The sequence below is a fragment of the Coprobacillus sp. genome, assembly GCF_984815275.1.
This window is the reverse complement of the sequence record NZ_CFJNYH010000016.1, coordinates 1-57,671: the sequence shown is the minus strand read 5'-3', so window position 1 is coordinate 57,671 and position 57,671 is coordinate 1. Positions and strand designations below refer to the sequence as shown.

General features: G+C 30.8%; 50 protein-coding genes (1 of these 50 running past the window's edge). 40 read left to right on the top strand and 10 right to left on the bottom strand.

Annotated elements, in window-relative coordinates:
- From AC5M21_RS07405 to AC5M21_RS07320, 18 genes are all read left to right on the top strand, one after another.
- A protein-coding gene (locus tag AC5M21_RS07405; RefSeq protein ID WP_017143914.1) for a V-type ATP synthase subunit I crosses the window boundary here: on the top strand, positions 1 to 597 show its 3' end. Its footprint begins 1,326 nt before the window's first position; only the last 597 of its 1,923 coding nucleotides appear in the window; the start codon falls outside the window, past its left edge; it ends in the stop codon at positions 595 to 597.
- A 24-nt stretch (positions 598 to 621) separates the two neighbouring features.
- Complete coding sequence (locus tag AC5M21_RS07400; protein WP_008787414.1) at positions 622 to 1,044, top strand: ATP synthase subunit C; 423 nt, start codon at positions 622 to 624, stop codon at positions 1,042 to 1,044.
- A gap of 24 nt (positions 1,045 to 1,068) precedes the next feature.
- Positions 1,069 to 1,377 carry a V-type ATP synthase subunit F gene (locus AC5M21_RS07395; RefSeq protein WP_008787415.1) on the top strand — a complete coding sequence of 103 codons (309 nt, stop codon included), beginning with the start codon at positions 1,069 to 1,071 and terminating at the stop codon, positions 1,375 to 1,377.
- Positions 1,378 to 1,389: 12 nt separating this feature from the next.
- Positions 1,390 to 1,986, top strand: coding sequence for a V-type ATP synthase subunit E (locus tag AC5M21_RS07390; RefSeq protein ID WP_008787416.1), 597 nt, complete (start codon positions 1,390 to 1,392; stop codon positions 1,984 to 1,986).
- Between the two features lie 19 nt (positions 1,987 to 2,005).
- The gene (locus tag AC5M21_RS07385; RefSeq protein WP_008787417.1) at positions 2,006 to 3,757 is read left to right on the top strand and encodes a V-type ATP synthase subunit A; all 1,752 of its coding nucleotides are present in this window, start codon (positions 2,006 to 2,008) and stop codon (positions 3,755 to 3,757) included.
- Between the two features lie 14 nt (positions 3,758 to 3,771).
- Positions 3,772 to 5,220, top strand: a complete 1,449-nt coding sequence (locus AC5M21_RS07380; RefSeq protein WP_008787418.1) for a V-type ATP synthase subunit B — start codon at positions 3,772 to 3,774, stop codon at positions 5,218 to 5,220.
- Entirely contained in the window at positions 5,213 to 5,854 is a 642-nt protein-coding gene (locus tag AC5M21_RS07375; protein ID WP_008787419.1) for a V-type ATP synthase subunit D, read from the top strand. The genes AC5M21_RS07380 and AC5M21_RS07375 overlap by 8 nt, the downstream gene beginning before the upstream one ends.
- A 298-nt stretch (positions 5,855 to 6,152) precedes the next feature.
- Positions 6,153 to 6,353 carry a PDDEXK nuclease domain-containing protein gene (locus tag AC5M21_RS07370; protein WP_373116016.1) on the top strand — a complete coding sequence of 67 codons (201 nt, stop codon included), beginning with the start codon at positions 6,153 to 6,155 and terminating at the stop codon, positions 6,351 to 6,353.
- A 193-nt stretch (positions 6,354 to 6,546) separates the two neighbouring features.
- On the top strand, positions 6,547 to 7,230 hold the full coding sequence (locus tag AC5M21_RS07365; RefSeq protein WP_008787421.1) for an N-acetylmannosamine-6-phosphate 2-epimerase: 684 nt from the start codon (positions 6,547 to 6,549) through the stop codon (positions 7,228 to 7,230).
- A gap of 5 nt (positions 7,231 to 7,235) precedes the next feature.
- Positions 7,236 to 8,510 carry a PTS sugar transporter subunit IIC gene (locus AC5M21_RS07360; protein WP_008787422.1) on the top strand — a complete coding sequence of 425 codons (1,275 nt, stop codon included), beginning with the start codon at positions 7,236 to 7,238 and terminating at the stop codon, positions 8,508 to 8,510.
- The gene (locus AC5M21_RS07355; protein ID WP_008787423.1) at positions 8,500 to 9,261 is read left to right on the top strand and encodes an HAD-IIB family hydrolase; all 762 of its coding nucleotides are present in this window, start codon (positions 8,500 to 8,502) and stop codon (positions 9,259 to 9,261) included. Before AC5M21_RS07360 ends, AC5M21_RS07355 begins: the two co-directional genes overlap by 11 nt.
- Positions 9,262 to 9,271: 10 nt before the next feature.
- A complete protein-coding gene (locus AC5M21_RS07350; RefSeq protein WP_008787424.1) occupies positions 9,272 to 10,033 on the top strand; it encodes an AAC(3) family N-acetyltransferase in 762 nt (253 codons plus the stop codon).
- Positions 10,030 to 11,526 (top strand): DUF4127 family protein, encoded by a 1,497-nt coding sequence (locus AC5M21_RS07345; protein WP_008787425.1) that lies wholly within the window; start codon positions 10,030 to 10,032, stop codon positions 11,524 to 11,526. Before AC5M21_RS07350 ends, AC5M21_RS07345 begins: the two co-directional genes overlap by 4 nt.
- The gene (locus AC5M21_RS07340; RefSeq protein ID WP_008787426.1) at positions 11,523 to 12,182 is read left to right on the top strand and encodes an SGNH/GDSL hydrolase family protein; all 660 of its coding nucleotides are present in this window, start codon (positions 11,523 to 11,525) and stop codon (positions 12,180 to 12,182) included. Before AC5M21_RS07345 ends, AC5M21_RS07340 begins: the two co-directional genes overlap by 4 nt.
- A gap of 54 nt (positions 12,183 to 12,236) precedes the next feature.
- The gene (locus AC5M21_RS07335) at positions 12,237 to 13,058 is read left to right on the top strand and encodes a MurR/RpiR family transcriptional regulator (protein ID WP_008787427.1); all 822 of its coding nucleotides are present in this window, start codon (positions 12,237 to 12,239) and stop codon (positions 13,056 to 13,058) included.
- Positions 13,059 to 13,212: 154 nt separating this feature from the next.
- Complete coding sequence (locus tag AC5M21_RS07330) at positions 13,213 to 13,608, top strand: hypothetical protein (RefSeq protein WP_008787428.1); 396 nt, start codon at positions 13,213 to 13,215, stop codon at positions 13,606 to 13,608.
- Between the two features lie 48 nt (positions 13,609 to 13,656).
- The gene (locus AC5M21_RS07325) at positions 13,657 to 15,543 is read left to right on the top strand and encodes a glycerophosphodiester phosphodiesterase family protein (RefSeq protein WP_017143912.1); all 1,887 of its coding nucleotides are present in this window, start codon (positions 13,657 to 13,659) and stop codon (positions 15,541 to 15,543) included.
- 4 nt (positions 15,544 to 15,547) lie between these two features.
- The gene (locus AC5M21_RS07320; RefSeq protein WP_017143911.1) at positions 15,548 to 16,117 is read left to right on the top strand and encodes a VanZ family protein; all 570 of its coding nucleotides are present in this window, start codon (positions 15,548 to 15,550) and stop codon (positions 16,115 to 16,117) included.
- Here the strand turns inward: AC5M21_RS07320 and asnB are convergent.
- A complete protein-coding gene (asnB, locus tag AC5M21_RS07315; RefSeq protein ID WP_008787432.1) occupies positions 16,114 to 17,910 on the bottom strand; it encodes an asparagine synthase (glutamine-hydrolyzing) in 1,797 nt (598 codons plus the stop codon). The genes AC5M21_RS07320 and asnB overlap by 4 nt on opposite strands.
- Positions 17,911 to 18,148: 238 nt before the next feature.
- Here asnB and AC5M21_RS07310 point away from each other — a divergent pair, with 238 nt between their 5' ends.
- The 9 genes from AC5M21_RS07310 to AC5M21_RS07270 all read left to right on the top strand — a co-directional run bounded on the left by AC5M21_RS07310 (position 18,149) and on the right by AC5M21_RS07270 (position 29,777).
- Positions 18,149 to 19,465 carry a PTS sugar transporter subunit IIC gene (locus AC5M21_RS07310; protein WP_008787433.1) on the top strand — a complete coding sequence of 439 codons (1,317 nt, stop codon included), beginning with the start codon at positions 18,149 to 18,151 and terminating at the stop codon, positions 19,463 to 19,465.
- A gap of 75 nt (positions 19,466 to 19,540) precedes the next feature.
- On the top strand, positions 19,541 to 20,350 hold the full coding sequence (locus AC5M21_RS07305; protein WP_017143910.1) for a MurR/RpiR family transcriptional regulator: 810 nt from the start codon (positions 19,541 to 19,543) through the stop codon (positions 20,348 to 20,350).
- Between the two features lie 3 nt (positions 20,351 to 20,353).
- A complete protein-coding gene (locus AC5M21_RS07300) occupies positions 20,354 to 22,597 on the top strand; it encodes a glycoside hydrolase family 3 N-terminal domain-containing protein (protein WP_008787435.1) in 2,244 nt (747 codons plus the stop codon).
- Positions 22,598 to 22,899: 302 nt separating this feature from the next.
- Positions 22,900 to 24,033 carry a DEAD/DEAH box helicase gene (locus tag AC5M21_RS07295; protein ID WP_008787436.1) on the top strand — a complete coding sequence of 378 codons (1,134 nt, stop codon included), beginning with the start codon at positions 22,900 to 22,902 and terminating at the stop codon, positions 24,031 to 24,033.
- Positions 23,991 to 24,641, top strand: coding sequence for a ComF family protein (locus AC5M21_RS07290; protein ID WP_017143909.1), 651 nt, complete (start codon positions 23,991 to 23,993; stop codon positions 24,639 to 24,641). The genes AC5M21_RS07295 and AC5M21_RS07290 overlap by 43 nt, the downstream gene beginning before the upstream one ends.
- 178 nt (positions 24,642 to 24,819) lie before the next feature.
- Entirely contained in the window at positions 24,820 to 25,017 is a 198-nt protein-coding gene (locus tag AC5M21_RS07285; RefSeq protein ID WP_008787438.1) for a cold-shock protein, read from the top strand.
- 125 nt (positions 25,018 to 25,142) lie between these two features.
- Positions 25,143 to 27,791 (top strand): preprotein translocase subunit SecA, encoded by a 2,649-nt coding sequence (gene secA / locus AC5M21_RS07280; RefSeq protein WP_008787439.1) that lies wholly within the window; start codon positions 25,143 to 25,145, stop codon positions 27,789 to 27,791.
- Positions 27,791 to 28,906, top strand: coding sequence for a peptide chain release factor 2 (gene prfB / locus AC5M21_RS07275; RefSeq protein WP_008787440.1), 1,116 nt, complete (start codon positions 27,791 to 27,793; stop codon positions 28,904 to 28,906). The genes secA and prfB overlap by 1 nt, the downstream gene beginning before the upstream one ends.
- A complete protein-coding gene (locus tag AC5M21_RS07270) occupies positions 28,899 to 29,777 on the top strand; it encodes a YitT family protein (RefSeq protein WP_008787441.1) in 879 nt (292 codons plus the stop codon). Before prfB ends, AC5M21_RS07270 begins: the two co-directional genes overlap by 8 nt.
- A 41-nt stretch (positions 29,778 to 29,818) precedes the next feature.
- On the opposite strand, the gene AC5M21_RS07265 is transcribed toward AC5M21_RS07270, so the two are convergent.
- The 4 genes from AC5M21_RS07265 to AC5M21_RS07250 form a co-directional block, all read right to left on the bottom strand.
- The gene (locus tag AC5M21_RS07265; RefSeq protein WP_008787442.1) at positions 29,819 to 30,235 is read right to left on the bottom strand and encodes a DUF6120 family protein; all 417 of its coding nucleotides are present in this window, start codon (positions 30,233 to 30,235) and stop codon (positions 29,819 to 29,821) included.
- Positions 30,210 to 30,530 (bottom strand): hypothetical protein, encoded by a 321-nt coding sequence (locus AC5M21_RS07260; protein ID WP_008787443.1) that lies wholly within the window; start codon positions 30,528 to 30,530, stop codon positions 30,210 to 30,212. The genes AC5M21_RS07265 and AC5M21_RS07260 overlap by 26 nt, the downstream gene beginning before the upstream one ends.
- A 36-nt stretch (positions 30,531 to 30,566) precedes the next feature.
- Positions 30,567 to 31,412: a LysR family transcriptional regulator gene (locus AC5M21_RS07255; RefSeq protein ID WP_008787444.1), complete on the bottom strand. Its 846-nt coding sequence runs from the start codon at positions 31,410 to 31,412 to the stop codon at positions 30,567 to 30,569.
- A 91-nt stretch (positions 31,413 to 31,503) separates the two neighbouring features.
- Positions 31,504 to 31,713: a helix-turn-helix domain-containing protein gene (locus AC5M21_RS07250; protein WP_008787445.1), complete on the bottom strand. Its 210-nt coding sequence runs from the start codon at positions 31,711 to 31,713 to the stop codon at positions 31,504 to 31,506.
- A gap of 172 nt (positions 31,714 to 31,885) precedes the next feature.
- Between AC5M21_RS07250 and AC5M21_RS07245 the strand changes: the two genes are divergently transcribed.
- The 3 genes from AC5M21_RS07245 (at position 31,886) to AC5M21_RS07235 (ending at position 36,886) form a co-directional block, all read left to right on the top strand.
- Entirely contained in the window at positions 31,886 to 33,175 is a 1,290-nt protein-coding gene (locus tag AC5M21_RS07245) for a CAP domain-containing protein (RefSeq protein ID WP_008787446.1), read from the top strand.
- 277 nt (positions 33,176 to 33,452) lie between these two features.
- On the top strand, positions 33,453 to 35,153 hold the full coding sequence (locus tag AC5M21_RS07240) for an ABC transporter ATP-binding protein (protein WP_008787447.1): 1,701 nt from the start codon (positions 33,453 to 33,455) through the stop codon (positions 35,151 to 35,153).
- On the top strand, positions 35,153 to 36,886 hold the full coding sequence (locus AC5M21_RS07235; protein WP_008787448.1) for an ABC transporter ATP-binding protein: 1,734 nt from the start codon (positions 35,153 to 35,155) through the stop codon (positions 36,884 to 36,886). The genes AC5M21_RS07240 and AC5M21_RS07235 overlap by 1 nt, the downstream gene beginning before the upstream one ends.
- A 20-nt stretch (positions 36,887 to 36,906) precedes the next feature.
- Here the strand turns inward: AC5M21_RS07235 and AC5M21_RS07230 are convergent, their stop codons facing one another.
- Entirely contained in the window at positions 36,907 to 37,395 is a 489-nt protein-coding gene (locus tag AC5M21_RS07230) for a hypothetical protein (RefSeq protein ID WP_008787449.1), read from the bottom strand.
- Positions 37,396 to 37,519: 124 nt separating this feature from the next.
- On the opposite strand from AC5M21_RS07230, the gene AC5M21_RS07225 reads away from it, so the two are divergent.
- Positions 37,520 to 38,248, top strand: coding sequence for an acyl-[acyl-carrier-protein] thioesterase (locus AC5M21_RS07225; protein WP_008787450.1), 729 nt, complete (start codon positions 37,520 to 37,522; stop codon positions 38,246 to 38,248).
- Between the two features lie 295 nt (positions 38,249 to 38,543).
- Positions 38,544 to 39,131, top strand: coding sequence for a C39 family peptidase (locus tag AC5M21_RS07220; RefSeq protein WP_008787451.1), 588 nt, complete (start codon positions 38,544 to 38,546; stop codon positions 39,129 to 39,131).
- Here the strand turns inward: AC5M21_RS07220 and AC5M21_RS07215 are convergent.
- Together AC5M21_RS07215 and AC5M21_RS07210 are read right to left on the bottom strand one after the other, a co-directional pair.
- Positions 39,121 to 40,026 (bottom strand): RluA family pseudouridine synthase, encoded by a 906-nt coding sequence (locus AC5M21_RS07215; RefSeq protein WP_008787452.1) that lies wholly within the window; start codon positions 40,024 to 40,026, stop codon positions 39,121 to 39,123. The two genes, AC5M21_RS07220 and AC5M21_RS07215, sit on opposite strands and share 11 nt — an antisense overlap.
- Positions 40,026 to 40,832, bottom strand: coding sequence for a methyltransferase domain-containing protein (locus tag AC5M21_RS07210; protein WP_008787453.1), 807 nt, complete (start codon positions 40,830 to 40,832; stop codon positions 40,026 to 40,028). Before AC5M21_RS07210 ends, AC5M21_RS07215 begins: the two co-directional genes overlap by 1 nt.
- Positions 40,833 to 40,918: 86 nt before the next feature.
- On the opposite strand from AC5M21_RS07210, the gene AC5M21_RS07205 reads away from it, so the two are divergent.
- From AC5M21_RS07205 to fba, 5 genes are all read left to right on the top strand, one after another.
- Positions 40,919 to 41,191 (top strand): hypothetical protein, encoded by a 273-nt coding sequence (locus tag AC5M21_RS07205; protein ID WP_008787454.1) that lies wholly within the window; start codon positions 40,919 to 40,921, stop codon positions 41,189 to 41,191.
- Positions 41,188 to 42,312: a tetratricopeptide repeat protein gene (locus AC5M21_RS07200; protein ID WP_008787455.1), complete on the top strand. Its 1,125-nt coding sequence runs from the start codon at positions 41,188 to 41,190 to the stop codon at positions 42,310 to 42,312. Before AC5M21_RS07205 ends, AC5M21_RS07200 begins: the two co-directional genes overlap by 4 nt.
- On the top strand, positions 42,299 to 43,039 hold the full coding sequence (locus AC5M21_RS07195; protein WP_017143908.1) for a TrmH family RNA methyltransferase: 741 nt from the start codon (positions 42,299 to 42,301) through the stop codon (positions 43,037 to 43,039). Before AC5M21_RS07200 ends, AC5M21_RS07195 begins: the two co-directional genes overlap by 14 nt.
- Positions 43,032 to 44,216 carry a MalY/PatB family protein gene (locus AC5M21_RS07190; protein WP_008787457.1) on the top strand — a complete coding sequence of 395 codons (1,185 nt, stop codon included), beginning with the start codon at positions 43,032 to 43,034 and terminating at the stop codon, positions 44,214 to 44,216. The genes AC5M21_RS07195 and AC5M21_RS07190 overlap by 8 nt, the downstream gene beginning before the upstream one ends.
- Before the next feature lie 87 nt (positions 44,217 to 44,303).
- The gene (gene fba / locus AC5M21_RS07185) at positions 44,304 to 45,170 is read left to right on the top strand and encodes a class II fructose-1,6-bisphosphate aldolase (RefSeq protein WP_008787458.1); all 867 of its coding nucleotides are present in this window, start codon (positions 44,304 to 44,306) and stop codon (positions 45,168 to 45,170) included.
- A 112-nt stretch (positions 45,171 to 45,282) separates the two neighbouring features.
- Here the strand turns inward: fba and AC5M21_RS07180 are convergent, their stop codons facing one another.
- Both AC5M21_RS07180 and AC5M21_RS07175 read right to left on the bottom strand, forming a co-directional pair.
- Positions 45,283 to 46,227 (bottom strand): substrate-binding domain-containing protein, encoded by a 945-nt coding sequence (locus AC5M21_RS07180; RefSeq protein ID WP_008787459.1) that lies wholly within the window; start codon positions 46,225 to 46,227, stop codon positions 45,283 to 45,285.
- On the bottom strand, positions 46,196 to 46,312 hold the full coding sequence (locus tag AC5M21_RS07175; protein WP_017143906.1) for a LacI family DNA-binding transcriptional regulator: 117 nt from the start codon (positions 46,310 to 46,312) through the stop codon (positions 46,196 to 46,198). Before AC5M21_RS07175 ends, AC5M21_RS07180 begins: the two co-directional genes overlap by 32 nt.
- A gap of 197 nt (positions 46,313 to 46,509) precedes the next feature.
- On the opposite strand from AC5M21_RS07175, the gene AC5M21_RS07170 reads away from it, so the two are divergent.
- From AC5M21_RS07170 to AC5M21_RS07160, 3 genes are read left to right on the top strand one after another with little or no spacing between them, the layout of a single operon-like run.
- The gene (locus AC5M21_RS07170; protein WP_117616413.1) at positions 46,510 to 50,313 is read left to right on the top strand and encodes a GDSL-type esterase/lipase family protein; all 3,804 of its coding nucleotides are present in this window, start codon (positions 46,510 to 46,512) and stop codon (positions 50,311 to 50,313) included.
- A complete protein-coding gene (locus tag AC5M21_RS07165; protein ID WP_493531482.1) occupies positions 50,291 to 55,225 on the top strand; it encodes a discoidin domain-containing protein in 4,935 nt (1,644 codons plus the stop codon). Before AC5M21_RS07170 ends, AC5M21_RS07165 begins: the two co-directional genes overlap by 23 nt.
- Positions 55,226 to 55,238: 13 nt before the next feature.
- Entirely contained in the window at positions 55,239 to 57,506 is a 2,268-nt protein-coding gene (locus AC5M21_RS07160) for a family 16 glycosylhydrolase (RefSeq protein WP_302378519.1), read from the top strand.
- The last annotated feature ends 165 nt before the right edge of the window (positions 57,507 to 57,671 follow it).

Sequence of the window (57,671 nt, the reverse complement as noted above, 5' to 3'; positions counted from 1 at the left end):
TTAATTATTATTTCAATAGCTTTTAATATTATATTGAATTTAAAGAAAAAACATTGGGGAGATTTATTATTCTCTCAAAATGGTATTGCTGGACTTGTATTCTATGTTTCAGTCTTATTATTAGTTGCAAATATGTTAGTGGGATTAAATTTACCACTTGGTGGACCACTTTATATTGGACTTTTAATTGCAATGCCAGTCATTATGATTTTCTTAAAAGAACCATTATCTTACAAACTTGAAGGTGAAAAGATGTTCCCACATGGATTTGGAGCATTCTTTACAGAAGCATTCTTTGAATTGTTTGAAGTTATGTTAACATTTATTGCGAACACAATGTCGTTCTTACGTGTTGGTGGTTTCGTTTTATCACATGCTGGGATGATGATGGTTGTTTATACACTTGCTGAAATGGTTGCAGGTGGAACAGCAATTACATTGAGTTATTTATTGGTTGTTGTGATTGGGAATGCTTTCGTTATGTGTTTGGAAGGTATGATTGTGGGTATCCAAGTTTTACGTCTTGAATTCTACGAAATGTTCTCACGTTATTATGAAGGAAAAGGGAAACCTTTTATCTCTATTAAAGAAAGATAAAATTATATTTGGAGGAAATTTATTATGTCTATTTTAATGTTTATTTTACCATTAGTTGCAGTTGTTTTATTATCATTACCATTAGTTAAAATGTTTACTTCTAAAGTAAGCAAAGAAAGTGCGAAATGGCGTTTATTAACTCATGTTGGTGGGTTCTTCGGAGCTGTTGCTTTAACTTTATGTTTATCAATGAGTTCAGCATTCGCTGCTGATGCAGGTATGACTGGGACTTTGGCTCAAGGTTTAGGATTTATCGCTGCTGCATTAGCAACTGGATGTTCTGCATTAGGTGCTGGTATTGCCGTAGCTGCTGCTGCACCTGCAGCAATTGGAGCATTCTCTGAAAATGACAATAACTTCGGTAAAGCATTGATCTTCGTTGCCTTAGGTGAAGGGGTTGCTATTTACGGGTTATTAATTTCTATCTTAATTATCAACGCTTTATAATTTGGAAAAGAAAGGTCTGATTATATGAAGTTTTTCTTAATCAGCGATAATATTGATACATTGATGGGACTAAGACTTGTTGGAATTGAAGGTGTTGTTGTTCACAGCAGAAAAGATTTTCTGAGTGTTCTTCAAAGTAAAATGAAGGATGAAACAATTGCAATTATTTTGGTCACAACAAAGTTAGTCGATATGTGTCCAGATATTATATCTGAAATTAAATTAAAACAACAGAAGCCATTAATTACTGAAATACCTGACCGTCATGGAAACTCTAAAATCGGAGAAACAATTGATGGTTATGTATCAGAAGCAATTGGTGTAAAATTATAGGAGAATGTGATTATGCAAAATATTGATCAAGTATTTCTCTATATGAAAGATGAAATTGAAAGACAAGCTAAGAATGAAGAAAAATCTATTCTTGATGAAGTGAAAGCTCTTGAAGATGAAGCTTATGAATCTATGCGTGCTGAAGCAAAAAGAGATGCAGATTTAAAACTGAAACAAGAAGAAGAAGAAATGAGTTCTAATGCTTCGGCTGAAATTTCTGAAAGTCATATTGAAAGAACTAAAAAATTAATTGAAAAAAGAGATGAATATGTTAAAACTATTTTTGCAAAAGCAAGAGAAGAATTAGTTGCTTTTACTCAAAGTAAAGAATATGCATCTTTTATGGAAGAAAAGATTAAGAAAGTTGCTGCTGATTTTGTAGGAACAAACTCAATTATGTTTGTTGCTTCAAAAGATTTATCAATGGAGAAAGCTTTAGTAAAAGCTTTTGGATCTGATATTAAAGTAGAAGCAAGTGAAGATATTACTATTGGTGGATTTATTATTGAAAACAAAGAATCTTCTTTGGTTGTTGATGAAACTTTAGATTTTGCTTTGGCAAATCAAAAGGAATGGTTCAATAAAAATTCTGGATTAATCATTAAATAAGAACAAGGGGGATTTGAAAGTGAATGAAAATGTAATCTATTCAATCAATGGTCCCGTTGTTACAGTAAAAGATACTGATGCCTTTTCTATGTTAGAAATGGTCTATGTTGGAAATGCAAGATTGATTGGTGAAGTTATCTCAATCAAAAAAGAATTTACAACAATCCAAGTCTATGAAACGACAACAGGATTGAAACCAGGTGAACCTGTTTATCCAACAGGTCAACCTATTTCTGTAACTCTTGGGCCTGGTATTTTAAGAAATATTTTCGATGGGATTGAAAGACCCCTAGAAGAAATAGCAAAAGAATCTGGATCATTTATTCCTACAGGAAGTCATGTTGACCCACTTGATAAGAATAAATTATGGGATGTCACTGTGGTTGCTAAAGTTGGTGATCAAGTTCAAGGTGGAGATGTGTATGCAACTATTCCTGAAACAGATTTAATTATGCATAAATGTATGGTTTCGCCATATACAAAAGGTAAAGTTATTGAAGTTGCACCAAGTGGTCAATATAAAATTGATGATGTTGTGATGAAGATTGAAGATGAAGAAGGAAAGATTATTGAATGTACATTGACTCAAAAATGGCCAATCAAACAATCTAGACCAGTTGCCAAACGTCTTCCTATCTCAATGCCACTTATTACTGGACAACGTGTTATTGATACATTGTTCCCAATTGCTAAAGGTGGGACAGCAGCTATTCCTGGTGGATTTGGTACTGGAAAAACAATGACACAGCATCAGCTTGCTAAATGGTGTGATGCTGATATTATTGTTTATGTAGGTTGTGGAGAACGTGGAAATGAAATGACACAGGTTCTTGAAGAATTTAGAGAATTGATTGACCCTAAGTCAAATAAACCTTTAACAGACAGAACTGTCTTAATTGCAAACACTTCTAATATGCCAGTTGCAGCTCGTGAAGCTTCTATTTATACTGGAGTTACACTGGCTGAATATTACCGTGATATGGGTTACCATGTTGCGATTATGGCTGACTCAACTTCTCGTTGGGCAGAAGCATTACGTGAAATCTCTGGACGTTTGGAAGAAATGCCTGCTGAAGAAGGGTTCCCTGCATACTTGCCTTCACGTTTATCTCAATTCTATGAACGTGCTGGATATATGAACAATTTAAATGGAACAAAAGGTTCTGTTACAATTATCGGGGCAGTTTCTCCTCAGGGAGCTGACTTCTCTGAACCAGTTACTCAAAATACAAAACGTTTCGTTCGTACATTCTGGGCATTAGATAAAGCATTAGCTTATGCTCGTCACTATTTTGCAATTAACTGGAATCAAAGTTATAGTGAATATATTCCTGATTTGGAAAGATGGTTTAACAAAAATGTTGATCCTAAATTCTTAAGAGATCGTCAAGAATTATCTAGTATTCTTGCTGAAGAAACAAAATTAATGGAAATTGTTAAATTAATGGGATCTGATGTTTTACCTGATGATCAAAAATTAATTATTGAAGTTGCTAAATTAGTACGTGTTGGTTACTTACAACAAAATGCTTTCCATCCAGATGATACTTATGTACCATTAGAAAAACAATTAAAAATGATGGAAGTCATTCTTTATCTCTATAAACGTGGTAAAGAAGTTGTTAATGCTGGTAAACCAATTCGTTTGATTATGGAAACTGGTATCTTTGATAAAGTCATTAAAATGAAATATGATGTTCCAAATAATCATTTAGATTTATTTGATGATTATTATAAAGACATTGATGAAGCTGTTGCATCTATAGACTAAAGGAGGAATAAGTTATGAGTCTTCAATATGTAGGTTTGAATGAAATTAACGGTCCATTAGTCGTATTAGATCATGTCAAAGGTGCATCATACGACGAAATGGTTGAATTACAATGTAAAGATGGTTCAACACGTTTAGGACGTGTTGTTCAAATAGAAGGTGAAAGAGTTGTTGTTCAGGTTTTTGAAGGAACAAACTCACTTTCCCTTGCAAATACAAAAACAAGATTATTAGGTCATCCAATGGAATTACCTGTTTCTAGAGAAATTTTAGGTCGTGTTTTCTCTGGAGCTGGGAAACCTATTGATGGACTTGGAGAAATCTATGCTGAGAAATCAATGGATATTAATGGTTTACCATTAAATCCTGTGGCTCGTATTTATCCAAGAAACTATATTAATACAGGAATTTCATCTATTGACTGTTTAACAACCTTGATTCGTGGTCAAAAATTACCAATATTCTCTGGATCTGGGTTGCCACATAATCAATTAGCAGTACAAATTGTTAAACAAGCAAAAGTTGCTGATGATGAAGGAAAAGGATTTGGGGTTGTTTTCGCTGCTATGGGTGTAACTAATGACGTTGCTGAATACTTTAGACGTTCATTTGAAGAAGCAGGAGTTATGCAAAGAGTTGTTATGTTCTTGAACTTATCAAATGACCCAATCATTGAACGTATCTTAACACCAAGATGTGCATTAACAGCTGCTGAATATTTAGCATTTGAACATGATATGCATATCTTAGTCATCTATACTGATGTCACTTCTTATTGTGAAGCGTTACGTGAATTCTCTTCAAGTAAGGGAGAAATTCCAGGTCGTAAAGGATATCCAGGATATCTTTATTCAGATTTAGCTTCTTTATATGAAAGAGCAGGGATTGCAAATTCTGCAAAAGGTTCTGTCACACAGATTCCAATCTTGACAATGCCTAACAATGATATTACTCATCCTGTACCTGACTTAACTGGATATATTACAGAAGGGCAAATTACACTTGATTCTGAATTGAATGCAATGGGTATTTATCCACCAGTTAGCGTTCTTCCATCATTATCACGTTTAATGAAAGATGGTATTGGTGAAGGATTTACAAGAGCTGATCACTCATCAGTTTCTAACCAATTGTTTGCAGCATATGCTCATGTTCAAGATGTTAAGTCATTAACATCAGTTATTGGTGAAGATGAATTATCTGCAGTTGATAAGAAGTATATGGAATTTGGTCGTTTATTTGAACGCTATTTCATTAATCAAGGTTTCAATACCAATAGATCTATTGAGGAAACTCTTGATTTAGGTTGGTCACTATTATCAGTTCTTCCAAAGAACGAATTAGACCGTATTGATAATGCTGTATTAGAACAATTCTATGATCATGAAAAAGCTGTATCTCAATTTGGTCTTCAGGAAGATGGCTCAATTAGAGAATTACAACAGGCAGTAGATAATGGCTAATCAAGTCTTTCCAACAAAAGGGAATTTGATTGCTACCAAAAAGTCATTAGAACTAGCATATCTAGGATATGACTTGATGGATAAGAAAAGAAATGTTCTAATCAAAGAAATGATGAGTTTATTAGATGATGTCAAGATGATTAGAGATGATATCACTGAATCTTATGAAAAAGCATATTATGCTCTTCAAGAAGCCAATATGTCTTTAGGAATTATCAGTGATATTGTAGAAGCAGTCCCTATTGATGAAGGAATTAGTGTCACTTATCGAAGTGTTATGGGAGTTGAAATCCCTAAAGTTTCTTATGAAAAAACACCTCTTCGTCTAGGATATGGTTTTGAAAGAGCCAATTCTAAAGTGGATTATGCTTATAGATGTTTCTATCATGTTAAAGAATTAACTGTGAAATTAGCTGAAATTGAAAATGCTGTTTATCGTTTAGCAAATGCTATACGTAAAACTCAAAAAAGAGCGAATGCTCTTAAAAACATTTCAATTCCTGGATTTGAATCGACAGTTAAGTTTATTAGCGAAGCTTTAGATGAAAAAGATAGAGAAGAGTTCTCACGTCAAAAAGTCATTAAAACACAAAAGGATAAACAAGAAAGTTTAAAGAAACAAGGTTCTGCTTAGAATCTTGTTTTTTTCGTATAAAAAAGAAAAATGATCTTAAAAACTTGTATATAGAAATAGGAGGGTTATTTTATGACAAAAGAAGAATCAGAATTAGATTACATAGCTCTACACTTTTATAAAGAGATTCAATCACTGATGAGTAATAGTTAGACAAACAGTTTTATCAGACTGCTAACTTTACAATGGTAAAAACTGACTGGCAGATTGGTAAAATGATTGTAGAAAAGCAAGGTAGTAAAGAACGTGCTGAGTATGGCAAAGACCTGAAATTGGAAAAGTATTATAAAACTTTCTCATAGCAACTCAGTTTCGTTATCGAAATTTAGGACAAATACAGATGTATGTAAATGATTACAAAAGAGAGTTCATGAATGAAGGAGATAATTCTCCAATAGGAATCATCTTATGTTCAGGTAAGAATCAGTCAGTAGTGAAAACATATTTTTGCTTCAAGATATCAAATATGTTTACTAATAGCGGAGGAGCTACAGAATGAATTCAATAAGGATTATTAGGAATTATTGATTAAAAGATATAAAAATACCTTTTATCTTTTTTTCGAAATTACTTTCAAAAGCCGACTAAATTTAAGCGGTTACAAAGAAAAAGTGAAAGTAATTTCTAAATATCCTTAAATACTTGTGAATAATTAAAAATATCAGTAAATTGATATCAGAGGAGGAAAAAAGATGAAAGAAATTCAAAATAATCTGATTGTATCATGTCAAGCATTAGAGGATGAACCACTACATTCGTCTTACATTATGTCAAAGATGGCACTAGCTGCAAAGATGGGTGGAGCTAAGGGAATAAGGGCTAATAGTGTAGAAGATATTCGTGCTATTAAAAAAGAAGTTGATTTGCCTATTATTGGAATTATCAAAAAAGATTATGATGGAACAGATATTTACATTACTACAACTATGAAGGAAGTCGACGCTTTGGTAGAAGTGGGTGTGGATATCATTGCGATGGATGCAACAAAGCAACTCCGTTTAAATCAGCAAAGTTTAGATGAATTCTTTAAAGCAGTCAAAAACAAATATCCTCATCAGTTGTTTATGGCTGATTGTTCAACAGTTGCAGAAGCTAAACATGCTGATCAACTTGGATTTGATTTTATTGGAACAACACTTGTGGGGTATACACCACAAAGTTATGGTCATAAAATTGAAGCAGATGATTTTAAGATTATCAGAGATATTATTTCTTCAGTTCAACATCCAGTTATTGGAGAGGGAAATATTGATACTCCTTTAAAAGTGAAAAGAGTTTTAGAATTAGGTTGTTATAGTGTGGTTGTTGGGTCAATTATCACAAGGCCACAAGTCATTACAAAGAGATTTGTAGATGAAATAAAGAAGGAGAGGTAAAAAATATGATGGATAAAATTTCAAATTTATTATTACCAATTGCTGAAAAATTATCAAAGAATAGATATTTAGCAGCAATTAGAGATGGTTTTATTTCAATTATGCCATTAGTTATCACTGCATCACTGTTTACGCTTATAAACAGTGTATTTGTTGGTGAAGGGAATTATTTAGATAAATGGTTTGGGTTGCCATGTAGTGAGTTTGCACAATTAGGAAGTGTTATTGGTTCAGCATCAATGTCAGTGATGGCAATTTTATTAACATTTACGACTGCAAAAGCATTAGCAAAGAATTACAAAATGGATACATCAATTACAGGGGCAATGGCAGTTGTGAGTTTCTTATGTTTAACTCCTTTTGTAGCTGATGCAACAATTGGTGAATATGTGACAACTTATTATTTAGGGGCAGCAGGAATGTTTACAGCATTTCTATCAGCTTTATTATCAGTTGAAGTGCTTCGTTTCTTGATGAGTTTTAAAGCTTTAATTATTAAAATGCCTGAAAGTGTTCCAACAGGTATTGCAAGATCATTTAATTCAATTATTCCAGTTGCTTTAACAGTTATTATTTTTGCAATTGTAAGAATTGTAACTGATGCTATGGGAGCACCATTAAATGATTTGATTTTTACTTGGATACAAACACCATTTACGGCGATTGTTTCATCACCTATTGGATTAATTATTATCTATATATTATATATGTTATTATGGGGATTTGGAATACATTCAGCATATATTTTTAATCCAATTTTAGAACCTATTTATTTAGCAAGCTTAGCTTTAAATGTGAATGCGATAAATGCAGGAGAAGCAGCTACACAAATTATTACAAAACCATTCTTAGATTCAGTTGCATTTATGGGTGGTGCTGGTAATATGTTGGCACTTGTTATTGCAATCTTCCTTGTTTCAAAAAGAAACGATTATAAAGTTATAGGTAAACTTGGACTGGTTCCTGCACTATTTAATATTTCTGAACCATTAATGTTTGGACTACCAGTTGTTATGAATCCAATCCTTATTATTCCTATGATTGGAGCAACATTAGCAGGACTTGGTATTGGTGCACTTGCAACTCAAATTGGGATTATGGCACATACTTATGTTCTGATTCCATGGACAACACCACCAGTCATCAGTGCTTTTCTAGCAACTGGTGGAGATATTATGTCTGGAGTTGTTGGACTTGTTATTCTCATTGTTTCAGTTCTTATATACATCCCATTTGTAAAAGTTATGAATAAAGAAAGAGCTGAACAAGTTGAAGAATAAAGTTGTTGTCTTTGATTTAGATGGAACTTTACTCGACAGTCATAATGCAATTATTGGGGGGACTCAAACATTAGAATGTTTGAGTTCACTTCATGAACTGGGATGTACATTAGCTGTCTGTACGGGAAGACTAGACCATGATATTATTAAAGTAGATGAACGATATCATTTACATATGACTCATCGTATTTCTCAAAATGGTGCTGTTATTAATAGAGATGATCATTATCAAGCAACCTTATTAGATAAACAAGATGCTTTACAAATATATAAAGATATAAAAACAAAAGATATTCGTATTGAATTAAATACAGTATCTAATCGTTATTGGAAAACAGATAGAGATCCTGATTTCCCAAAAGAATTTTATGATTCACATATTATAAAAGATGATTTTGAAGAAATTATTCTTTGCCAGCCAACAGTTCTCTTTTTACTCATTGGAGATACAAAACAACTTGATGAGATAGAGACTTATGTGAACTCAACTTATCAAAATACAAAGGCAATAAAGACTTCACAAACATCTTTAGAAATATTACATCAATCAGCATCAAAAGGTCACGCTATTGAAATCTTGTATCCTCACTATGAGATTTATGCAATAGGTGATGCTCCTAATGATTTTTGTATGTTTCCTATCGCAAAGGAAGGCTATTTGGTTTCAGATATTGACTGTCAATATAAATGTCATAGAAAAACAAGTATTTTAGAAGCTTTACAAGATATTATAACAAAAGTTCAGGGATAAGGAGAGAACGATGGATGCAAAAACTTTGATTGATGATTTAAGAAAATTAGGTATTAAAGAAGACGATACAATTCTTGTGCATTCTTCTTACAATGCTTTAAAAGGTCACGATGTTATTGAAGGTGGACCTCAGGCAGTGATTGATGCATTAAAAGCAACAGTTCAAGAGGGCACTTTGATGTTGCCGACATTAAGTTATTTAGATGTCAATGTTGATCATCGTATTTTTGATGTGATGTCTACTCCTAGTTGTGTAGGAATATTACCTGAAATTTTTAGACAAAATCAAGATGTTTATCGCAGTATAAATCCAACACATAGCATTGGTGTATGGGGAAAAGATGCTAAGATAATAGCAAGCGCTCATCAAAGAGATTTTAGTCCTGTTGGACCTTCTTCACCTCTTCACGAGGTCAAAAGAAGAAAAGGGAAGATTATTATGCTAGGTTGTGGACTTTTATGTAATACATCTATGCATGGAGTTGAAGAAATGTGTGTGCCAAGTTATTTGTATCGAGGAAGTTTTGATTATAAAGTAATATGTCATGATAAAAGTGTCATAAATATGGATGTTCTTCGTCATGATTTTAAAGGTTATCAACAGCGATATGATCGTATACTTGATGTTTTAGATAATACGGATTATCAAGTTGGAAATGTTTTAGAAGCAAAATGCTATGTTTTGAATGCGCAAGCAGTTTGGGAAAAAGGATTGGCAATATTAAAGAAGGATCCATATTATTTTGTGGATAAAAAGGATGAGAAGAAATGAAAACATTATTAATACCATTAGATGAAAGACCTTGTAATAGAGTCTTTCCTGAAATGATTGGAAAGACAAATCAAGATATTGATTTATTGGTTCCAGACATGGATTTATTTGGACATAAAAAAGAACCAACAGATACAAAACAAATAAGTGATTTTTTACTAGAAAATAGTGAAGATTGTGATAATGTTGTTCTTTCTATAGATATGATTTTATATGGTGGTCTCATTCCTTCACGTATTCATCATCTTACACGTGAAGAAGCATTGAGCCGATTAAGTATTATTAAGAAATTAAAACAAATCAACCCAAAGATGAAGATTTATGCTTTCTTATGTATTATGAGAGCACCAAGTTATAATTCAAGTGAAGAAGAACCAGATTATTATGAAGAGTATGGATATGCATTATTCAAAAGAGCATATTTACTCGATTATAAAAAAAGACATAGTCTCACAGATGAAGAGGAAGCTGAACTTGAAGCTATTTGTATACCAGAGGATATTGTGAATGATTATGAGACCAGAAGAGATTTTAATACATCTATGAACTTAGAGGTTATTAAATATTTAGAAGAAGACTATATTGACTTTCTTGTTATTCCACAAGATGATTCATCACCTTATGGATACACTGCAATATCTCAAAAGACAATTGTTCAAAAGGTTAAAGAAAAAAATCTAGATACAAAAGTGATGATCTATCCAGGTGCAGATGAAGTTGCTATGTCCTTACTAGCAAGAGCTTATCATGAATATTATCATATTGAACCAAAGGTTTATCCATTCTATGCATCCATTCTAGGACCTACTCTTGTTCCTAAATATGAAGATAGACCTATGTATGAAAGTCTCAAGTCACATATTCGTGTCTGTAAAGCAGTTATTGTTGATAATGCTAATGATGCAGATTATTTACTCGCAATCAATTGTCCTGGGAAGATTATGCAAGAATCATTTGTAGATAATAATGAGCTTGATATTTCTTATACAAGTTACAGGAATTTATTAGATTTTGCATATCGTATACAAAGTTATGTGAAACTAGGTTATCAAGTTGCTTTGTGTGATAGTGCCTTCAGCAATGGAGGAGAACTACAGCTTATACGCTATTTAGATCAACTTGGGTGCTTAGATAAACTTATCAGTTATGCAGGATGGAATACAAATTGTAACTCATTAGGGACAACTCTCACTCAGATGTTTATTGGACAAAAGGATTTGATTTTTAATTTATGTTATAGAATAATAGAGGATGTTTTTTATCAAGCGATTGTTCGTAAAGATATGGTAGAGAATGACTTAGTAGAATTGGGTCTTTCTTATTATGATTTCAAGGATCAACAAGAGGTTGTAGAAAAAAGAATTATGGAAAAATTACAGACATATTATAACTCCCTTAAAATAAGTCATGTACATCCATGCCATATTCTAGAAATTGATATGCCTTGGAAAAGAATGTTTGAAATTGGAATGAAAATAGAGGTTCAACCATGAGAGAAACAATGAAATATAACCCTTGTTATTATCAATTAAGAGAAGGACAACTCCAAAGAATTCTTTCTATTATACAACAAACAAAAATAGCTTTAGAAGGAGGAGTCATTTTCTTTGGTGATTCTATTACAGAAATGTATAATATTGAACATTATTATCAAGATATTTCTATTAAATATAATTGTGGTGTTGGTGGTGCAACATCAAATGAACTTTTATGGATATGTGATGAAGCTGTTATTAAATATCAGCCAAAGGTTGTTGTTATGATGATAGGAATTAATGATCTAGGAAATACCGTTATGCTTTCTCCTAAAGAAATTGCGGTCAATATTAAAAATATTATTGACTTAATAAGAGGGAATTGTCCACAAACACAAATCTTATTACTCTCTACATTGCCTTGTGTAGAATCTTTAAGAAGTTATCATCAAGTTCCTGGTATCCGCTGTAATGATCTTGTTGAGATGATTTATCAACAATGTCAGGACATAATTATTGATCCAAAGACAAGATTTGTTTCTATATTTGAGGAGTTTATTGATGAAAATAAAGAAGCATTGATAGAGTATTATCAAGATGGACTTCATCTAAATGAATTGGGTTATGAGAAATTAACAAGATTAATTAAGCCTATCATTCAAGAATATATTTAAGGAAACGAAAGTTTCCTTTTTGTGCTATAATGAAAAAGAAAGTGAGGATGTGTAATGTTATCTTATAATAAAAGTGTTATTCCTGTTATTGAGTCAGCTTATGATGATCTCACAAATGTAGAAAAAAGTATTGCAGATTATTTTATTAATTATGTCAATGGAGAGGACTTATCCTCAAAAGCAGTTTCTCGAAGATTATTTGTTTCAGAAGCATCTTTATCAAGATTTTCAAAGAAACTTGGTTTTAGAGGATATCGTGAATTTCTTTTTGCATTTCAAGGTTCTACGAAGAGTGAAAAGAATTTAGATATATTAACAAGGCAAGTATTGAATTCATACCAAAAGGTCTTAGAGAAAACATATTCATTAATTGATAATGAACAGATGATTAGATTAGCACAAATGTTAGATTTATATGAACGTGTGTATGTTTATGGGATAGGTTCTTCATCAGTTGTTGCAAGAGAGTTTAAATTAAGATTTATGCGTCTTGGTTTGGATGTCGATTATTTAGCTGAGGCACATTCTATTCGTATGAATATAACGAGAGTTAATAAGTTGTCACTTGTGATTGGAATTAGTGTAAGTGGTAGAACAGAGGAAGTTGTTGAAGGACTGAAAACTGCTAAAGAAAAAGGTGCAAAAACAATCATGTTATCAGCTGCAAAGGTTTATGAATATCGTAGTTTTTATGATGAACTTGTTTTAATGGGTGGATTAAAGAATTTAGCTATTTCAGATAAAATTTCTCCCCAAATACCTGCATTGATCATGATAGATATTTTATATACACATTACTTACATTATAATAAGGCAAATAAGGATGAAAAGTTAAAAATGACATTAGAACATATTGATTATGAATTAGAAGAATAAATATATAACTATACAATTAAAGAAATGCTAGAGAAATAGAAATTGAAACGTAGTTATTTGATATCTTAAGTAAATCTTAAGAAATTTTTAAGCGAGTATTACAAAAAGGTTTTGTACAAAAAGAGTATACTCATAGTGTAGGAGGTATGAGTATATGAAAAGAAAAATAATCATGAGTGTTGCTTTGAGCTTGAGTTTATTAACGATGCTATTACCTTGGTTTGGAGGTATGAAAGGTGTAGAAGAAGTTTATGGTGTTATATTATTAGACAATCCAGTAGCGCTGACATGTATTATTCTTGCTTTTGTTGGCATTTGGACAAATTTTGGTTATAATAGTGAAATCATAGGAAGTATTGGAATGATTGGCATTATTGTTATGGAAATCTATGAGTTTATGACATGGCATATCTTAACAATTAGTGGACAATTTGATTTGAACCTAAGTATTGCTCTTTGCTATCCAGAATTCTATCTTGCACTTGTATGTATAGTTGTCACTTATATTATTTATAAATACACAAATAAGAAGATGAATTTAACACAATAATTCCATACTGTTGAAATATAATGTTTAAGTCAAAAGGGGAGAAACAAGGTGGAAAGAATAAGAAATTATAAGTATTATTCATTATTTCAAAATATCTTAAAGTTTGAAATATTTTATAAGATGATGACTCTTTTTATCTTAAGCCCTATTTTAAGAAGAATTCTTCAAGAATATTTAGATAGTGTCACATATGGAATTGCTTTTAACCAAGATATTATTTATCAGTTTTTATCTTTTAAAGGTATTGTGATATGTTTGTTTTTATTTATATTGATGATCTTAATTATTTTTTATGAGATTTATGTTGTTATGAATATTATTGCATTAGATAAAGAACATAAGAAATTATCATTAAGAAAAATTATGTTAAAGAGTTTTTGTTCTTTAAAATCTCTTCATTATCCATCACTACCATTATGTGGTATTTATATTGTTTTCTTATTACCACTTGTACATATAGGATATTTAAACAGTTATATTCAAAGATGGGATATTCCTAATTTTATTTTTGGTGAATTGAAGTTAACACTAGGTGGCAATGTTTTGATTTGTCTGGTTTCTATTATTTATTATTTGATTTTTATAATAATGATTTTTGTTCCAGTATACATGGTTTTTAAAGGAAAGAGTATCATTTCAGCAACACAAGAAAGTTTCTCTTTATTTAAAAAAATAACTCTTAAAGAAAAGGGAAGTTTACTTGTTTATTTGCTTTTATGGATATTTATAGAATATATGATTATGAATTTAATTCCCTATCCAATCTTACATAATCGTGATTTTAATTGGTATTTCCTTAAATATACAATCAATTCAACAGCATTTCGCTATAGTGCTATACAATATGTTCTTCTCTATTTTGTCTCCATTATAGCTATGACTTTCTTCATGCGTTATATCATCAATTTGGTTTCACGATATGAAGACACTCTCATGACGGTGGACCAGATTCCAGTTGAGATAGATTATTTAAATGGATGGATTATGAAAGGACAGAATTTTGTTAGAGAAATCATATATTATATGAAAAAACGATTAGCTCATTTTCGTTTTTACCAGAAACATAAGTTGTTTTCTAGATGTATTGTTGGTATTTTTATCATATGTTTCATGATTATTTATTTGCATCAGGATGCTCTTGTTCATAGACCTTGGGTTATTGGACATCGTGGTTCTGGATATTTTGTTGAAAATACATATGAGGCAATTCAAGATGCGAACAATAGTCAAGTAGATTATGCCGAAATTGATATTCAGTTATCCAAAGATGGAATTCCTATTGTATTTCATGATGCAACTTTATCTCGTTTATCTGATGTCAACAAGAAGGTTTCTGATTTAACAGCAACTGAGCTTGAAGAAATAACACTTTCACAAAATAATCATAAATCAAATATCTTGACTTTAGAGAACTTAATTAAAAAAATGAAAAGAGATAAAATGGCAGTTGGTTTATTAATTGAATTAAAACCAACTCAAGATAATGGAGAAGACATGGCCCATAAAGTTATTGATATTATAGAACAGTATCAGTTCTCAAGACAATCCATATTTATGTCGTTAGACTATGATAGTGTACAGGTTATCAAAAAAGAAAAGCCACAGTGGTGGGTAGGTTATTGTATCTATGGAAGTGTTGGCGATATTGATGATTCTATTTGGGAGATGGATATCGATTTTCTGGCAATGGAAGAGAATCGAGCAAGTACAGCTTTTATTCAAAAGGCAGTTAGGCATATGATACCTATTTATATTTGGACAGTTGATAATACTAAGAAAATGAAACAGTATTTAGATATGGGAGTTTGTGGATTAATAACGAATTATCCTCATCTTGGAAAGTTAACTGTAGAAGAATATGAAAAGACTCATTTTCAATATTATTATTATGATGGGAAGGGGTATCCGAAAACCACATTAATAACAGGAGGTTAAATGGATGTATGATTTTATAAATGAAATGCCATATATTATTTTGATGAGTATACCAATATCTTTTTTTACTTATATATTGTTTCCAAAAAGGTGGAAAAAAAGGATAAATCTTTTCTTTTATATTGTTTTTATATGTTATCTTTTGTGTGTATTCTTGATTACAATTCCACCATTTTTCTCATTTCAAAGTATTGAAGTTCAAGAATTACTTCATTTTGTGAATATCATTCCATTAAGTAATAATCAAGGAGGATTCTTGAGTTCTCAAGATTTTTCTCAATGTATCATGAATGCTATTATGTTTGTTCCATTAGGTGTGCTACTTCCATTGACATTGAAACGAAGAATACGTATACGTTATTTTATTTTCATCTGCTTTGGATTTTCACTGACAATAGAAGTTATTCAGTTGATTGGTACATATTCAGGATTATTATTGAGATCATTTGATGTGAATGATATTTTGTTTAATACAATTGGAGGAACTTTTACATATGGTTTTGCTTCATTTATTTTTGATTGTTTACAAAAATATCATTATATAGAAAAAGAACAAGCTCAAAGCTTGTTCTAGAATTCTAATTGAATGTGATATATTTTTCCCCATAAATAAATTTGATAGAAATAAGCCATTAATTGTGGACCCATCATTAATTGACCAAACCATGGTGCAGTAAAACTATCACCATTGGTATCAATGAAGTTGATAAGTTTATCTTTATCAAAGAATGCATAGAGTATATTATAAGGATCATCTAATGATTCTTTTAATTTTGCTTGAATGAATTCACTATAAACAGGAGAATGCGTTTTTGGATATGGGTTTTTCTTTCGATGAGCTATATCTTCAGGAAGAAAATCTTCAAAGGCTTTTCTGAGTATTCCCTTTTCTTCTCCATCAATAAACATGTATTCATATGGCATGTTATAAAGATATTGTAGGATTTTTATAGATGCAAAGGGAACACGAACTTCTATAGAAGAACGCATTGTTTGGCTATCTGCACGTGTTAAAAGAGTTTGCATAAACCACTGTGTATTTAAATAAATCATTTGTTTCTTCTTGTCTGTTGTATGAATTTCTTGTAGAGTATCTTGATATTTTTCTATAATATAATCTTTAATATTTAGTGCTTTTACCTTTTCATTGAAAAGATCTATTTTCATATCCAAGTCTCTCATCCAAGGGAAGTATGGTTGATTATACAATTCTTCTTTATAGAACCAAGGATATCCTCCAAAGATTTCATCAGCACATTCACCTGAGAGAGAGACTTTATGGTTTTTAGCAATTTCTTTTGAGAATAATAAGAAACTAGAGTCAACATCTGCCATACCTGGCATATCTCTGGCTATTAATGCCTCTTCTAATGAATTAAGTAAATCTAATTGTTTTAAAGTGATTTTATGGTGATCACTTTGATAACGTTCTACCATCTCACGTATATAATCATCATCCATAGATGTTTGATAATCATAGGCTTTAAAATACTTTTCCTGATCTTCATAAGTAATGCTATAAGTTGTAAGTGGTTGTACATATTGTTTAGTTATAGCAGTGATAATACTTGAATCTAAACCACCAGACAACATTGTAGAGAGTGGAACATCACTAAGCAATTGTTTTTGGACACTATCAATAACTAACTCTTTAACTTTCTGAGTCGTTTCTTCTAGGTTATCAGTATGTTCTTCATCATGTAATTTCCAGTAACAGATCGGTTCGCAATGTCCATCAAAATACATATAGTAACCAGGTCTCAAAGAATAAATACCTTTATAAATTGTATGACCAGGAGTCATGCTTGGCCCCAATCCTAAGAGTTCTTTAACACCTTCCTGATCAACAACAGCTTTTCCAATGTAACTTAAAATACATTTTATTTCACTTGCAATAACAATTGTTTCATCTTCTAAATAATAATAGAGTGGTTTCACACCCAAAGGGTCTCTTGCAACAAAGAGTTTATCACCATCATCAATCACAAAAGCAAATATTCCTTCGAATAAGTCTAAACAATTTTCTTGATATTCAATATAACTAGCTAAGACAACTTCTGTATCACTCATTGTTTGAAATGTATATCCTAGACTCACCAGATGATTCTTAATTTCCATCATGTTATAGATTTCACCATTATAAGTGATTCTATAGATTTTATCATTAAATGTATAAAGCATAGGTTGGTTACCATTCTCTATATCAATAATTGATAATCTTCGATGTGCCATTAAACAATGAGGTGTTAAAAAATACCCTTCATGATCAGGACCTCGCTTTGCAAGTAAGCTCACCATTGTCATGAACTTTTCATCATAATCTAATAAATTTTTTGTGTAATTACATATTGTAACAATACCACACATATATTTCACCCCATATATTGTATGATTTCAGAACTGAAATATGCTTTTATTTTCAAGATAAAAAGGAACGATATTTCCAAATTGTTAAGTTATAATGGGAATAAAATGGTGATAAAGGAATAAAACTTCCAAAATTATATAAAAAATAAAAAGTATATTTCCTTTTAGGTGGAGGTGTGCTATTTTATAAATGTATCGTAACCTAGGACGTACAAAAAATAATTTGAGGAGAAAATGTATGTTAGAGAAAATTGCAAATAAGCTTTTACCAATTGCTACAAAACTTTCACAACAACGTCATTTAAGTGCGGTAAAAGATAGTTTTATTATATCGATGCCATTAGTTATGGGTGCATCTTTATTTGTTTTGTTAAATGCATTGGGGACTAATTTTTTTAATACTGATATGTTTTCAGGGATTGCAACAGTTGTTAATCAAGGGACACTTGGGGTTTTATCTATCCTTATTGCTTTTACAACTGCTAATAATTTAGCTGACTATTATTTAAGAGTGAAACCTGAACTTGCTAATTCTGGTTTTACCAAAATACATGCGGGCGGTCTTGCAGTTGCTTTAATGTTTATGTTAATGCCAGTAACTCAATCAGTTGTTGTTGAAGGATTAAAAGATCCTGCCATTATCTCTGGAATGTTTGCACAAGAATTAACATCTAGTAGTGGATTAATTTATTCATTATTAACTGCATTAATAGGAACAGAAATTTTTGTGAGATTTGCATCTATTCAATGTTTAAGAATTAAGATGCCAGAAAATGTTCCACCAGCTATTGAAAAATCATTTAATGCTTTAATTCCTGAATTAATAACAATTACTATTTTTGCAATTGTTGTATTTGGACTAGATCAAATATGGGGAGTCACAGTTCCAGATTTAATAGCTGCAATGATTTCTAAACCCTTGAGCAATTTTGTTTTATCATCACCTGGATTAATTTTCTTACAATTTATATCTGATTTGTTATGGGTATTTGGTATTCATGGATCATCAATTCTTTCACCAATTAGAAGTGCTCCAATGTTAGATGCATTAACACAGAATATTGCTGCCAGTGGTGCTGGAAATTCGATTCCTAATATTGTAACAGAACCATTTATGAATATGTATGGATTAATTGGTGGGGGAGGATGTATTCTTGCCTTAGTGATTGCAATCTTTATTGTATCAAAACGTAAAGATCATAAAACAGTTGCCAAGTTAGGACTTGTTCCTTCTTTATTCAATATATCAGAACCTATTATGTTTGGGCTACCTGTTGTCATGAATCCTATTTTTATGATTCCAGCAATTCTTGTTCCATCAATTAATTTAGTTATTGCTTATATTTTAACAAATATGAATTTAGTGGGTAAAGTTGTTGCTCAAGTTCCATGGATTACGCCACCAGGATTTTATGCATTTTTTGCTACAGGTGGAGATTTTATGGCAGCTTTCTTATCATTAGCCTTATTGGCTTTAGATGTTATGATTTATATTCCATTTGTAAAGGTGAGTAATAAGGTAGATGAAAATATGTTGAGTGAAAATCAAGAATAAATTAAAGAGAATGTCTTGAAGGATATTTTGATGAAATGATACAATTTGTTTCTTTATGAAAAGTAGGTGAAAATAATGAATAATGAAATTATTATAAAGATTAAAAGTTTGTTTCCTGATTTAACTAAATCTGAAAAGAGAGTTGCACTATATGTGAATGAACATTTTCATCAAATTATTTATTTGAGTATTGGTGATTTAGCGAGTCAATGCGAAGTTGGTGAAACAACTATTTTAAGATTTTGTAAACATCTTGGATTTTCGGGATATTATGAGTTTAAGCAACAAGCAATCCTACAAATTGAAAAGGATGGTCAACAAAACACTGGACATCAAAACAAAACATTAGGAAATATTCATACAATGGTGCAGGAAACTACACAATTACTTGATGACAACAAATTAACTGAGACTGCTCAAATAATTATTCATAGTCAAACGATTTATGTTTTTGGAAGTGGTTTTTCTGGTTTGACTGCTAAGGCGGTACAAATGCGTTTAACTTCCTTTGGTTATAAATGTATTGTTGCTGATGATAAATATTTGCAGGTTCTTGCAGCGAATGTTATGGGTAGTGAAGATGTTGCTTTGGGATTAAGTATATCTGGTGAAAATTCATCGACTATTGAGTCTATTGATTTGGCTAAAAGAAATGGTGCAAAAGTTATTGCTATAACCAATCATGAAGAATCTTCATTAGCAAGATTAGGAGATATTGTTCTTTTGACTGCTGGAAAAGAGATGGGGAGAGAAGGCAGTACTTTGGTAACTGAAATGTCACAATTCATTATTTTAGAAATGCTTTTTGAAAAGTTACATGAATTAGATAAAGAAAAAATCGAAGATATGAACTATAAAGTTTCATATTATATTAGAGGAGAATAGTGAATGTCTATATCAATTGATAAAATAGATGAACTGATATCTATGATGACATTAGATGAAAAGGTTGGACAATTAAATCAGCATCTTTATGGATGGCAGTGTTTCTGTAAAAATAAGGATGGAGATTATGAATTGACACAGCTTTTTAAAGATCATGTTCAAAAATTTGGTGGCGTTGGAGCTATTTATGGTATCTTACGAGCTGATGCATGGTCAGGAATGAATGAAGTCAATGGCGTTAAAAAAGAAGAGAGTTTACAAGTTATTGAAATGATTCAAAATTATTTAAAAACAGAAACAAGGCTCAAAATTCCTGCCTTAATAACTGAGGAATGTGTACATGGACATCAGGGATTACACAGCATGATGTATCCAGCTAATATTTCTATGGGAATGACATGGAATCCTGATTTATTAAAAGAGATCTGTCAGGAAGTGAGTTGTGAACTTGCATCTAAGGGTGGGAATCTTGCCTTATTTACAGGATTAGATGTGATGCGTGATCCACGTTGGGGAAGAAGTGAAGAGTGCTTTAGTGAAGATAGTTATTTAACAAGTGAAATGACGAAAGCAGCTGTCAAAGGTTTTCAGTTGAATGATAGGAATGGTGTTGGTGTTATTTTAAAACATCTTTGCGCCCAAGGTGCTTGTGAAGGTGGACATAATTCTGGAGCTGCCTCTATTGGACAACGTGAATTGCGTGAAGTGTTCTTACCACCAGTCAAAGCTGGGGTTTTAAGTGGAGCCAAAGGTGTTATGGCGGCGTATAATGAGATTGATGGGATTCCCTGTCATGTGAATCAAGCACTTCTGACACAACTGCTAAGAGGAGAGTATGGATTTAATGGTATTGTTATGGCAGATGGTTGTGCATTAGATCGACTCAGTATTATGAATTCTGACATACCGTTGATGGCAGCCACTGCTTTAAAAGCAGGTGTTGATTTAAGTTTATGGGATCATGTTTATCCGTTATTAGGTGATGCTGTGAGACAGGGCTATTTAGATGAGAAAGTTCTTGATAGAAGTGTCAAAAGAATTCTTAAGTTAAAATTTGAATTAGGACTTTTTGAAGAAAGGCAAGTCACGGTTTATCCATCTAGAGAAAAGGAGCTGGCTTTAAAAGCTGCTCAAGAATGTCAAGTTCTTTTAAAGAATGATGGTATTTTACCATTAAGAAAAGACATCAAAAGTATTGCTGTCATAGGACCAAATGCTCACAATGTCATGAATATGTTAGGTGATTATACATCATTTCAAAAAGCGGAAGATGTTACGACTCTTTATCAGGGGATTCAACAAGTTCTTGGAGAGGAAGTCCAAGTCAATTATGCTTTAGGATGCCATATTCGTGATTGTTCAAAAGCAGATTTAGCAGAAGCTGTTGAACTTGCAAGTCAGAGTGATGTTGTCATCATGGCATTAGGGGGCTCTAGTGCACGTCATTTTAAAATGGATTTTGAAAGTAATGGAGCAGTGACAACAAGTTATGATAAAAACGAAATGAATTGTGGGGAAAATGTTGATAAAGCATCATTGGATTTGGAAGGCTTACAAGTTGAATTGTTGAGAAAGATAAAACAGGTCAATCAACAAATTGTTACAGTTTTAATTCAAGGAAGACCACATTCTATTGGGAATATTGTTAATGACAGTCGAGCTGTGCTTGCGGCGTGGTACCCAGGTAATTTAGGTGGGTTAGCTATAGCTCAAACAATTTTTGGTGATCATAATCCAAGTGGAAGATTGTCAATGTCAATTCCTCAGTCATCTATGCAATTGCCTTGTTATTATAATGGGAAGTATTCAGGGGCAAAAGAAGAGTACATAGATATGTCAGGGAAACCATTATATCCATTTGGTTATGGTTTGAGTTATAGTCAATTTCAATATCACCATATCCAACTTTCACAAACTGAAATAACAATTCAGGATTTAGAAGAAAAAGGAATAGATATTTCTTTGGATGTTGAGAATGTGAGTCAAAGAGATGGGTATGAAATTGTTCAAATTTATATAATTGATAATGAATCTACAATCACAAGAAGATACAAAGAGTTAAAAGCATTCCAAAAAATATATATAGAAGCAAAAAGCTGTTGTAGTCTTGTCATTCATCTTGATAGTGAAACTTTTAAAATATGGGATTATCAAATGAATCATTTGATTGAAAGTGGAACTGTAGATATTTTAATAGCCAGTCATTCAGAACAGTTTATAACTCGAAAATTAACTATTTTAAAATAGAATGGAAAACTATGGGATTCAATTGATTCCATAGTTTTTTCTATCTAGATATGTAAAAATAGTTTAAGAATAGCGTAAGTGTTGAGATAATTCTGTTTAAAAATCGTCTTTCTCAAATTTTTTTCTTGATTTTTATAAATAAGTCTCATTAGATAATGATTTCTCCATATTGAAGTGTTTATTCTAGGAGTCATTCATCTTGCGATAGTGAAGAAAAGATGAGAATTTTATGTGTCAAATTGAGTAACAGATTGAGACCCACTCATAAGAGTTTCATGATATGATGGATATGGGTGATAGAAATGCAATGTCCAAGATGCCATAATACAAATCTTCAACACTTATATAAAGTTAATGGTCAATACTATTGTCGAGAATGTATATCATTTCATCGTGTTTATGTTAAACAGGAGAGGTTTACAAAGAAGATTCAATATCCTTTGATTTATCATCATTATCAATTAGATTTTGAACTTTCACGACAACAAAAAAAGATTTCACAAAAATTAGTTGAGAATTATCAGCAAAAGAAAAACTCTTTGGTTTTGGCAGTTTGTGGTTCTGGAAAAACAGAAATTGTTTATGAAGTCATTTGCTATGCCTTGTCTCAAGGCCAGCGTGTTTGTTTCTGTATACCAAGAAAGGAGTTGGTGAAAGAACTTTATGAACGCATTTGCCAGTCATTTAGTCATACTGTCATTGGTGTGCTTTATGGTGGGTATCAACAAAATCTTGATGCTCAATTTATAATTTGTACAATGCATCAGTTGTATAAATTTGAGAATGATATAGGTTTTGATTTGATGATTGCTGATGAAGTTGATGCTTTCCCTTTTTATCAGAATAGGGTTCTCAATGAAATTTTTACAAGGTGTTGTTTGGGGAATTATATTAAATTGAGTGCAACTTTTGCATCTGAGGATATTCAAGGCGAAGAGTTATTATTCATGAATAGACGATATCATGGATATGACTTGCCAGTCCCGCAAATGATACTTTCTCCTAGCTTTTTACAAAAACTGATTCTTGTCTTGCTTATTTTATTTATGCATAAGAAGATTATTGTTTATGTACCAACTGTGGCTATTGTCTATCAGCTTGTTCATACGCTGAGATCAATTGTTGATATAGAAGGTGTCTCTTCTCATCATCCTCATAATCAAAAGACAATACAGGAATTAAAAGAGGGAAAAATTCAAGTTATTGTATCAACGACTTTATTAGAAAGAGGAATGACAGTTGAAGATGTTCAAGTCATTGTTTATCACGGAGAACATGTTTTGTTTGATGAACGAACACTTATTCAAATAGCGGGACGTGTTGGTAGAAAACCGGATTTTCCTACAGGAAAGGTTTATATTTTAACAAGTGAAAGGACAAAAGGAATTACACAGTGCATAAAGACAATCCGACGGCTCAATCAGATGAATGTTTAATCTGTTTAACACCACTCCTTAAAGATATTTCTTTTGCTCATTTGGTAAAAAGAATTCCGTTATGCCAACATTGTCTTCAAAAATTCGATGTTATTCAAACTTGCATTGATTTCTATCATTACCCTTTGACGATTCTCTATACTTATAATGATTTTTTTCAATCTTTATTATTTCAATACAAAGGTTTATATGACCATGCTTTGAAAGATGCTTTTTTATGCTTGTTTCAAAGTGAATTTGATAATCAATATAAAGATTATATAATCGTTGTGGCCCCCAGTTCACAAGAAGATAATGAACTTAGAGGATTTGCACCAGTAGAAACAATTGCCCAAACTTTCTCTAGTCAAATCTTTAATGGTCTTTATAAGAAAGAAAAGTATAAGCAAAGTGATTTGTCGTATCAAGAAAGAAAAAGAGTAGCTAGAAGAATTGATATAAGAGATGGAGAAAAGTTAAAAGGAAAAAAAGTTTTGATTCTAGATGATGTTATAACATCAGGATCAACACTTCATAGTTGTTTATTGCTTGTCTTGGCACAAGAACCACAGTCAGTTGAATTGTTGGCTCTTTCAACCAAGAATATAGGAAGAATTGAGGTTTGCTAAAGGAGAGATTCAGTCTCTCCTTTGACATATTTCCAAGGAAATAAACAAGAATAGACAAAATGCTTATAGTCTACCTATAAAAAATCTATATTTTGGAAAATGGTCGACATGTTTTGAGGAATTATTTAATAAGAAGAACATATAATGTGAGTGACCATGAAGTAAAGGAGTTGTTATTATGCAAGGTAAAGTAAAATGGTTTAACGCTGAAAAGGGATTTGGATTCATTGATAGAGGAGAAGGCAAAGATGTCTTTGTTCATTATAGTCAAATTGTTCAAGATGGATATAAATCTTTAAATGAAGGTGAAGTGGTAGAGTTTGAACTTTATCAAAGTGATCGTGGATTGCAAGCAAAGAATGTTGTAAAGGTTTAGAGGATAGCACATGATGTGCTATTTTTCTTTTGAGAATGATTCCAAGTATTAGGATAATGCTTTTTTTTGATAAAATTATATGCTATAATGAAAATGTTTTAGTATGCATGAAAGGAGATTTATTCATGGCAAGTAAAAAGCAAGAAATAAGAAAACAGATTAAGAAAAAGGAAGCAAAAGAACTAGAAGAATTAGGGTTAAACCCTGATGTAGAAGTTGTTGATTTAAATGATGATTTAGGTGAAGATATTCAAATAGAAACTTTTGAAGATGTTGTAAAAAAACCTGCACAACCTATTGAATTTAATACAACACCACAAAAACAGAAAAAGGGATTATTTGGTTCAATTAAAGGAGCTTTTTCACAGGATAATAAAATATTAAAAAAACTAGAAAAGCAAGCTGAACAGGTTTTAGGTTTAGAAGCGACTTATCAAGCAATGAGTGATGAGGAACTTGCTCATCAAACTGATATTTTTAGAGAAAGAATCAATGCTGGTGAGAGTCTAGATGATATCTTGATTGAAGCTTTTGCAACTGTAAGAGAAGCTGCTTTTAGAAAATTAGGTTTAAAAGCATTTAAGGTTCAAATTATGGGAGCTATTTCTTTGCACAATGGTGATATTGCTGAGATGAAAACCGGTGAAGGAAAAACTTTAACTTCTATTTTTCCTGTCTATTTAAATGCATTAGATGGTAAAGGTGTGCATGTTGTTACTGTTAATGATTATTTAGCTGGTCGTGATAAAACTGACAATGGGAAAGTTTTAGAATTTTTAGGTCTAACAGTTGGCTTAAATATGCGTGAATTAACTAAGGAAGAAAAAAGAGCTCAACATGCTTGTGATGTCACTTATACAACAAATGCTGAACTTGGATTTGATTATTTAAGAGATAATATGGTCACAAGATTAGAAGATAAAGTTTTAAGACCATTAAATTATGCTTTGGTTGATGAAGTTGACTCTATTTTAGTCGATGAATCAAGAACACCATTAATTATTTCTGGTGGTAAGAAAAATACAGCAGCTTTATATGTTCAAGCAGATAAATTTGTAAAGTCTTTGATTGTTGAAAAAGATTATGAAGTAGATATTGAAAGTAAAACTGTTTCATTAACATCTAGTGGGATTGAAAAAGCAGAAAAGGGATTTAAAATTAATAACTTATATGATCCTGAACATACAGCGTTAGTTCATCATATTAATCAGGCATTAAAAGCCAATTATACAATGCAACGTGATGTTGAATATATGATTGCAACAGAAGATGGAAGCCATGATATTCGTAATGCAAGTATTATGATTATTGATCAATTTACAGGTCGTGTTATGCCAGGACGTGCATATAGTGACGGTCTTCATCAAGCTATTGAAGCTAAAGAAGGAGTTCCTATTAAGGAAGAAACTGTCACTCTAGCAACTATTACTTATCAGAATTTTTTCCGTTTATTTAATAAGTTAGCGGGTATGACTGGAACTGCAAAAACAGAAGAAGAAGAATTCAGAACAATATATAATATGCGTGTTATTGAAATTCCAACGAATAAACCAATTATTAGAGATGATAAACCTGATTTGGTTTTTGCTAATCAAAAAGCAAAATTTAAAGCGATTTGTGATGAGGTTGAAAGAAGACATAGTTATGGGCAACCGATTCTTTTAGGAACAGTCTCTGTTGAAACATCTGAATTACTGAGTAGAATGCTTAATAAGCGTGGAATTAAACATAATGTTTTAAATGCGAAAAACCATGCCAAAGAAGCTTTAATTATTGAAAAAGCAGGGGTTATGGGTGCTGTTACAATTGCTACAAACATGGCTGGACGTGGAACTGACATCAAATTAGGTGAAGGTGTTTATGATCTTGGTGGTTTAATGGTTATTGGTAGTGAAAGACATGAATCTAGACGTATTGATAATCAGTTAAGAGGACGTTCTGGACGTCAAGGAGATCCTGGATGCTCATTATTCTTTGTTTCATTTGAAGATGAGTTAATGCAAAGATTTGCGAATGAGAAAGTACAGCAGTTTACTGGTAACTTCTTAGAAGATGAAGCTATTGAAAGTAAGATGGTCACAAAATCAATCGAGGGTGCTCAAAAACGTGTTGAAGGTCAGAACTTCGATATTCGTAAACAATTGTTACAATATGATGATGTGATGAGACAACAACGTGAAATTATGTATAAAGAACGTGATGATATTATGTCTGAAGATGATTTAGGTGATATTGTTAAAGGTATGTTTGAACAATCTGTTGAATATACAGTACGTAGTTTTACAAAGTCTGATGGTAAACATGATCTTGTTGATGTTGATGGTGTTTTAAATTATATTTCTAAGAATTATATGTTATTGGCGACTTTAAAAGCAAATCATAAAGAAAATGTTGAAAACGATCCACAAAAGGTAGCGAAGAGTTTATCTGAAGTTGTTTATATGCAATATCAAAATAGATTTAATAAAGATTTGCCTGCAGAAGTTAAGCTTGATTATGAAAGAAGAGTTTTATTAGGTGTTATTGATCATACATGGATTAACCATATAGATGCAATGCAAAAATTAAGAAATGGTATTTACTTAAGAGCATATGCTCAAAAAGATCCATTACAAGAATATACAGAAGAAGCATTTTATATGTTTGAAGAAATGACAAAATCAATTTCTCAGGATATCACTAGAAATATTGTTCATATGGGAATTGCTCCTGGAAGTGAACAAGAAAAAGAAATTCCAGCAATTCAAATTGAATTGGAGTTTAAAGCAGATTAATGGAATTATATGAAGTAAAAAATGGGCTTGAAAGAGCCCGTTTATTACTCAATGAATTATTTGTTTCTATTGATATTGAGGGTTTAAAAAGAGAAATTGAAGGTTTAACTGTACAGACATTAGATGAACACTTTTGGAATAATCAAGAACAAGCAAAAAAGATATATAATCAATTAAATGAAATGAAAAAAACAACAGATACATATGATGATCTCGTATCATCACTCAATGATTTAGATGAAACATATGACTATGTAAAAGAAACAGAGGATACTGATTTCAAAGAAGCATTGGATCAAGATTATGAGTTGTTTGAGAAGCATCTTAATGATTTTGAGAAAACATTATTATTTTCTGGTGAATATGATCATCATAATGCAATTGTAGAAATTCATCCTGGTGCTGGGGGAACTGAATCTCAAGACTGGGCAGCTATGTTAATGCGTATGTATCAAAGATATGGTGATAAAAAAGATTTTAAAGTTGAAGTTTTAGATTATTTAGATGGTGAAGAGGCTGGATTGAAATCAGTTACTTTACGATTTATTGGGTATAATGCATATGGGCATCTCAAGGCTGAAAAAGGTGTTCATCGTCTTGTTCGTATTTCTCCTTTTGATTCTTCTAAGAGACGTCATACATCATTTGCTTCAGTAGATGTTATGCCAGAATTTGATAATGATATCGAAATTGAAATCGATCAGAATGATTTAAGAATAGACACATATCGAGCTTCTGGAGCTGGTGGGCAGCATATTAATAAAACGGATTCAGCTATCCGTATTACACATATTCCTACTCATATTGTTGTGACTTGTCAATCACAACGCTCTCAGATACAAAATAGAGAACAAGCTCTTATTATGTTAAAATCTAAATTATATCAAGTCATGCTTGAAGAACAAGCTTCAAAGTTAAGTGATATTAAGGGTGAACAAAAGGCAATTGAATGGGGAAGTCAAATTCGTTCATATGTTTTGCATCCTTATTCAATGGTTAAGGATAATCGCAGTGGGTATGAATCCAATAATCCTAAAGCTATTTTAGATGGTGATTTGGATGATTGTATTTATGCTTATTTAAAGGCAATGGTTAAGGAGGATGAAGATGCATAGTTTAAAAAGAGTGATTAGAGATAGTCTTTTGGTTGTGTTAGGAAATGCAGTTGTAGCATTTGGAGTTGCTGTTTTTGCTGTCCCGTCAGATTTAATTGTTGGCGGAGCAACTGGTTTATCTTTAATTATTGAACAGTTTGTTTCTGTTAACTATGCAACGATTGTATTTGGTATCAACATGGTTATGTTGATTATTGGTTTTTTGGTTTTAGGAAAGAAATTCGCTGCTGGGACTATACTTAGTTCTTTCATCTTTCCTTTTTTCTTAGGTTTATTTGAAGCTATTCCCCAATTTCAACATATTACAAATGATATTTTATTGTCTGCTATTTATGCTGGGATTTTTACTGGTGTTGGTCTAGGAATTGTTTTTCGATTAGGATACAGTACAGGGGGAATGGATGTTCCACCTATTATCCTGAATAAAAAGAAAGGTGTTTCAGTTGCTTTGGCTATTAATGTTTTAGATATTATGATATTAGTAGGACAAGTCTTCTTTTCTAGTTTTGAAGGTATCCTGTATGGAATTATTACTGTCTTTGTATCGACATTTGTTTTAGACCAGGTGATTGTTATGGGAGAAAAGAATCTTCAAGTTCTTGTTATTTCAGCTGAACACGAAAAAATTGCTGAGGCTATTTTTAATGAAATTGATAGAGGGTGTACTTTTGTAAATGTAACAACTGGATATTTTCATCATCAACAAAAAGCTGTTCTCTGTGTTGCAAATAACCGTGAATATGCAAAAATAAATGATTTGGTTATGGAAATAGATCCAGCTGCTTTTATTATTGGTAGTGAAATCCATAGTGTTAAAGGACGTGGATTTACTTTACCTAATATAGATTTAGAGAAAAGAGATCATGTATAAAATAACAGCATACCTATTTGGTAATGCTGTTATTTTAATGGTTAATCTTCAACGACTTCCCCATAATCCTCTATAATCGTTTCTTCATAAGTGATTTGACTCTCCTGTATTTCCTGTAATGCACGATAATAGGTATAAATGATAAATGTTGCTGTTAAAAGAAAAATAGTAATAAGAAAAATCCCTATGCGTTTTATTATTTTTCTAACTTTCATATGGTTAATAATGAATTCACTTTCAATATGTTCATAATATGCTGCTATAATCGTTTCTGGAATACCAAACTGTTCATAATAATCATCACATTTGTAATCGGGGTGATGAGTCTCAAATTCTTGAAGCATTTCTTGTAAATAAATAAGAAATGCTTTTTCTTGTTTGCCTAATAAAGGAAAACGAGAACGAATCTTTTTATAATATTTTTTTGTTTCTTTATTTTGAAATTTTAATGTTTTCATTGTTTAAAATATCCTTAATAACTTCTTTTAATTCTAGATAACGACGTTTTAATGTATCAAGTCTAACAGTTCCAGCAGATTCTATATGATAATAAGTATGATTATCTCTTTTGTATTGAGTAATCAAATGTGATTCAAGAAAGAAGAACAGTGAAGTTAATACGACGCCTTCTTTGATACTTAATGTATTTTGAAAATGTAAAAAGGATGTCAATTCTTCACTTGTGCAATCTCTTTGATTTAAAATAGCTAAGATTAACATTTCTAATTTGAAAAAACGGTCATTATGTATCATGGTCTTACTCCTTAATATATATTATAACAAGATTCTTTATGAATGGAAGAACTGTTCAATAAAATCTTGTGTTTTTTGATCGATTTCATCTTGTTTTCTGGTAATAAATACAATATCTGTATACAGTTCTTCATCATGTAATATCACGCTTATTAATGACTTATTATCGACTAGTGAAAGGGCACTTTGAGGAATAATAGCAATACCTAGCCCACAAGAAGCCCATGTTAAAGATGTTCGACAATCATCACTTGTCATTTTGATAAAAGGATTAAAATGCTGATTGAGACAGTAATCAGTTATTAAGCTTAAATAGCGTTGATGAATGATAAGAGGAGAATGCTGATAGTCTTTTATATATTGCATATTTTCATTGAGATAGGAAGAATGACCAACTGCAACCATTGGTTCACTCTTATAATGTTTTGTAAAAACATGACTTTGATCAAAAGGTGTTCTGACAAGACCAACATCAATATTATGAGCTAATAAAAGATCAATCATTTCATATGTGGTTCCTTCATGAATACGAAATGATAATAATTTATTTCTGATAAGATAGTCCTGAATCTTTTCAATAAGACCTGAATTTGACGAGGTAATTCCAATTCTTATAATTTCGTTTTGGGTTTCTTTCATTTCATGTAGTGTCATTTCGCTTAGAGTCAATATTTGGAGACTACGCTTATAAAAGAGTTTACCAGCTTGTGTCAGTTCAACTTTACGGTGTCCTCGTTTTAATAACTGAACACCTAGCTCATCTTCTAATTGTTTTAATTGAGTAGATAGAGGGGGTTGAGCCATATGTAATACTTGTGCAGCTTTTGAAATAGTTCCTTCTTCAACTATTGTTTTAAAATAAATCATTTGTTTGATATCCATGCTGATTCTCCTATATATTTTATAAATATATTCAAAAAGTGATAATTATGAAATTCATTTCAAAAAAGCATTTTTTATGTATTGTTATAGATTAAACGGATAAAACTTTATTTTTCGTATAAATGATATCATTGGGAGTACAATCAAGAATTTCGCACAATTTCAAAAGTGTAAGAACAGTAATGTTTTTATTGTTTTTTAGTCTATTCAAAGTTTTATTATCGATACCTTGTTTTAATAACTGATATTGTGAAATATTTTTCTTCTTCATTGTTTCCCATAATGGGCTATAATCTATCATCATGACCACTCCTTTTTAATCCATTATAAAGAAAATGGAATTTATTAACATTGTGTATATATCCACAATGTTGTATAATGCATTTGTTCAATAAAAATATTTTAACAAATACATAGAAAATATAAAGTTATTTTTTAAGTATTCAATACAAATATTGAACAGGAGGTATAAAATGAAGTTAAAACGTGATGACATAAGTCAAAAGAATATTTGGATAATGATAGTGGGGGCTATTATCATTCTTCTAACAATAACAATATTAAGAAATAAGTCTCAAGCTATAGTTCTTAAAAATAAGTCTTTAACATTAGAATATGGTGAATTGTTATCAATGGAGATAACTGATTATTTAGATCTTGATCAAACCAAGAAAGAAATGATTTCAGATATTAAAATGGATACTTCAGCTATAATATATGAAAATGGTAAAGATTATCCTGCTATAGGAAATTATAAAATTATATTGTCATATAAAAATGAGAAAGCAACTCTTCAGTTGTATGTCAAAGATACAATTGCTCCAGTATTTAAAGATTTTATAACTGAAGTTGAATTTATGAAGGGGAAGCAACCATCAGATGAAGAATTAAAAACATTATTGAGTGTAGAAGATTTAGATGAAACAACAGTACACATTGATCATTCTCGAGTTGATTATACAAAAGTAGGTGTTTATCAAACAACAGTTACTGCTTCTGATTCTTCCCATAATAAAGAAGTCAAAGATATTATGGTGAATATTAGTGAACCGACCCTTCGATTAGATAAAACCAATGCAACATTATATGAAGAAGAAAATCTTATTTTGAAAGCAGAAGTTAAGGGAAATGATTCAAAGGTAACATTTCAATCTAGTGATACATCAATTGTTGTGGTTAATACTCAAGGAAGAGTAACTGCTATAAAAAGTGGAACAGCGACTATTATTGCTGAAGCAAATGGAGTTCAGGCAAAATGTCAAATAACAGTAGAATCGTTACCAAATGGTGCAACAAAAACAATTGAAAAAGATAACCAAGGGAATCAAGTGACAGTGGTAAAGCCTCCAAAGATGAAAGACCATTCAAGTCCTTCATTACATGAATCTGGAGAAACTGATAGAAGTTATGATCTAGCGAGTGCAAAAGAAGCATTTCAACTGCAAAATAGAGAGCGTGCAAAACAAGGATTAGCTGCTCTTCAGTGGAGTGATTCGTTGTATGAAACAGCCAAGATTCGTGCAAAAGAAATTGTTACACAATTTTCTCATACACGACCTAATGGTGGTGATATCTTTGACATGATTCAAATTTCATGGAAAAGTGCTGGTGAGAATATTGGAATGGGAACCCCATTAGCTTCATCAATGGTCAATATGTGGATGAACAGTGCTGGTCATAAAGCAAATATCTTAGCAGACAATACGCATGCAGCAGTCGCAAAATATGGGAACTATTGGGTAACTATCTTTGTCAAACAGTAACAGATATGTTATATAAATATAGCTATAGTTTTTAATTATTTTGAGACTTATGAAAAAGTAACTGTATTTCATGAAAATGAAATACAGTTTTTTGCTTATATGATGTTTCAAAGATAAAAAATATATTGGTTTAAAACGATATATCATATATAATACTAGAGTTAGAAAAGAAAATATGAAGTTTGTCATATATTTAAAATATAGTTTATATATGTATTATATATTATACATATAGTAAAGATTGGGCTATAATGGAAAAAGAAAGGGGTAGGGATATATGTGGATGAAATATATAAAACCTTATCGTATTCAAGCGATTATTGGTTTTCTATTTAAAATGACAGAAGCATTCTTTGAATTAATTGTTCCAATGGTTGTGGCTGATATTATTGATAACGGAATTGCTAAAAATGATTCCAATTATATATTAAAAATGGGGTTTGTTTTATTCTTATTAGCAATCATAGGTTATTGTTGTGCATTGATATGTCAATATTTTGCATCAAAGACTTCTCAGGGGTTTGGAACATATTTGCGTAATGATATGTTTAAAGCAATGAATGCGTATGATTATGAGAATATTGATGATATTGGAACACCATCATTGATTACACGTATTACAAATGATGTGAATCAATTGCAGCTTGCTGTTGCTATGGCTATTCGTTTAGTGTCACGTTCACCATTTTTAATTATTGGTTCATTGATTATGGCATTTCAAATTAATGTGCAGATGGCCTTGATTTTCTTATTAAGTGCACCACTTTTAGCTTTGTGTATTTTTCTAGTTATGTCAAAATCGTTACCATTATATATACGTATTCAAAAACAGTTAGATCGTGTTTCATTAATTTGTCGTGAAAATTTATCAGGTATACGTGTTATTCGTGCTTTCTCTAAACAATTTCAAGAAAAAAATAGATTTGAAGAAGCAACACAAAAACAAAAAGATATGCAAATTAAAGTTGGAAAGATATCTGCTTTATTAAATCCTTTGACAAGTGTTATTGTAAATATAGCAATTATTTTTATTCTTTACATAGGTGGTATAAGAGTCAATGCTGGCTCTTTAACACAAGGAGAGATAATAGCTTTAATTAATTACATGAATCAAATTCTATTGTCTATGTTTGTATTTGCGAATGTTATTGTTATATTTAATAAGGCAAGTGCAAGTTATAAGCGTATTCAGGAGGTTTTAGCGATTCATCCCCATATCCATGATGGGAGTGGAAATACAAATTTTCAAAAGGAAAATCTTATTTCTTTTGATCATGTGACTTTTGCTTATCAGGGGGCACAAGCACTGAAAGATTTAAATTTTAAAATTTTAAAAGGTGAAACAATTGGGATTATAGGAGGAACAGGGTCAGGAAAATCAACTTTAGTTCATCTCATTCCACGCTTTTATGATGTTACACAAGGACAAATTCTGATTAAAGGAAATCCGATTCAAGATTATCCTTTAAAGGGATTAAGAGAAATGATTGGAATTGTTCCACAACAGGCTGTTTTGTTTACTGGTACAATTCGAGAAAATATACAATGGGGAAAAAAGGATGCTTCAGATAGTGAAATAAAAGAAGCATTAAGAATTGCTCAAGCTACTTTTGTTGATGAATTAGATGAAGGATTGGATAGTATGATCCATCAGGGTGGAAAAAATTTGTCTGGTGGACAAAGACAAAGATTAACAATCGCAAGAGCTTTAGTTAAGAAACCGGAAATTTTGATTCTTGATGATAGCGCAAGTGCTTTGGATTTTGCGACAGATGCGGCTTTAAGAAAAGCATTAAAGACACTTGATAGTACGACTATTATTGTATCTCAGCGTGTAAGTAGTTTGATGCATGCAGATAAAATATTGGTACTTAGTCATGGAGAATTGGTTGGTATGGGGAATCATCAAGAATTATTAGAGACGTGTAGTCTTTATCAGGAAATTGCGAAATCACAATTATCTGAGGAGGTAGCATAATGGATATAAAAACAATGAAAAGACTCATTTCCTTTTGTAAACCTTATCTCAAGTATTTATTTATGGCATTGATGTTTTCTGCTCTTCAAATTATATTTACACTTTTAATTCCTGTTTTCATTGGTCAGGCAGTTGATCATATTATTGGAAAAGGTCTGGTTGACTTTGATTTATTAGTTTGGAAGATTATTTTGATTGCAGGTAGTGTTGGGATTGCTGAAATCTTTGATTGGTTAGTTGTAAGAACATCGAATATGATGACTTATTCAATTACAAAGGATTTAAGAACACAACTTTTTTCAAAATATTCTACCTTACCATTACGTTATATTGATTCCCATGCTCATGGTGATTTAATGAGTCGTATGATTAATGATATTGATTTAATTGGAGATGGATTACTACAAGGATTTACACATTTGTTTAGTGGTGTTGCTACAATAGTTGGAACAATAGGATTTATGTTATATATCAATGTTCCTATTGCTATGATTGTTATTATCTTGACACCTTTATCTCTTGTTGTAGCAACTGTTATTGCAAATAAGACATATAAATTCTTTCAGGAACAATTGGCTTTAAGAGGAGAGTTAAGTGGCTATGTTGAAGAAATGATAGGTAATCAGAAGGTTGTGAAAGCATTTGGATATGAAGATGAGAATCAGGTAAGATTTGAAGAAATAAATCATAGGTTATATTTAAGTGGAGTGAAATCACAATTTTTGGGAGCATTGGCAAATCCAAGTACACGTGTTGTGAATAGTATTGTTTATGCTAGTGTTTGTTTAGCAGGTGCTTTGTATGTCGTTGCTGGGAATATGAGCGTTGGTGCATTATCAAGTTTCTTGAGTTATGCTAATCAATACACGAAACCATTTAATGAAATTTCAAATGTATTTACTGAATTGCAAACAGCTTTTGCAAGTGCAGCGAGAGTATTTAAACTGTTGGATACATCAAGTGAAGATATTGTTTTACAGCCTCAAACCATTGAACGGGTGAAAGGACATATTCAAATTCAGAATTTATCTTTTGCATATGAAGAAGGACAATCTCTTATTGAAAATCTCAATGTTGAAGCACAACCTGGACAAACAGTTGCGATTGTTGGACCTACTGGTTGTGGAAAAACAACGTTGATTAATTTACTGATGAGATTTTATGATCCTTTAAAAGGTCAGATTTTGATTGATGGTGTGAATACACAATCGATGGATAGAGAGTATTTAAGAGGACTTTATGGAATGGTTTTACAAGATTCATGGTTGTTTTCAGGAACAATTAAAGAAAATATTGCATATGGTCGAGAAGTGGCTGAAGAAGAAATTGTAGAAGCAGCTCAAAGCGCTCATGCTCATAAATTTATTATGCAATTAAAAGATGGTTATGATACATTGGTGAGTGAAGATGGTGGGAATCTTTCACAGGGACAAAAGCAACTTTTGTGTATTGCACGTATAATGTTAATGAAGCCACCTATGTTAATTCTAGATGAAGCAACTTCTTCGATAGATACACGTACTGAGAAGCAAATACAAGATGCTTTTGATACAATGATGCAAGGGAGAACAACTTTTATTGTTGCCCACCGATTATCAACAATTCAAAAAGCAGATCAAATATTAGTAATGGACCATGGTCATATTATTGAACAGGGTAAGCATCATGAATTGTTAGAAAAGAAAGGTTTTTATCATCATTTATATTATAGTCAGTTTGATTTGAAGAACTAAAAAAAGCGACATGTCGCTTTTTATTTTGAAATAATTTTTCTTAATTCTGTTTTATCAATAAAACGTGTAGAGAAACTATAATCTTTTTGTGCATATACAAAAGACATTTTGTTATTGTAAGTAAAATTAACTTTTTTAAGTTTACGATAATCAATCATCATTCTTCCAACCATCATATTCTTTCGTCCAATCATAACAAGACTTGAAGCAGAATATCCAAATATAACACTCATAAATGCAGCAACATTTAAGCCATTTCTATAAATTGTTAAACTATCATTAAAAAGCCCATAAACCATTGCGCCAATACCACCTATAAAACCAACGATATAGAGTATTGTCAAGAGACCATAAAATATCTTACCTGTTGTATTAAAGCAGAATTTTAGGGATTTATCTAACTTCTTACAACGAAAAATAGTTACAACAATATTAACAATTGTATAGGTGAACCATAGAATAATGATGAGTAATAGAAATGAAAAAATACTTAACAAAATTTCAGCCATAATCCTTAACTTCCTTTCATATGTTATTATTATACATATATTTTTTCATTTCGTATAGAAAAAAATGAAAATATGTGAAATCTTCGACAATTTGGTATATAATACACATCAAGGAAGTGAAAATATGAATAATTTTATGACAAGAGAGACAAGAAATATAGAAATCTGTGAAGTTGATTATATGGGACAATATCAACTTTATCATTTATTCAATAGATTTTCTGAAATAGCAACACGAAGTGCAAAAGAGATTGGTTTATGGAATGAAGAAATGATGAATCAATATGGGTGGGTTGTTGCAAAGCAAACATTACATTTGAATCGTCCCCTCTATTATAAAGATAGAATAGATTTATCAACAACAATAGATAATGGGTCTTTTGTATCTTTTCCAAGATACTATTTCATTACAAAAGATAATCAGGAAGTTGGATACTGTTCATCAATTTGGACATTGATTGATATACATAAAAGAAGAATTGTTTCACCAAAAAGAATTGGACTTCAAGTACCAGAGGTTACACATGAAATTCATTTAGATGAACCAAAAACAATCGACATTGATATACCTATGATATATACAACAACCAGAAAGGTTCTTTATAGTGATGTTGATACAAATCAGCATATGAATAATACAAGATATATTCAATGGGCTTTGGATCTTATTGATTATAATATTCATAAAGAGTACTTTATTAGTGATATGTCTATTCAATATAAAAAAGAGGTGAGACCTCTGGAGGATGTTTTATTATATTTAGCTCATCAACAACAAAGATATATTGTAGAAGGTAAAGATCAAGAAGGAAATGTTTATTTTACAATAGAAATTTATTTCACTAAGAGATAGTTTTCATATTTTGAAAAAAATTACTTGAAAATTATGCTATTATGTATCTGTCCCAAATATCTATAATAGTATTCGTTTTCCCGTAACAGAATACAGATATTGAAATACTACCGAGAGGTAGTTTTTTTGTAATATATATAGTTAAAATTCATATTTTACTCGAATAATAACAAAATGACTATAAGAAATGTTAATGGAGTATATTCAAAGATATGAATTATAATCAAAATATCAGCATATTGATAAAGAATTTGTTATAATGGATATACTTGAAAAGAACGAGGTGATAAAAATAATGAAAGAGTTACATATTCCCCATATTTATAATTCAGAAAAACTCATAGGATATGGTGGTAATCAAGACTGGTTTGAAGATGAATGGGCGCAAAAAGCTGGATGTGCTAGTGTTTTAGCAAGTAATATGTATGCATATTATCAACATCAAGAAACATTTTCAAAAAATCAATTTCTTTCTATTATGAATCGTATGTTTAAGAATATGACTCCTGGACAGATGGGATATCCTTTTTTATATAAATTTGCTAGAACTTTTGTAGATATTTTGGGTGAGGAAGGAATTTATTTACAACCTGTTTATCAAAAGAAATCTAAAGATACAAAACATGCTTTGTCTTTTGTATTAAAGCACATTGATGAGGGTCATCCTATTGGTATGTTGATTCTTTATCATCGAGCCCCTGAATTAAAAGATGATAATTGGCATTGGGTATGTTTAAGTGGATATATAGAAACAAAGGATGGATATGATATTATTTTTTCAGATTGTGGAGAGAGAAGAATCATAAATGCAGATATATTATTTGATACCCATTGTCATAATGTTTATAAGATGGTAAGCATGAAAAAAGATCCTATAAAATAGGATCAATAGAATGCATAATATTTTTCATATCAACTGGTGGATGACAGATGAGTGTCATCTTTTCTTTTGTAATAGGATGAGTAAATATCAATTGAAATGCATGAAGTGCTTGTCTATTCATAAGGTGAGATTTTTCGCCATAAAGACAATCACCTAATAGTGGATGACCAATTGCTGACATATGGACTCTAATCTGATGCTTGCGTCCTGTATCTAGTGTACATTCAACGACAGATAAATCTTGATTTGTAGCAATACACTGATAATAAGTACAAGCTCTTTTACCAGATGAAGATACAATCATACGTTGATTATGATGTCGGTCACGACCAATTGGTTGACATATTGAATGTTGCTTATAACCAGTAAGTTTACCTTTCACAATGGCTAAATATTTTCTCTGAATTTCTTTAATAGACAGTTGATAATCCATTAAAGGCTGTATAAAACTACATTTACAAAATAGTGTTAACCCAGTTGTTTCATAGTCTAATCGATGAATATATCGGACAGGAATATTATATCCACATTGTTGATAATAAGCACTCACTCTATTGGCAAGAGAGTCAGTATGAGAGAGATTATCTGGAAAGACACTTAGAAAAGGTGGTTTATTGACAACCAAGAGAAATTCATCTTCATAGATAATATCTATATCTTCATATTGAGGAGGATATAACTGATCATTTTCTTGAAAGGCTTTGACACTAAAATGATCACCTTTGAGTAATATTGTTGAGGAAGACACAAATCTTTTGTTGACAGTATAATCTTTGTTCTGTTTTAAAAGATGAATTGTTTTTTTAGATAAATGAAATGTATGAAAAAAGTCTTCAATAGATATAGGTGAATGAATAATAAATGTAATATATGGGTAATGAACTTTATAATTCATTAGATTTTATATACAGTGATACGTATATCTATTGTGACATCAAATTCACCTAAAGTATCTAAAACATATCTTCGTTCTTTTTTGATATGATAAAAATGTGGTGTCATTTTTAAGAGATTTAATGTATCTTCACGGTTCTTTAAATGAATTTTTTTGGTAAAGTCATAACTTTTAATGGTTTCAAATGGTAAACGAATATGTTCATCTGATTTTATTTTCACTTCATCATAAATCAATTCTTTAAATTCAACCAAATGTTTATTATTTGCTGTAACATGAATCATATAACCATTCTCTTTTAAACATCTTTTAATTTCTGACTCATTTACAACAGTAAATAAAGCAGTGATGACATCAAGTGAATGATCTTGAATAGGTAAATTCTTTGAATTACCAACAATCCAATAAATATCCTTTGTATATTTTGTAGCCATTTGAATTCCATCTTTAGAAATATCTAAACCATAGAAGGTGCAATCATCACCTAATTCTTGTTTCATACGATAAGTATAATATCCTTCACCACAACCTAAATCTAAAATATGCATATTAGGTTGATAATGATGACGAATATAAGAAACAACTTCATTGAGAATAACATCATAATAGCCTTGATTTAAGTAATTCTTACGACATAACAGACTTTCTTTATTATCACCAGGATTATTACATGATTTATCTGGATTTAATAAGAGATTAATATATTGATTTTTAGCAATATCATAACAATGATTTTGATTACATTTATACGTTTTTTCTTCTAATTGAAGTGTTTGATGACACTTCGGACAAGCTAATTTATGCATAGTCTCACTCCTTTTTAAGCATTATAACATGTTTACTTTTACTTGGGAATATTGGTATAATAGAAAAAGTGAAGGAGGTATGACTTATGGGATTATTTTCTAAGAAACAAAAGGTGGATTATGATGCTTTATTTAAAGAACAGTATAAGTCAGTAAATCAATTGACTATGCAGGCTCATAATGAATTAGATTATGTAATTAAGGAGTCATTATTTGAATTGATTGTTGAAAAGTATAATGAATTAATTACATTTATTGATCAAGGTGCTTCTTATGATAAAGCTCATTTTGAATCTTTAAGAGAAAATGCACAAAAAGAATTAAAAACACTTCAAGATATTAATAAGGATGAACTATGAATATTCGTATAATTCAGGTGATTTTAGATGTATTTGATCATTATGGTGAAAATATCCGTTTTGAAGAAGAGCGTTTTGAAGAAGCATTAAATGATGAAGCACCAGATTTATTAGATGAGTGTTTTTGGATTATCCGTGGTTTTCAAACTGGCATATATGATGCAATGATTTTTGATGAAGATATATATCGTAATGGATATGTCAAATACTTAATGGAGAACATAGAATGTGAAGAAAAAGAAGCTATCTTTATCGTGGCAGTTTTTGAAACAGTTATAACTGAGATTAGTTATTATTTTGAAATTCCTGATATGTTAAGTTTATTACAGGATGCATATGAACGTCAGGATTATCCTCAACTTGCTATTATTGCAAAAACGTATTTCCTAGGTTTTGGAGTTTCGCAGGATTATGAGAAGGCTTTTGAAATTTATTCATATCTTTATGGTCATGGGGATGATTGTGGTGCATATTATTTAGGGTTTATGTATGAACATGGATATGGTATTGAACAAGATATTGAAAAAGCAATGATGTACTATCATAGTCGTCAGGATGATTTAACTGATTATCGACTTGGTACGTTTTATATGTTAGGTCAGTATTTTGAATATGATGCTAAGAAAGCTTATGAGCACTTATCTAGAAGTCATCTTGAAGAGGCATACCTTTATAAAGGGCTGCTCTTAGAAGAACAAAGAAATTTTGCTGGAGCCTTTGAGGCTTATTTTGAAGGTGCACAATTGTTTCAGGTTGAGTGTCTGTATAGAGCTGCTTTATGTTTAAGAATGGGATTAGGTGTAGAGATAGATTTAAAGAAAGCTTATCACTATTTTGAATATGGGTACTTTTTTATGCACAAAGAGAGTACTTATCAATTATCAATGATGCTTTTTGATGGGCTTGTTGTTGAAAAAGATGAAAAGAAAGCTTTGTTATATTTACATCAGGCAGCTCAGTTAAGAAGTCGAGATGCATGTTTGTTATTGGGACAATTATATGAATTAGGAAGATATGTGAAAAAGGATCATCAAAAATCATTGGCTTATTATCAAGTCGCAAGTGAGATTTTGAATCAGTCAAATGAAAAGGAAAGTAGAGAAAATTATGAAAATATATAAAAAGAATGATGAAACATCTTACACTTTAGGCGTGTTTCCAACAATTGAATTATTAAAAAAAAGACCTCAAGATGTCATAAGAGTTGTTGTACATTCTTCTATTATTCAAAATAAAGGTTATCCATTAATTCAAGAACTGTGTCAACAATATCATATACATATAGAAATCCATGATAAGACAATAGATAAATTAAGTCCTAAAAACAATTGTTTTGCAATTGGTGTTTTTAAAAAATATTCAGATCAAATTCAGGAAGGAAATCATGTTGTTTTGGTAAACCCAATGGATATGGGAAATATGGGAACAATGATGAGAACTATGCTGGGGTTTGGATACCTTCATTTGGTTATTATACGTCCAGCAGTAGATATTTTTGATCCAAAAGTGATACGTGCATCTATGGGGGCTATTTTTCATCTCAATATACAGTATTATGATAATTTTGAATCATATTATCAAGAATATAAATATCATGAATTTTATCCATTCATGTTAAAAGGTGCCAAAAATATACATCAAATATCTACAAATAATGTTCATTCATTAGTGTTTGGGAATGAAAGCAGTGGTTTAGATGATACTTATTTGAATTATGGTCAGAGTGTTTTTATACCACATAGTGAAACTATTGATTCATTGAATTTATCAATGGCTTTAGGTCTTACACTTTTCCATTTTTCCAAAGAACAATTTCAAAGAAAAGAGGTACTAAGAGATAATGTATAATTTTGATAAAATTGTAAATAGAAGACAAACAAATAGTATTAAATATGATCGAGAAAAAGCTCAAGATACACGTATTATCCCTATGTGGGTTGCTGATATGGATTTTGAAACATTACCTGAAGTCAAACAGGTATTAATAAAAAGAGCAGAACATGGAATTTTTGGATATGCAGCACCAACTGACTCTTATTATCAATCAGTTATTCATTGGTTAGGGACGAGACATGATTTTCATGTAGAGAAAGATTGGATTATTCCTACACCAGGAATTGTAACAGCATTAAAATTGGCGGTGAGAGCTTATACAAAACCATCAGATAATGTAATGATTATGAAGCCTGTCTATTATCCATTTGATGCATCTATTCAATTGAATGGTAGAACAGTTATAGAATGTCCTTTATCTTTTAATGGAAAACAATATATATGTGATTTTGATGTTTTTGAACAGCAAATTGTGCAAAATAATGTAAAAATGTTTATTTTATGTCATCCTCATAATCCAATTGGAAGAGTCTGGTCAAGAAATGAATTATATCAAATAGGTATGATTTGTAAAAAACATCATGTTTATGTTGTAAGTGATGAAATTCATATGGACTTTGTTTATGGAGATAATCAACATATTGCTTTTTATAATGTTGATCAATCATTTAAAGATTTTACAATTATTTGTACATCACCATCAAAAACATTTAATTTGGCAGCTTTACAAACATCTAATATTATAATAGCCAATGAGGATATGAGAAAAAAATTTGTTGATGAAAAGATAGCATCAGGAATAAGTGATCCAAATATTTTTGGATTAGAAGCATGCATTGCTGCTTATACTTATGGGGCAAAGTGGGTTGATGAACTCTTAGTTTATTTACAAGGTAATATTGATTATATGAAAACTTTCTTTGCAGAACATCTTCCAGAAATTAAAGTGATTGATCCTCAAGGATTATATCTTGTTTGGGTAGATATGAGAAGTCTTGGTATGAATAATCAAGAACTGGAGGATTTTATGTTGAAGAAAGCACACCTATGGTTAGATGAAGGTTATATCTTTGGAACTGGTGGGGATGGCTTTGAAAGATTTAATGTTGCTTGCCCTAGAAGTGTTTTAAAACAGGCTTTGGAACAATTAGAGAGTGCTATAAAAGAAATAAAAGTTACTGTAAGGGCTTAAATCTATAAAAATAGTCAATAATTATGGAAATTTCAATGAAATCAGTGTATGATAGAGTTGTAAAAAATTGAAAAGGAGATTGTAAATATGGGATTAGTTTCAGCAACAGAAATGTTACAAAAAGCAAAAGCAGGACACTATGCTGTTGGTCAATTTAACATCAACAACTTAGAATGGACTAAATCAATTTTATTAACTGCAGAAGAATTAAAATCACCAGTTATTTTAGGAGTATCTGAAGGAGCTGCTAAATATATGACTGGATTTAAAACTGTTTCTGCTATGGTAAGTGCAATGGTAGATTCATTAGGAATTACTGTACCAGTTGCTTTACATTTAGATCATGGTAGTTATGAAGGAGCTAAAGCTGCATTAGAAGCTGGATTCTCTTCAATTATGTTTGATGGTTCTCATTATGGAATCGAAGAAAACATTGCCAAAACAAAAGAAATCGTTGAATTATGCCATGCAAAAGGTGTATCAGTTGAAGCAGAAGTTGGTTCAATTGGTGGAGAAGAAGATGGTGTTGTGGGTAAAGGTGAAGTTGCCGATCCTAAGGAATGTAAAATGATTGCAGATTTAGGAATTGATTTCTTAGCAGCAGGAATTGGAAATATCCATGGAAAATATCCAGCTAACTGGGAAGGTTTAGATTTTGAAGCATTAGATGCTATTCAAAAAGAAACAGGAACAATGCCTTTAGTATTACATGGTGGTACTGGTATTCCAGCAGATATGATTAAAAAAGCAATTACTTTAGGAGTATCTAAAATCAATGTAAATACTGAATGTCAATTATATTTCCAAGAAGCTACACGTAAATATATTGAAGCAGGTAAAGATTTAGAAGGTAAAGGATTTGACCCTCGTAAATTATTAGCACCAGGTGCTGCTGCAATTCAAGAATGTGTAAAAGAAAAAATGGAATTATTTGGAAGTGTAAATAAAGCATAATGAATGAGAAGTTCTTCGGAACTTCTTTTTTTCTTAAAACAAAAAACTATAAAACAAATTCTTATGATACCTACAGAGTGGGAAAAGAAAATGAAATATAGTTTTATTAACATTAACAATTGGATAGAAGAAATTTAAAGATTCTTTTTTTATTTTCACTACATGATTCTCTCTCGATTAAATAACAAGGTAACTGAATCCGCATAGGATTAGGGCAACTGTTATTTAAATATGAATAATACAATAATTTAGCACCTAATTGTCCCATTTCATAAGCGGGAGCATGAATTGTTGTTAACGGTAGGGAAGTGAAATTTGTTGCTTCAATATTATCGAATTCCATAATAGAAATATCTTCAGGAACTTTAATTTTACTATCAAGAAGAGCACGCAAGGCCCCTATAGCAATAGGATCACTAGCTGCGAAAATAGCATCAGGTAAATCATTTGATTGAATCATTTCAATCATCATTTGATATCCAGATTCACTTGTAAATTTATCTTCTCGTATATATTTTTGATATTCCATTTGGTAATTTTGACAATATTTTTCAAAAGAACTACGACGTACATCAAAATATGTATGATTATCATCACTTTGTTCAATACCTCCTAAAAAACCAATCTTCTTATGACCTAAAATATGAAAATAATCTACAACCTGTTTCATTGCATCATCAAAATCTAAGACAATACATGCTTCACTACAGGGATTTACTAAATCCATATCTAAAAGAACAAGATTCTTACATGAATTTTTTAATTTACGAATATATTCAATACTAAATTTCCCTAAACAGATAATACCACTAACATCATAAAAAGATTCAAAAAGATTAATATCATCTGAAAAAATACGTTTAACAGCAATTTGTTGAGATTTTAAGAAATTCTCTACGCCTTGTCTTAAAGCAAGATAATAAGGATCACATATTTCTTCTTGAATTGAATACCATTGTATAATCGCAAAAGTCGCTTTTGGACTTTTTTTAGGTTTAACAACATATTGTAATTGTTTAGCTGCTTCAAGAACAGTTTTTTGTATCTTCCGTAACACTCAACGTTTCATCATTATTTAAAATACGTGAAACAGTGGCTATAGATACATTTGCAAGTTGAGCTACGTCTTTTAATTTAGCCATTTATATCTTCTCCTATAATATATTAATTATATCATAATTTATAAAAAATACTATATTTTCATAAAACGACAGTAAAATTAACTAAAACTTAAGTGAAATAATAATAAAAATATTATTATTTTTAGTAAATATATTGACTTTTTAACTAGTCAAAGTATAATGAAATTGAAATAACATTGATTTAGAGGGGGTAAAATATGGTAAAAATTAGAAAAGTTTTATTTATGAGTTTAATTAGTAGTATGATTATTGGAATGTCGCCCTCGAATGTTTATGCGAGCGAAACGATTAATGCCAGGGTAGAAGCACGTTATAGTTCTAATCGTATTTCCTGGAATAATGTGAGTGGTCATGACAAATATAATGTTTATAAAGTTGGTGATGATGACACGAAACTTTCTCTTATAACAACAGTAACAGGTCAAGAATATATTGATGAAACTGCTGGAGTCAATACACAAGAAAGATACGTTATCAAATGTAATGATGATGAAAGTATTCAATCATCTATTGTTAAAGATTCATATAAGACTGGTATTGAAGCGGTGCAGGGACATGCCAGGGACGAAACAAATAATTTTCATGTTTCTTTATCAGGTGGAAAAGAAAAATTTGATGGGAATACGGTTCTTGAATTTTCTCATAATATTAGTTTATTACAAGAATTAAAGAAAGGGACAGTTTTGATTTCTTTTAGACCAGATAAAGAAAAGATAGTTAATAATAGAGAAATATTATTAAATGTTAAAGATAGAAATGCTGTAACACCTAGTGATAACTATTTGACTGGTTCACCTAATCCAGCCAATTGTATTAGCTTTATGCAGGGAGATACAAATGTATTAAGGTATGATATTGGTAGTAATTTAGTTCGTTATAATATCGGAAATGCAGTAGCAGAAGATGGTTGGACGACTTATGGATTAACTGCATATACTGAGGGAACAACTTCTTATTTTAAAAATAGAGTTAATGGAAAACAAGAAAGCAATTATAATCACTCAGGAAATTATTTACACAACTTCTTAAATAATAGTGCAATTACAAATTTAAACTTTTTAACAATTGGTGGAGCTATTAATAATGGAGTTAATAAGGCAGGATTTAAAGGTGAAATTGCTTATGTAACAATCACAGATGAAGTTATGTCTGAAAGTGAAGTAGAGGCTTATACAGTAGCTGTAACAAATAAATTAAATAAAATGGATATTTCATTAGGATCACAAATATCTAATATGTTTAATGATGATGTAGATAATACATGGTTATTTGTTGGAGGCGAAGAAGTTCAAGGAAGCTATAATCAGGTTCAGGGAATGAGAAATTATGTAAGCCATTTTGAAGAATATATAAGATGGACACAAAGTAGTAATACGACTGCTGGAAAACAACGTTTTGTTATGAATGCAGGAAAAAAAGGTCAAACATTAAATGATATTATTAATAAATTTGATTCATATAAAAATGAATTTAATCCTAAAGCTATGGCTTATATGATTGGAAAAGAAGATTATAGTCAAGATGATGTCAATCGCTTTAAAGAAGAATTAAGAGAATTTATCACATTGTCTTTAGAATTAAGAAATCAGCAAGGATTTGCTGTTATTCAAAAACCGCATACTATTGGTAATGTTGATACTGATGCAATTATTGAAAAGTATTGTGGAGTAGTTGATGAGGTTGTAGAGGAATTTACAAATGCAAATAATGATCAAAGAATTGTTGTTGTAGAACATGATGTAACAGATGAATCATTAAAAGATGGTGTGTTAAATCAAAAGGGGCACTATAATATAGGCCAACAATTAAGTGAGGCAACTATCGAAACAACAAGCCTTTATCCTTGTACAAAAGGTATTGATTTTAATCTTAAAAATATGAATACAGTAGAAACATATGCTCAAGACATTGTACCTAGTATTCAAAGTACTGATAATTCTTTAGAGGTTGAAATACCAGAATATAAAGATATTCAAGAATGGGTATATACTTTAACATTGAATGATAAAACTATAACTGATATAGTAGGAAATGAATTTGTTATTTCTCCATTAGAAAAAGGATCAAAATATAGCATCAAGATTCAATCAAAAGATGGAAAAGTACAAATAAGAACAATGAGTGGTGTAGTTGGAGAGGGTCAAAATGCAAGTGTGAAAACACAATCATTAGACTCATTACAAGAACAATTAAAGAACAAGATGGATAATGATGATTCATTAACGTGGTTATTCATGGGAGATTCTATTACTCATGGGTCTGCATATTCATTGGGTCAAGATACAATTGCTCAATCTTTTGAAAAATATTTGAGAGATGATTTGAAAAGAACAAATGACATTGTTGTTAATACAGCAGTTTCAGGAGCAACAATTGATGTTAGTGGTAGCTCAACATTGGCAACTATCAATGAAAGATTAAATAGTTATAGTCCTGATATTGTTTCTATTATGTTAGGTACAAATGATTCAACAGTACTATCAGTTGAACAATATAGAGCTCAATTACAAACACTTATAAATAAGGCAAAAGCAAAAACTGATATTGTTGTTTTAAGATCACCATTACCTACACAATGGGATAGAGATGCAAGATGTAGAGAATATACACAAGTTATGAAAGAAGTAGCTAGTGAAATGGATTGTATTTTTATAGATCAATATACACCATTCCATAATGTTGTTGGTAAATATCCATATATGTATCAAGATCAATACTTTGTTTATGGAGATAATTGTGTATTTGGACAAGGTAAAGCACTTCATCCAGGTGCTAATGGACATTTAATGATGACAAAGCAATTTATTGAAGGAATTGGAATTTTGGATGAAGATACATTTATACCTAATCTATTCATAAAAATGCCATTTAGTGATAGAGAGGATACAACAACAAATTTAACTTTTGGCAAAACATTAAATTCTATATCATTTGATACAGAACAATTAAGTGGAGTAAAAGATATAAAATTAACAGTTCAAGCAGGTACAAAGAAATATGAAGTGAGAGGAGATAGTGGTATCTTAAAGTTAGAAAATTTACCATCTCATCAAGTGTATAAAGTTTCTGTATCTGGATGTAGTATTACAAAAGCAGAATTGATTTCTTATATATTACAGGATATTGAATTAACTGATAAAGAACAGTTAAATGAGTTGATTAAAGAATGTGATAAAAAAGATTTAAGCGAATATACAACAAGTTCAAAGGAAATATTTGAAGAAGCCTTAGCATCAGCTAAAACTGTTTATAAAAAAACAAATCCAACAATAAAAGAAATAGATGATGCAATGACTGCATTAAATGATGCTATTGAACAATTAGTGAAACCATCACAATTAGAAGTAGAATTAGATAATGATTTATTAGTAGATGATATAGATCAATTCAAATTAATGATTAGAAATGATGTAAAAGCTCAAGCTATCATTAAAGAAGCTTCAGATAAGGGACAAAAGATTGTGGTTAAGCTTGCTTTTGTTGAACAGAGACAAAGAGCACGTATGAGAATTGAAAATAAATTAGGAATTTATAGTTTAAAAGCTTTATTAATGGTAGATGATGAAGAAGTTTATGAGTTTGATAATACAAATACATTGATAAAAGTCACAATTGATATTCCTGATCAATTATTAAATGATGAAGTGAAATCATTCTATTTGGTTAAAAATATAGAAGACGAGTATCCAAAAGTTGCTTTTGAAAGAAATGGAAATAAAATTACTTTTAATGGTCAAGTAGGAAGTCAATATAGTTTTATATATGAAAAGAAAGAGGATGGAGTTGAAGAACCATCTCAAGATGATAATAAACCAAATCACGGGAATACAAATACACAAGTAGATAATAACAAACAACATTCTCTATTCGTAAACAAAGTACAAACATCAGATGAATATCAGTCAGAATTATATATTGTCTTACTGGCTGCAGCACTCATCATACCAATCATATTAAAAAAGAAGGAAGGGATAACCAATGAAAAAGAATCAAACGATTAAAGTTTTATTGGCAGCTGTGTTATCATTCTCAATCATTGCTGGAGTGACAAACTCTTTTGCAGAGAATACGATAGAACCAATAATACAATTAGAAAATAAAAAACTAGAAGGTAATCTTGCTAATGCAACAGCACAAAGTACAGATATCAATACATCAGAAAATTTAACAAAAGTTAAATCTGCAATGAAATCAGGGAGTATTACTTTAAGATTTAAATTTAACAATAAGATTGAAAATGGTAGCGAAGCTGTTGGATTGTTAAGTCTATCAACAACAGAAACTTCAAATAAGTATGCTGTTTTAGGAGTTAAAAGGAATAGTGAAACAGCAGATCAGATTCTATTTGAGCGAAGAAGTAATTTTGGTCCTGATATTGCGACTTCTAGTATTTCGTTAGAATCAAATATATTGAACAATACAAACTGGCATACACTCACTTATACATTTAAGGAAACTGATACTACAAATTCAAACATGACAGTTTATTTAGATGGTCAGAATGTTGGAAATATCAATGTTGAGTATACTCACTTTAATAAAGTTAAAGATGGATTTAATATTGTTACTTTAGGTGGAGTAGTGGTGGTGGACACTAACCCTCTAAAATATCCTATGAATGGATCAATGGATATAGTTCAGATTCATGATCAAGTGATTAATGATGATCAAATCAAAGAGCTACATACACCAACAGATGTTGTTGAACTCCCAGAAATGACAAAGTTGTGGGAAAAAGGAACAAAAATTAATTCAGGAGAAGAAAGCGACGATCCAGATGGTGTGGCTGTCAGTATGTATAGAATTCCTTCCATTGTGAAAACAGATAGTGGAAAACTTATAGCAGCAGCTGATGCCAGAAAGTACCATTATAATGACTGGGGAGATATTGCAACAGCAGTAAGAATCAGTACAAATGATGGTAAAACTTGGGGTGAAAATAAAGTTGTTATAGATATGCCTACAAATAGTAATTTTGATAAGAGTAGAGATTTTATTGAAGATGGATATTATCCAAATTCTAGACGTACTCAATCAGCAGTTGCTATAGATCCTGTTCTTTTACATGCTGATGGAACAACATATTTATTTGTTGATATTTGTCCAGAGTCAAATGGAGCTATAGATGCAACTTCAACAAGCGCATATGAAAAGATTAAAGGAAAATGGTATTTAAATCTTTATGATAGACAAAATAACCGATATACAGTTAAAGAAAATGGTGTTGTTTATGATGGAAGAGGAAATAGAACTGATTATGTTGTACAAGGATATAATGCAGAAACATTAACAAGTACAAGTAATGGAGAATTATTGAAGAAAGGTGTTAATGTTGGAAATATTTATTTAAATGGTTCAGGAACAAAAAGTGGAGAATTACATGTTTTAAAAACTGTTTATGTTTGGATGTTTACAAGCACAGATGATGGGGAAACTTGGGATCAACCAAGAGATTTAACACCATATATTAAAGAAGATTATATGAAATTTGTGGGAACAGGGCCTGGTGCTGGTATTAAAGCTAAAAAGGCTGATGGTTCAACTCGTTTAATCTTCCCAATTTATTACACAACAAATGGAGTTGGAACAAATTTAGGTAGTCAAAGTTCAGCAAACATTTATAGTGATGATGGTGGAAAGACTTGGATAAGAGGAGAATCTCCTAATGATGGAAGAATTGTAAATCAAGGAACAGATGAAGAAAGAACAATTACTTCACAAACTTTAAATAATCAAAAAGGTGATTCTACATATGAATTGACAGAAAGTCAAATTGTACAATTAAATGATGGCAGATTAGTTCAATTTATGAGAAATACTTCTTTTCTTGATGCAGATAGAGATTATGGAGTTGTTCAATATGCGATAAGTGAGGATTATGGAGAAACTTGGGGACAAGTTTATGATACTGATATTCGTGAACCATATTGTCAATTATCAGCAATTACAGTTCAAGCAGATTTAGATGGTAAAGGCAGTAAAGAATATATTGCGATTTCTAATGCTAGTGGAAATGAATATAGTACAAAAACGTTACCACATGATACAAAAAAATCAAGAAAAGTAGGACATATTAGATTATGTGAAATAAAAGGTGATGAATTAAATGTTAAATATGATAAAACAATTGATGATGGAGGATTTGCATATTCTAGTTTAGTTCAAATTGATGATAATCATCTTGGTATCGTATATGAAAAAGAAGGCTATATTATGCAGTATATGAAAGTAAACTTTGATTACCTTACTGAAAATAAAGTGAATGTTTTCTCACCTAAAGTCAAAAGCATAAAGATTGATAATGAAAATAAAGTTGTTCAAGCTAATGATGAATTGGCAATTAAAGTGACTTTTGATCAGACAGTTTTTATGGTGAATGGTCAAACACGTCAACTTGATTTGAAGATTAATGGAACAAATGCAACTGCAGAATATGTTTCTGGTTCAGGAACAAATGAATTAATCTTTAAATATGTTGTTAAAGATAATGATAATGGAGAAATTGCGGTTTCTATTGAAAATGATGCAATAATAGATACTGTCTATGGTCAGTCTTTTGATAAAGAAAAGAATAATAATAAACTTTATACAATTGCTTATATTGGAAATAACCAAGCAGATAAAGCAAAAGATATCCCATTAGCTAATGCTAGAGGAAGTGCGACAATCAAGTCAACAAAAGCTTTAAATGCACTTGATGATGATTCTTTATCATATTGGACAACAAATGTAAATGGGAATGGGGCATATTTTATAGCGAATTTAAAAAGTCCATCAACTGTTAATGGTATAAGATATTTACCAAGACAAGGCAATGATGAAGGTAGAATTACAAGTTATGAAGTTTATGTGAGTTCAGATGGAAATACATATGATAAAGTAGCAGCTGGAACATGGATGGCATCTGATGGATGGAAATCTATTTCATTTGCTGAAAAACTAAATATAAAATATGTGAAATTAGTCATTAAAGGTGCAGCAAAACCTTCTACAACGACACAAAAGAATGCTGTTGCAAGTATTGCAGAAATTCGTGTAACAGGTACATCAACAGCAGTGAAGGATAATTTAAGTGCTGATATAGTATCACGTTATAGTACAGTAAGATTAAGTTGGAATGATGTTGCTTCAGCTAGTCAATATGTTATTTCTGTATCAGATAAAGAAGATGGAACATATAAAGTTATAAAAACAATTAGTGCTACTGATAGTAATAATGAATTTATTCATGAATGTGGATATGGTAAAAATAACTATTATAAGATTGTTGCTAAAAATGATGATGGAATTTTAGATGAACAAATTTTACATGATAATCAAGCTAATTTAGATGCTTTAAAAGGTAATTCAATTATTAGTAAGACATTTGAAGAAGGAAATCAGACATTTGATGGACAAAGAGTAGAAAATCTTCAAGATAATGATATTAATTCTACTAATAAATCACTTCAAGATTTAAAATCTATAAAAGCAGGTTCAATTATTGTTAAATTCAAACGTTCTCCTGCAGACAGTGGAGATAGTGCTATATTAGGTGTTAATAATGCAGCCGCAGATTTAAGAGGAAATGGAACATATTCTTCATTAGCTATTTTAAATAATAATACATTGAAAATAGTATATGCAAAAGCAGGGTCACAAGCAGGATTTAATGATATACCTTTAAGTAGAGATGAATGGCATACAGTTGTATTGTCTAATGATATGAATCAATATCGTTTGACAATTGATGGAAAAGAAGTTAAGACAGTGTCTAATACAGGAGGATTTGAAGTATTCTCACAACTTACAAGTTCAGTTAATAGTGTTACAATTGGAGGACAAACAGGAATTAGTAATTTTAAAGGTGAAATTGAATATGTATTAGTTACTAATGAAATTTTAACAAGCCAAGAAGCTATGGACTTAACTGCTGGTTATACATTAGCAGTAGACAAGAGTGAATTAGTAGAAGTTATTAATAGTACAAAAACGATTAATCTGCAAGAATATACAAATGCAACTGTTAATAAATATGTAAGAGCATTAGAAAAAGCAAATATGATTAATGAAGCTGCAAGACCATCTCAGGAAGAAGTAGATAAAGCAACAAAGAATTTGATGACTGCAATTGAAGAATTGATTAAGATTGCTTATGAAAATAATACAGTCAATATTACTCCAGTTACAATTGAAGATGAAGTCAATAAAGTTGTTGTTGGATTTAAAGATTTAGAAGAAGCTGAAAAAGTATTAAAGAATGATGCAATGGCTTTAGATATTGTTAAAAAGGAATTAAAGAAAGGAAGTTATGTGGAAGTTGTTGCAGAATCATCTGCACTTCCAGTGTCAGATTTAAGTACAACAGATAAGACTCAACTTAATGAGTATCTTAAAGATATTGAAAAAGATGAAGATACAGAAATCGGTCAATATTTAGATGTAAGTCTAGCTATTTATGCGAAAGATAGCCAAAATACTTCTGAGAAAAGAGAAATTGCAAGACTTGATGAAACATCATTATTGTTAGATTTTGAAATTGATTTAGATGAAAAATTTAATGATAGAGGAGTAACGATCTATAGATTACATGAAAATGATGATGGTTCAAAAACGATTGATACTCTTTATACAACAAAGGAAAATGGTAAGGTTATTTTTGAAAGTCATTTATTCTCTGAATTTATAATGGTAGTTGATAAAGAAAAAACATCTGAAGTAAAACCTAGTGATTCTACAAAACCAGATGGAAATAAACCAGATGGTTCTGAAAATCCAAATACAGATAATCCAATGAATCAAGATGATAAGACATCATCTTCTCAAGTGAATACATCTGATCAAACACGTTCTATTGAGTTGTTATTAGGATGTATGGGGATTGTAGCTGTTGTGTATTTCGTTATCAATATGAAAAAAGAAGAGACAAAATAGAAAGGAGCCATATATGAATAAACATATAACAAAAATAGGAAAAACTGCATTAGTGGTTACATTGATGACAACAATATTAACACAGGGTTCTTCTTTCATTAACAATGTCAATGCTCAGACAAGTCAAATAGCAGATGAATTCACTTCATTAAGTTTATTGAGTAGTGGAGATTTTGAAAAGACAAATTCTGTTTGGCAAACTAAAGAAGATTATAAAAATCATATCGTATCAGAAAATGGAAATCGTTTTGGAAGATTGCGTAAAGGGGTAACAGATGGATTTGTTCTCCAATATGCTAATGTTAAACCAGGAAGAAAATACAGATTAACTGCAGATGTTAGGTTAACTTATAATGGTGATCCGAGTACTTTAGATGGAGCATTCTTGACAGTTAAAAATTCATCATACAGTACTAAAAAAACAGTTGAAACAAATCGTGGTCAAATTGCTGAAAAGAAACTTCAATATACAGATGGGAATTGGCATAAAGAAACACTTGAATTTACTGCTAATGATCAATATGATGTATCAGTTGGTATTTTAAAGTGGACTGAAACAAATGCTGTTGGTAGAGATACAGTTGTTGATATTGATAATGTCACATTAGTCCAAATTGATAATGGGGCAGAATATAATTATGTATGGGAAGATGATTTTACTGGTCAAGAATTAAATCAAGATATTTGGGGCTATGAATTAGGGAGAATTCGTGGTAATGAACAACAGCATTATACAGATAGTCAAGACAATGTCTTTATTAAAGATGGTAATCTTGTTTTAAAAGTTACAGATCGAAAAACAGAAGATCAATACATAAATCCAAGAGGTAACCGTAAAGTTATTTATAATTCAGGGAGTGTCAGAACTGCAGGTAAAAAAGAATTTTTATATGGACGTATTGAAATGAAGGCAAAGTTACCAAAAGGAAAGGGAGCCTTTCCAGCATTTTGGACATTAGGGAATAATTTTACTTTGGATGGTGACATTTCAAGTCGTCAAGGATATGGTTGGCCAGCATGTGGTGAAATTGATATCATGGAAATGATTGGTGGAACAATTAGAAATGATGAAACAAATGAAGGTGATCAAAGTAATAAAGTTGTTTATGCAACACCACATTTCTATTATGAAAACGCATATGACGAGGGAACGAAAAAAGGTGATGCAGATTATGATGGAAGTTATTCACCATATGAATTAACTAAATCTATTGGAATGGATGATGATTTTAATGATGAGTATCATGTATTTGGGATTAACTGGTCTGAAGATCGCATTGAATGGTATTTAGATGGTGAAATTTATAATACAATTGAATATGATCAAAGTGATGATCGTTTGAAGGCCTTACAGGCATGTTTTAATCAACCTCAGTACATTCAAATGAATCTAGCAACAGGTGGTAACTGGGCAAAAAATGCAGGTGATCATTTAGCTGATGATAACACTGAATTTGTGATTGACTGGGTACGTTATTATCAAAACGATGAACAAAAAGCATCTTCTGATGATTATTATAGTGATAGTCCAGTTATGAAAGGAATTAAAAATATTTCTATGATGGAGGGTGAAACACCTGACTTGACAGAAGGAATAACAGTTACAAATGCTGGGGATAAAGATTATGTTGTTGATTATTCAATAGAGGATGAATATATGTATAATAATTCTGGTGATTATAAAACATCAGGAGCATTCTTAAGATGTGAAGGTGTTGATGATATTGAAAACTTAAAATCATTAAAGCCAGGCGTTTATAATATTTATTATACTGCTTATCCAAAAAATGCTGTGTTTAGTGGTAAAGTGACACCAACACATAAAATAAATAGACAGGTTGCAACATTAATGGTTTTCAATAAAGATGATCTAAGTGCTATGAATTTATATGGTAAAAAAGGAATGACTGCATTTAAAAATTCTCGCTTAAGTGATGTAGAATTACCAAAAGGATATCAATGGGCTGATGAATCATTAACAGTTAATGAAGGGAAAACATATTCAGCTAAATATGCAAAAGAGAGTGGTAGAAGTTCTATTGAGATATCTATAACTTTTGAAGAAATTTTAACTGATTCTCAAGTTGCTCCTAGATTGAAAGAAGCAAAAGAATTGCTGAGTCAAACAAATGTCTATACAGCACATTCAATAGCAAACTTAAATAAAGCAATTACAGAAGCACAAGCTATATTAGATTCAAAATATCCTACACAATCTGAAGTTAATAAAGCAACACAACTTATTAATTCAGCTATTATGAATCTAAAAAAAGTAAATTAAAAATATTAAAAAGAAAATGATTTGAATTATAAAGAGGAACCATGACTAATGTCATGGTTCCTCTTCAGACTGTTGACAAACAAGTCTGTTTATTGATGGTCTTTTTTATGGGGTCTCTAAATTTTGGCGGGGTTTGTCAAAATAAGACTCTATAATTTAGCGGGG

Excerpts from the sequence above, each read along its gene's own strand:
- AC5M21_RS07175 (WP_017143906.1), bottom strand. The coding sequence starts at position 46,312 with ATGGCTAAATTAAAAGACGTAGCTCAACTTGCAAATGTATCTATAGCC.
- AC5M21_RS07215 (WP_008787452.1), bottom strand. The coding sequence starts at position 40,026 with ATGAATTATAAAGTTCATTACCCATATATTACATTTATTATTCATTCA.
- AC5M21_RS07365 (WP_008787421.1), top strand. The coding sequence starts at position 6,547 with ATGAAAGAAATTCAAAATAATCTGATTGTATCATGTCAAGCATTAGAG.
- AC5M21_RS07310 (WP_008787433.1), top strand. The coding sequence starts at position 18,149 with ATGTTAGAGAAAATTGCAAATAAGCTTTTACCAATTGCTACAAAACTT.
- AC5M21_RS07340 (WP_008787426.1), top strand. The coding sequence starts at position 11,523 with ATGAGAGAAACAATGAAATATAACCCTTGTTATTATCAATTAAGAGAA.
- AC5M21_RS07335 (WP_008787427.1), top strand. The coding sequence starts at position 12,237 with ATGTTATCTTATAATAAAAGTGTTATTCCTGTTATTGAGTCAGCTTAT.
- AC5M21_RS07240 (WP_008787447.1), top strand. The coding sequence starts at position 33,453 with ATGTGGATGAAATATATAAAACCTTATCGTATTCAAGCGATTATTGGT.
- AC5M21_RS07260 (WP_008787443.1), bottom strand. The coding sequence starts at position 30,530 with ATGATACATAATGACCGTTTTTTCAAATTAGAAATGTTAATCTTAGCT.
- AC5M21_RS07220 (WP_008787451.1), top strand. The coding sequence starts at position 38,544 with ATGAAAGAGTTACATATTCCCCATATTTATAATTCAGAAAAACTCATA.
- AC5M21_RS07350 (WP_008787424.1), top strand. The coding sequence starts at position 9,272 with ATGGATGCAAAAACTTTGATTGATGATTTAAGAAAATTAGGTATTAAA.
- AC5M21_RS07235 (WP_008787448.1), top strand. The coding sequence starts at position 35,153 with ATGGATATAAAAACAATGAAAAGACTCATTTCCTTTTGTAAACCTTAT.
- AC5M21_RS07285 (WP_008787438.1), top strand. The coding sequence starts at position 24,820 with ATGCAAGGTAAAGTAAAATGGTTTAACGCTGAAAAGGGATTTGGATTC.
- AC5M21_RS07330 (WP_008787428.1), top strand. The coding sequence starts at position 13,213 with ATGAAAAGAAAAATAATCATGAGTGTTGCTTTGAGCTTGAGTTTATTA.
- AC5M21_RS07160 (WP_302378519.1), top strand. The coding sequence starts at position 55,239 with ATGAATAAACATATAACAAAAATAGGAAAAACTGCATTAGTGGTTACA.
- AC5M21_RS07360 (WP_008787422.1), top strand. The coding sequence starts at position 7,236 with ATGATGGATAAAATTTCAAATTTATTATTACCAATTGCTGAAAAATTA.
- asnB (WP_008787432.1), bottom strand. The coding sequence starts at position 17,910 with ATGTGTGGTATTGTTACAATATGTAATTACACAAAAAATTTATTAGAT.
- AC5M21_RS07395 (WP_008787415.1), top strand. The coding sequence starts at position 1,069 with ATGAAGTTTTTCTTAATCAGCGATAATATTGATACATTGATGGGACTA.
- AC5M21_RS07165 (WP_493531482.1), top strand. The coding sequence starts at position 50,291 with ATGAAAAAGAATCAAACGATTAAAGTTTTATTGGCAGCTGTGTTATCA.
- AC5M21_RS07200 (WP_008787455.1), top strand. The coding sequence starts at position 41,188 with ATGAATATTCGTATAATTCAGGTGATTTTAGATGTATTTGATCATTAT.
- AC5M21_RS07255 (WP_008787444.1), bottom strand. The coding sequence starts at position 31,412 with ATGGATATCAAACAAATGATTTATTTTAAAACAATAGTTGAAGAAGGA.
- AC5M21_RS07230 (WP_008787449.1), bottom strand. The coding sequence starts at position 37,395 with ATGGCTGAAATTTTGTTAAGTATTTTTTCATTTCTATTACTCATCATT.
- AC5M21_RS07190 (WP_008787457.1), top strand. The coding sequence starts at position 43,032 with ATGTATAATTTTGATAAAATTGTAAATAGAAGACAAACAAATAGTATT.
- AC5M21_RS07380 (WP_008787418.1), top strand. The coding sequence starts at position 3,772 with ATGAGTCTTCAATATGTAGGTTTGAATGAAATTAACGGTCCATTAGTC.
- AC5M21_RS07170 (WP_117616413.1), top strand. The coding sequence starts at position 46,510 with ATGGTAAAAATTAGAAAAGTTTTATTTATGAGTTTAATTAGTAGTATG.
- AC5M21_RS07195 (WP_017143908.1), top strand. The coding sequence starts at position 42,299 with ATGAAAATATATAAAAAGAATGATGAAACATCTTACACTTTAGGCGTG.
- AC5M21_RS07245 (WP_008787446.1), top strand. The coding sequence starts at position 31,886 with ATGAAGTTAAAACGTGATGACATAAGTCAAAAGAATATTTGGATAATG.
- AC5M21_RS07300 (WP_008787435.1), top strand. The coding sequence starts at position 20,354 with ATGTCTATATCAATTGATAAAATAGATGAACTGATATCTATGATGACA.
- prfB (WP_008787440.1), top strand. The coding sequence starts at position 27,791 with ATGGAATTATATGAAGTAAAAAATGGGCTTGAAAGAGCCCGTTTATTA.
- AC5M21_RS07270 (WP_008787441.1), top strand. The coding sequence starts at position 28,899 with ATGCATAGTTTAAAAAGAGTGATTAGAGATAGTCTTTTGGTTGTGTTA.
- AC5M21_RS07225 (WP_008787450.1), top strand. The coding sequence starts at position 37,520 with ATGAATAATTTTATGACAAGAGAGACAAGAAATATAGAAATCTGTGAA.
- secA (WP_008787439.1), top strand. The coding sequence starts at position 25,143 with ATGGCAAGTAAAAAGCAAGAAATAAGAAAACAGATTAAGAAAAAGGAA.
- AC5M21_RS07250 (WP_008787445.1), bottom strand. The coding sequence starts at position 31,713 with ATGATAGATTATAGCCCATTATGGGAAACAATGAAGAAGAAAAATATT.
- AC5M21_RS07305 (WP_017143910.1), top strand. The coding sequence starts at position 19,541 with ATGAATAATGAAATTATTATAAAGATTAAAAGTTTGTTTCCTGATTTA.
- AC5M21_RS07375 (WP_008787419.1), top strand. The coding sequence starts at position 5,213 with ATGGCTAATCAAGTCTTTCCAACAAAAGGGAATTTGATTGCTACCAAA.
- AC5M21_RS07265 (WP_008787442.1), bottom strand. The coding sequence starts at position 30,235 with ATGAAAACATTAAAATTTCAAAATAAAGAAACAAAAAAATATTATAAA.
- AC5M21_RS07320 (WP_017143911.1), top strand. The coding sequence starts at position 15,548 with ATGTATGATTTTATAAATGAAATGCCATATATTATTTTGATGAGTATA.
- AC5M21_RS07205 (WP_008787454.1), top strand. The coding sequence starts at position 40,919 with ATGGGATTATTTTCTAAGAAACAAAAGGTGGATTATGATGCTTTATTT.
- AC5M21_RS07210 (WP_008787453.1), bottom strand. The coding sequence starts at position 40,832 with ATGCATAAATTAGCTTGTCCGAAGTGTCATCAAACACTTCAATTAGAA.
- fba (WP_008787458.1), top strand. The coding sequence starts at position 44,304 with ATGGGATTAGTTTCAGCAACAGAAATGTTACAAAAAGCAAAAGCAGGA.
- AC5M21_RS07295 (WP_008787436.1), top strand. The coding sequence starts at position 22,900 with ATGCAATGTCCAAGATGCCATAATACAAATCTTCAACACTTATATAAA.
- AC5M21_RS07390 (WP_008787416.1), top strand. The coding sequence starts at position 1,390 with ATGCAAAATATTGATCAAGTATTTCTCTATATGAAAGATGAAATTGAA.
- AC5M21_RS07345 (WP_008787425.1), top strand. The coding sequence starts at position 10,030 with ATGAAAACATTATTAATACCATTAGATGAAAGACCTTGTAATAGAGTC.
- AC5M21_RS07400 (WP_008787414.1), top strand. The coding sequence starts at position 622 with ATGTCTATTTTAATGTTTATTTTACCATTAGTTGCAGTTGTTTTATTA.